This is a genomic window from Photorhabdus kayaii (genome assembly GCF_025384895.1).
Classification (GTDB): Bacteria; Pseudomonadota; Gammaproteobacteria; order Enterobacterales; family Enterobacteriaceae; genus Photorhabdus; species Photorhabdus kayaii.
Window position 1 is genome coordinate 1 of the sequence record NZ_JAJAFZ010000003.1, and the last position, 57,671, is coordinate 57,671.

A 57,671-nucleotide genomic window follows, 5' to 3' on the forward strand; every position below is an offset into this window, starting at 1 on the left:
GCTGTCACTTTCATTGTTGGCGGCTTGAACCGTTTGAACTGCGGAATTCAGGGCCCCGCCTGCGGTGCCGGACAGCGCCACGGTCAGGCCGCTTTGTTTCTGTTCGGTTTTAGTGATAGCGGTATGACTGTTTTCCGCGCTGGTGATGTTAATGTTTTGGCCGGAAAGTTGCGTATCGCGGCCCGCCACGACATCACTGCCGTGAAGGTTGAGCTGTTTTCCGGCGCTGAATGTCACACTGCCCTGGCTGCTGCCTACCGTGCTGCCTTTGTTAAGGTTACTGTCGATATCGGTGGTGGATTTTTGGCTGGCTTTGCCGATGGTGAAGTCGATACCGCCGGTCCCCATCAGACCGGATTTTTTCTCTTGCTTGAAGTGCGTTTCATGACGGGCTTCATCAGCGGTGGTGATGGTGAGCTGATTGCCTGCGGCCAGATTAACATCCTGAGTGCCAGCCACGTTACTGCCGATGATGTTGAGGTCATTCCCGGTTTGTAGGGTTACGCTGTCGCCGCTGAGCGTGGTGCTCTGCGCCCGGCGTTCATGCACCTCATCGTGGGTTTCGACAGAGGATTTGGAGAGTAAGCCTTTACTGGTCTGCTTGCTGTGTTCTACCAGGTCTGATGAGGCGGTACCGGCATCTAGGGTGATGTTGTTCCCGGCCTGAGCGGTAAGTTGTTGACCAGCGCTCACGTTAGCCGCAGTAGCATTGAGGTTATTGCCCGCTCGCAGTGCCAGGTTACCGGCGGTGGTTATTTGGCTACCGACGTCACGTTGTTGTGTCAGATGGCGATAGTTGTCGCTCCCCCAGTCACTGTTTTCTGTGCGATGAGTGCGCAGGGTGTCCAGAGTCAGGTCGAGGCCCGCGGTTATCTCTGTCTGGCCGTCTTTGCCCGCGTTATTTACTTCACTGGCCGTGAGACGGATGTTGTTGAGGGCTTTCAGCGCTAAAGTGCCGTTGTCATTCTGGACATAAATGCCCGCGGGTCGATCCAGCCAGCGGTCAGCACCTTCTCCGCGCAGGGTAGAGGCACTGGTGATATCCCGGTTTGCCAGCGCGGAAACGCGGTCGTGGCCCCGAATTTGTCCGCCGAGGTTGGTGATGTCCTGCCGAGCGGTTAAATCCACTTTACCGCTTTGGATAAAGCCGCTGTTGGTTAGATTGTTTGCTGTCAGTTGGGTGATTTCACGTCCTCTGATGGCGCCGCTGTTGGTGATATCTCCTCGGCTATTTATTGTCACGTTTTTACCGGAGAGCAGGGCACCGTCACCGGTCAAGTCGCCTTTATTCACGCGAGCGTAGACTTGTGGCACGGTCACGGTTTGTTTTGTGCCATCGGCCAGAGTCACGGTCCGGTTGGTCAACCAGATAATGTCTGAGGTGAGCAGTGCCATCTGCGATGGGCTCAGTGCAATACCGGGGGTAAGTTGCTGCCGTTTGCTGAAGGCAACGCCGGCTTCCATGAGCGCTTTGAACTGAGTTTCATCGTTGTTGTGGCCCGCCAGATAACGCTGCCCGGTCAGTTGGGTGATTTGATCACGCACCAAGCGCTGTTCGTAGAACCCATCGCCCAGGCGTTTGTGTGCCAATGCCGGGTCGTGGGTTAACTGTTGTTGCATGTAATCCGTGCCTAGCCACTTTTTGTATTGGGTGAATTTAGGGTCGGTCTCCACCAAATAATGGCTGTCACTGCTCGGTTGTACGACAAACAGGCTGTTGTTCGGCAAGCGGGTGTCTGGAGCAACGATACGGATAAGGGGTTCGACGCTTTGGCCTTTAACGTTATCAGACGGTAGCGTTAGTTCAAATTGTTGGCCTGTTGGTAACACCAGCGGGCGCTCATCTAATGTACCACTATGGGGTAGAGTGACCGTCACAGGGGGGAGTACCCGTTCAGTTTGTTGAGCGGGGGGAAGTACCGGGTGTTCAGTCAGTGCATCTCTGTTTGGTAGTGCCACTGCGCCGGACGATAATACCTGCTCAGTTTGTTGGCTCGTAGGAGAAAGTATTGCGTGTTCAGTGAGTGCGTCTCTGTTTGGTAGTGCCACTGTACCGGACGATAATATCTGCTCAGTTTGTTGGCCTGTAGGAGAAAGTATTGGGTGTTCAGTGAGTGCGTCTCTGTTCGGTAGTGTTACTGTGCCGGATGGTAATACCTGCTCAGTTTGTTGGCTCGTAGGAGAAAGTAATGGACGATCAATCAGTATGTCCCTGTTCGGCAGTGTGATGGTGTTGATAGTGGCATTTGTGAACGTAACTTCACCGGCTTCCGCCATTCTTGGGGTCAGATTAATCCCGGTTGGCGCACTTTGAACACGGCTTGTCTGCCTGTCACCTATTGTTATGCCGGTAGAGTTTGGACGAGTGTTGCCCTGCCAGGCTAGGGCTTTCAGGTCAATGGTTTCGGTTATCGGTGCTGGGTTATAGTCGTCCCAGTCTTTTCCTTGGGAGGTTTTGGTTCCTCTGAATCGACGTTTTTTCTTTTTGGCATACCAACGGATTTCGCTACCTTCATCCGTGATGATACGTTCGCCTTTGGTGGCGTTATTGCGCAATTCGTCAATATCACCGCTCAGGGTTCCGCCTGCCACGATTTGACTGTCGTTGTTGGTTAGCATTGTGCTGTTCAGGGTCATATTACCCCCGGACAGGATTTTACCCGGCTCATTCTCTTTTATCTGGGTTTCATTGATGGTACGGGTATATCGGTACTCGTAAAACTCATCATCACTGCTACCATCCGGCATAACAGCGGTGTGTACTCCGTATTTGTTACTGTAAGAAGTGTCTACTTGTGACCAGTCATAGCGGGTGGTGTGGCCGCTTAATACCGCTTCATGGCGCTGGGATTTTTCTGTTTCGACGACTTGGGTGACTAGACCTTTGTTGGTATTTTTGATAATAGCGGCATCAATACTTAAGTTACCACCGGCCTCAATGGTTGCCGCGTCGTTGTCGAGCATCCCGGCCTGACTAGTAGCAGTTAGGTTCTCATCCAGTTGTCCACCAATGCGCATGTCACCCACGCTGTAAATCAGGGCATGGTCACTGTTGTTGAGGGTTCCGGTACCGATATCTAATTGGTCTCGGGCGGCAATGACAGCGGCTTTGCCATCTTTCGCTGTGTTATTGAGAGTGCCAGTCTTGAGGGCTATTTGGTCACCGTAAATACGTCCGGTTCCGGTGTTGTCCAGTACTTTGGCGGTGAGATGGGTCAGTTCGCCGTCAATGAACCCCGTGTTGGTCAGTGTGTTGCGGACGTTGACTTCGGTTTGCTTGGCACTGATTTCCGCAGTCTGGGTATTGGTGAGGTTTTGGGCTCCCAGATGCAATGTTTGCCCGGCTTTAATTGTGCTGTCATTGATAATGTTGCTGTCGGTTTCCAGAGACAGCTTACCGTCGGCGGCGATGTTACCAGTGTTGTGGAAGTCCTGTTTTAATTTCACTTCCATATCGCCCTGCGATAAGGTTTGACCGTCACCGCTCAAGGCATTGGCTTTAATATTGACCTTTTCACTTCCAATCAGTGTGCCTTGTTGGTTATTCACCGTCAGTTTCTGGGTTTTATCTTCGATGGTGAGTTGTTTTCCACCAGAAACCAATCCTTGTTCGTTTTTCAGCGACTGGTTAATGATGGCTTGCAGGCGGTTGACTCCCTGTAATGTTCCCTGGGTGTTATCCACCTGTTGAGCTTCAATTATCAGGTCTTGGGCTTCGGTACCCTGGTCAGGGTGATTAGTCTCCCGGTTAATGAGTTCTGCTGTTTTGAGTGTCAGTTGTTGGTCACTGTGGATAAAACCGCCAGTGTTGTTCGTTTGTTTTCGCGCGTTAATCGTCGTGTCACCTACGGCGTTGACCTGCCCGCGGCGGTTGTCGAGTTGTAGGGTATTCAGGCTCATGGTGTCTGTTGATAATAGCTTACCGTCCTGGTTATCCGTATCGGCTTGCCCGGCGTCGATGGTGAGTTTTTTGCCCTGAATGTGTCCGTGTTGGTTATTCAGTTTGCCACTGGTCACGGTGGTGTTGTCATCGCCAATAATACGGCCATGCTGGTTGTTCAGTAGCTGCCCGTTTGTGTCAATATTGACGGTTTTTGCTGACTTCAATGAGCCATTGTTGTTGATAAGCGTTTGACTATGAATCTTTAGTCCGCTATTGCCAGCAATCAGTCCTTTTTTATTGGTGAGGGTTGTACTGGTAATCTTAGTTTTGCCATCCGCGGCGATAAAACCAGCGTCGTTGTTTAACTCACCGATATCCAGTGTTAAATCTCCGCGAGCAGAGAATTCGCCTGATTTATCTTTGTCGCCGGTGTTATTCAGGCGTTGGCCTTGAGTGTTGAGATTCAGGTTGCCATCAGAATCGACGGTGCCTTGCTGGTTATTGAATGCTTGGGTAGTGAGTTTTATCTGTTGAGTACCAGCAATAGTGCCCTGAGTATTATTCACGGCGGCAGTGTTCAGGGTTGCGATTTTACGACTGGTAATCATGCCGGCCTGATTATGTAAATCACTGCTGGTAATGAATATGTCGCCTTGGCTGCGAATGCCGCCCTTATCACCACTGTTTTTATTCGTCAGGGAATGGCCGTGTGTATCAAGAGTAAGTTTACCTGCGGATTGCAATAGGCCGCCGCTGTTGTCAGTTTGGTTCACCGATAATGTCAGCGCATCTTTTTCGCTGGTGAGTGTTCCGCCTTGGTTTTTCAGTTCACCACTAGTAACTGTCGTTGTTCCTGTACCGATGATCGCACCATCCTGATTGTCGATTTCACCGGTAGTGAGGATCATTGTCCCTTTACTGATAACGCCACGGTTATCGCCGCTTTTGGCGTTGGTCAGTTTTTCTCCGTGAGTATCTAGCGTCATGTTGCCGCCAGACTTTATTAGTCCACCGGTACTGTCTAACTTGCCGCTATCGAGTTGTAGGTTTTTCTTACTGACTATAGTGCCAGTTAGATTGCTTAATGTCTGTTGATGAGAATTGATGTGAGTTTCATCGCCACGGATATATCCGAGATCATTGATGAGTTCACCTGTAATCAGTTTTAGGCTATCCCGTGCGAGGATTCCGTTAAGTTCTCCACTATCGGTATTCGTTAGTTTCTGCTGTTGGGTATCCAGTTTCAGATTGGCTGAGGATTGTATCAGCCCACGTTGGTTGTTGACCGCTTGTGTTGTCAGATCGGCTTTTCCTTTCGAGAGGATTTTACCGTCGGTATTGTTGAGGTTTTGGCCGGTTAGCGTGGTTTCACCTTGTGAATCTATCACGCCAGCGGTGTTATCAATTTCACCGGCGTCCAGTGTCAGATCACTGCCGCTGCGGATACCGTGTTTATCCCCGCTTTGAGTGTTAATCAGCTTCTGTCCGTGAGTGTTGAGTGAAAGGGTGGTGTTGGATTGCAACAGACCACCGGCGTTATTCAGTTCGCCGGTATTTAGTTCCAGTTGTTGATGCTGGCTGAGCATTTTACCGTTTGTATTATCAACGGTGCCTGTTGATGTCACGTTGAGCTGCTTATCGGCGATAACTCTTCCCTGTTGGTTATCGATAGTGCCCGCAGTTATTGTTAACTCTCCCAGGCTTGAGATCCCTTGGTCAGGTTGGCTGTTGCGGTTGGTTATTTTGCCTTGTTGTCCATTTAGAGTTAGGTTTTTATCCGCACGAATCAGACCCGCTTCATTATTGATGCCTTGAGCGGTCAGATTGACATTGCCCGCACCGATTATGCCCCCGGTCTTGCCACTGTTGAGGTTAGTCAGTAGCTCACCTTGTGTATTGAGTGTCAGATCACCCTTGGATTGTAACAGGCCGTCACTGTTATCGGTTTTTTTCACGGTTAAGGTGAGTATGCTGGTTTCACTGGCGAGGGTCCCGCCTTGGTTTTTCAGTTCACCACCGGTAACGGTCGTTGTTCCTGTACCGATAATCACACCGTCTTGGTTGTCGATCTCGCCAGTGGTTAGCGTTAATGTTCCTTTACTGATAACGCCACCGGTATCACCGCTTTTGGCTGAGGTCAGTTTTTCTCCATGCGTGTCCAGCGTCATATCGCCGGTAGACTCTATTCTCCCGCCAGTACTGTTAAGTTCTCCGCTATCAAGTTTTAGATTTTTCTTACTGAATATGGTGCCAGCCAAGTTGTTTAGTGCTTGCTGATGAGTGTTAATGTGGGTTTCGTTACCACGAATATCGCCGCGGTCATTGATCAGTTTACCGGTAGTCAGTTCCAAGGCATCTTCTGCGACGATCCCGTTTTTACCGCTATCGGTGTTGGTGAGTTCATGCTGTTGTGTATCTAATTTCAGACTGGCTGAGGATTGTATCAGCCCACGTTGGTTGTTGACCGCTTGTGTTGTCAGATCAGCTTTTCCTTTCGAGAGGATTTTACCGTCAGTGTTGTTGAGGTTTTGGCTAGTTAGCGTGGTTTTGCCTTGTGAATCTATCTTGCCAGCGGTGTTATCAATTTCACCGGCTTCCAGAGTCAGGTCACTGTCGCTGCGTATGCCGAGGTCATCCCCGCTTTGTGTATTAGTCAGCTTTTGGCCGTGGGTGTTAAGATAAAGGGTTGTTTTGGATTGCAGCAAACCACTCGTGTTATTCAGTTCACCGGTATTCATGGTGAGTTGTTGATGCTGGCTGACCATTTTACCGCTGGTATTATCAACGGCTCCTGTTGATGTCACGTTGAGCTGCTTATCGGCGATAACTCTTCCCTGTTGGTTATCGATGGTGCCTGCGGTTATTGTCAACTCTCCCAGGCTTGAGATCCCCTGTTCAGGTTGGCTGTTGCGGTTGGTTATTTTGCCTTGTTGTCCATCTAGAGTCAGGTTTTTATCCGCGTGGATCCAGCCAGCTTCATTATTGATGCCTTGAGCCGTCAGCTTGACATTGCCTGTACCGATTATGCCCCCGGTTTTGCCACTGTTGAGGTTAGTCAGTAGCTCACCTTGTGTATCGAGTGTCAGATCACCCTTGGATTTCAACAGGCCGCCGCTGTTGTCGGTTTTTTTCACGGTCAATGTGAGTGTGCTGGTTTCACTGGAGAGAGTTCCGCCTTGGTTTTTAAGTTCACCAGAGTTAACGGTGGTTGTTCCTCTACCTTTGATAAAACCATCTTGGTTGTCGATTTCACCAGTGGTCAGCATCAATGTTCCTGTACTGATAACGCCACCGGTTTTGCCGCTTTTGGCGGTGGTCAGTTTTTTTCCATGTGTGTCCAGTGTGATATCACCATCACCGGTAGATTCTATTCTCCCGCCAGTACTGTCTAACTCGCCGCTATCGAGCTTTAAATTTTTCTTACTGGTTATGGTGCCAGCCACATTGTTTAGCGCTTGCTGATGGGTGTTAATGTGGGTTTCACCGCCACGGATAGATCCGCGGTCATTGATCAGTTTACCGGTAGTCAGTTCCAAGGCATCTTCCGCGATGATTCCGCCGTTTTTACCGCTATCGGTGTTAGTGAGTTCATGCTGTTGTGTATCTAATTTCAGACGGGTTGCGGATTGTATCTGTCCACTTTGGTTGTTGACCGCTTGTGTTGTCAGATCGGCTTTTTTCCGCGAGAGGATTTTACCGTCGGTATTGTTGAGGTTTTGGCTAGTCAGCGTGATTTCACCTTGTGAATCTATCACGCCAGCGGTGTTATCAATTTCACCGGCGTCCAGTGTCAGATCACTGCCGCTGAGTATGCCGAGGTCATCCCCACTTTGCGTATTAGTCAGCTTTTGGCCGTGGGTGTTGAGTGAAAGGGTGGTGTTGGATTGCAGCAGACCACTTGTGTTATTCAGTTCGCCGGTATTCAGTGCCAGTTGTTGATGCTGGCTGAGCATTTTACCGCTGGTATTATCAACGGTACCTGTTGATGTCACGTTGAGCTGCTTATCGGCGATAACTCTTCCCTGTTGGTTATCGATGGTGCCTGCGGTTATTGTCAACTCTCCCAGGCTTGAGATCCCCTGTTCAGGTTGGCTGTTGCGGTTGGTTATTTTGCCTTGTTGTCCATCTAGAGTCAGGTTTTTATCCGCATGGATCCAGCCAGCTTCATTATTGATGCCTTGAGCCGTCAGCTTGACATTGCCTGCACCGATTATGCCCCCGGTTTTGCCACTGTTGAGGTTAGTCAGTAGCTTACCTTGTGTATCGAGTGTCAGATCACCCGCAGATTTCAACAGGCCGCCACTGTTGTCGGTTTTTTTCACGGTCAATGTGAGTGTGTTGGTTTCACTGGCGAGGGTTCCGCCTTGGTTTTTTAGTTCACCGCCGGTTACGGTTGTTGTTCCTGTACCAATAATCACACCGTCTTGGTTGTCAATATCGCCAGTGGTCAGCGTCATATCGCCGGTGGACTCTATTCTCCCGCCGGTACTGTTAAGTTCTCCGCTATCGAGTTTTAGATTTTTCTTACTGACTATGGTGCCAGCCACATTGTTTAGCGCTTGCTGATGGGTGTTAATGTGGGTTTCACCGCCACGGATAGATCCGCGGTCATTGATCAGTTTACCGGTAGTCAGTTCCAAGGCATCTTCCGCGATGATTCCGCCGTTTTTACCGCTATCGGTGTTAGTGAGTTCATGCTGTTGTGTATCTAATTTCAGACGGGTTGCGGATTGTATCTGTCCACTTTGGTTGTTGACTGCTTGTGTTGTCAGATTGGCTTTTTTCCGCGAGAGGATTTTACCACTGGTGTTGTTGAGGTTTTGGCTAGTCAGCGTGGTTTCACCTTGTGAATCTATCACGCCAGCGGTGTTATCAATTTCACCGGCTTCCAGTGTCAGATCACTGCCGCTGCGGATACCGCGTTTTTCTTCGCTCTGTGCGTTAATCAGCTTTTGGCCTTGGATGTTGAGCGACAGGATTGTGCCGGATTTCAACAGGCCACCGGTATTGTCAACGGTCCCGGATGTCACGGTGAGTTGTTTATCCGCTTCTACAGATCCTTGATGGTTATCAATACCACTTGCAGTCAGCGTCAAGTCTCCTGAGCTACGGATACCCTGATGAGGCTGGCTATTGCGGTTGGTTATGGTTCCTTTTTGCCCGTCAAGGATCAGGTTTTTACCCGCATGGATTAGGCCCGCATCGTTGTTAACGCCTTGGGTTGTCAGCTTCATGTTGCCTATGCTGATTATGCCCCGGTCTTTGCCGCTGTTGGTGTTGGTTAGCAGCCTACCTTGCGTATCCAGTGTCAGATCACCCGCAGATTGCAGTAGTCCACCGCTGTTGTCAGTGTTGTTTACCGTTAATGTCAGGGAGCTGGTTTTGCTGACAAGTTTTCCTCGTTGGTTGTGGAGTTCTCCACCCGTTATCGTTGTCGTCCCTGTTCCAGTGATGGTGCCATCGTGGTTGTCTATCTCGCCTGTCTTTAAGGTGAGTATTCCCTTACTGGCCACGCCACCAGTGTCGCTGCTTTTTGCGGTGGTGAGCTTTTTCCCGTGGGTGTCTAATGTCATGTTGCCATCAGATTTTATTTGTCCACTGGTACTGTCGAGTTCTCCACTGTCAAGTTGCAGATTTTTCTTGCTCTCTATGGTGCCTTTTTGGTTGCTTAGCCGTTGTTCATGGGTGTTGATGTGAATGCCATGACCAAGGATAGCGCCCGAGTTATTAGTCAGTTTACCACTGGAAATACGTAATGAGTCTTTAGCAATAATACCGCCAGTTTTGCCACTGTCGGTATTGGTCAGGGCTTGGTTTTGGGTATCCAGCAACAGGCTTGACTCTGATTGGATCTGTCCACGAGTGTTATTTAATGCCTGTGTGGTCAGTTCCGCCATCTGTTGTGATAAGAGTTGGCCGTCGGTATTGTCAACGTTACCGGCGTTAAGGGTGGTTTTTCCTTTAGCAGAGATAATGCCGGCGGTGTTGTTGATATCTCCTGTACGGAGTTCCAGATTGCCGTTGCTTAATATGGTGCCTTTTTTGATCTCTTTTTCGTCACCATTTTTAGTGTTAGTCAGTTTCTGTCCATGAGTATTGACTATCATGTCATTGCCAGATTGTAACAAACCAGACGTGTTATCCAGTTCACCGCTGTTTAGGGTGAGTTTTTCTTGGGCAATAACTTGTCCCGCGGTGTTGGTGAATTTATGCCCTTTGGTTTGGCTGTCTATCTGTTGAGCCAGTAATGATCCTTGATGGTTATTCAACGCCTGACTTTTTGTGGTGAGCGTCGTTTTGGCTTCGATTCGTCCGTCAACGTTTTCAATGTTTTTCCCAATGATCAGTTCTGTGCTGCCACCGGTTGCAGCGATTTTGCCTTTGCTGTTATCTAAGGTGGTGGCATCGATTTTCAGGTTGCCATTACTTTGAATCTCGCCATTTTGGTTATTCAGCGTCTTGGCAGTAAGGGACATTTTGTCCTTACTCTGTTGCTGCATTACTCCACTCTGATGGCTTAATGTATCTGTTTTTATTGTAATTTTGTCGGCGGTAGTGACTGCTTTTTTGTTCAGTTGCAGGTTGTGGGCTTGTATATCCAGTTTACCATTGGAGAGCAGTTCTCCGCTGTCACCTATCCATTGATGGGTGTTGAGTGACAGTTTACCTTTGCCGGCGAGTTGAATTATCCCCCCTTCCGTGTTGTTCGCCTCCTTGTGGACGGTTAGGTTCAGGTCATCTCCATTATTGGCGATTTTTCCATGACGGTTGTCCAGATTTCCTGTGGTGATAGCCAGCCGTTTCCCTTCATTGAGAATGATTCCGCTGTGGTTACTCAGTGTTTGGGTGTTCAGTACCAGCTCGCTGTTGCCGGTTTGATTAATTTTCCCCTGCTTGTTGGATAAGTCTGGCGTCGTTAAGTTGATTTCTCGTGCTACCAGTGTGCCGCCGTCATTGTTAAATTGACCTGGTGTTTTAGCTGTAAAACGGTCAGCGGTGACTGTAGCGTTGGCGGTGCTAATCTCTTGCTGACTGGCAGTGAGTTGAATGTTGTTGGCAGAAGTTTGGCTGCCGCTAAGATCAATCTTTTTACTCTGTACTTCCAGAGTATTGGTCGCCAAGTTTTGTCCATTGGCCTGAATTTGCTGTTTGGCGGTCAGTGTCAGCGATCCGGGCAGCGTGGCTTTCCCTTTATCATCAATTCCGGCGGCCAGAATACTGCCTTTGGCACTCTGTATCGACTCCGCTTTGATTGTGGTATGACTTCGTGCAGCAATTGTGCCACTGTTCTCAATCCGTCCATCAACCGTGAGGCGGACTTCACCAGCGATTGCTCCGATGTGGCCGACGTTACGTACCCCTACACCAAATTCGGTACCCACCAGCACGATTTTATTGGCGTACATGCCACCGAGTGCGGCTACGTCCAGCGTAAATGATAGATTCTTGCTGCCGTCAGCAGATTTTTTCTTAATGTTCTGGTGAGCAGCATCAACGATATTACGTCCGGTTGTGATTTTTAGATCTTTCGCGTGCAGTTTGCCGTTGATTACCACCGAGCGGGCAATAATTGCGGTATAATTTTGTTGTGAACTGTCTATTCCTAGCTCTTCAATGCGCACTTCTCCCCGCTCAATATCAAAGCCTTTCAGTCGGCCTTGTTCCATCATGGCCTGTCCTGTGGTGAGTGTTGCGCGATAGGCGTTAATGAATCCACAACCGTTGCAGGTGATGCCCGCCGGGTTGGCAATAATAACGTCGGCTTTTTGTCCGGCGACTTCTATCCAGCCATTAAGTTTACTGGCGTTAATGCTGTTCACTTCATTGAGAATGATTTTGGCTTCCGCTTTGGCAAGCCAAGGATTTCCTGCCACCATACCGCCCAGTTGAGTTTGGACAGCATTGTGACTGTTGTTAAGGATGACGCCTCGTTTATCGATATCAAATTGGCTGTAGGTATTACGCGAGATACCCGCGGCGTTAGGGGTCTGAATATCGATTTGTGGCGTACCGTTTGCACTGTTCAGGATAGTCGGTTGCTGATTACCCGGTGCTTGTCCGTCGGCCACAATATTGGCCTGCGCTGTTAGGGAGATGCAGCCGGTTGCCAATAACAAACTCAGTCGTAACGCTGTTAACCGGCAAAGGCATTGTGGTAATTGCCGACGACTGCGGCGGCGTACCGTACTACCTTGCCCGGAAGTTGCAATATCGGCCACGACCATCAACATGTTCCGGGCTTTGTTAAAGATAATACGATACAGATGCTTGTTCATTGTTTTTCTCCACTAACACTTTTTATCTGCGATAACTTTGGCTGCGTTGTTATTTTGAGTTAGTACTGCCAGTACACACTGAATCCAGTTGTGACTGATGAGGTTTGAAAGCCATCCGGTTTGGATAGCGGGATACCGGCAAACAGGTCATAGCTCACGCCTTTAAGAGTGCCGCGATAGCCTAGAACGCCGCCCGCCAGATGTTTTCCCAGCCGTTGCTCATTTCCCGGCCCACCGATTTCGCCATAATCCACGCCCATATATAGGGATTGACCATTCAGTGGCGTTTGCCATTCCAGTTCGTTACGGCTGTACCAACCATGATCTCCATTGAGCGTGCGTTCGCCGTCAAATCCGCGTACGGTCCAGCGGTTGCCAATTGAAAATTGATCCTGTGGCGTCAACGTTCTGGCGCTTATTTGGCGCAGGTACTGGGTTTTGTAGATGAATGGCTGAGAAAATAGGGTAAATGGTGCCGATAGTGCCGCAGAAAACTGGGTTGTTTTAAGTAAGGCAGTGGCTTCACCACGGACTTCTTCTGGTGCGGGTTGAGCTCCAAACCAGCGTGTTCCCTGTTGGTAGGTCACTCCGGTATCCAAGGTCGCACTACCGATATAGTGACGATGAGATAATCCCAATTTCCAGCCAGCCGTTTCCCGGTGCTGTACGCCGATTGCCAGGTCATTAATGAAACTTTTGGATGTGCGACGATAAATTTCGCCGTTAACCGAGGTTTTTTGACTGGCGTTACGATGCAAGATCCGGCTGAGTTGGACATTCAGGTTTTTGCTTTCGCCACTGTATTTGTCGTCTCTATTTGGCCTGGCTACTTTTTGGTTGTAATCGTAATTACTGGCAGTGATGCCTGCCATCCAGTATCCCACTGGTAGGGAGTAGTGGATGGTGTAGTTTTTGCTGCTGCGACCAGAAGGAGAGTAAATATCGCGTCCACCGGAGATATAAAATAGATCACTCAACGCAAGAGGATTATCCAGATATAAAGTTAATCCGCCTTGGTAACGTCCGGTAGTTTTAGAACCTGAATCGTCCAGATAGCTAGCGAGTCGCCAATGTCTTGACTGACGCCAGTTCAGCACGATATCGCTTTCTCCTAATCGTTCATTCGGTACAATTTCCATGTCAGCTTGAACGGTAGGAAAACGTTGTAAATTTTCTAATCCCTGCTCAATATCCCGTAAGTCAAGCAGCTCTCCTTCGCGGGGAGGAAATGTGGTTATCCGTTGAATATAATTGCCACTTTCAGCGGTATAGCGAATATGCCCAATTTTGCCCGGTATGATCATGAGTTTTAATGTCTTGGAATTAAGATCCTGACTGGGAGCTAATACTCTGCTAGTGACATAGCCATGATTAATTAACCGGTTTTGTATCCGAGTCATTAATATATTAATCCCCCGGGTGCCCAGACATTGGTTTTCTCCCTGTTGGGCTAAACGTTTTAAAGGTAACCAGTGAGGAAAATGTTCCGTGCCTTCAAGAACGACATGCGTAATGGGAAAGCAGGGCGTATCGTCAGGAAATTTAGAAGGTACTGCTGTTTCAGGAACAGACAGACGAATATCCGCCGGTGGTGGTGTTAATTGGGCTTCCAGTGCTTTCTGTCGTTCTTGTTGATGAATGAGTTGCTGATCTGAAATTTCGGCGGCTTTAACATCGGTAGTAACAATAAGAAAACTAGTAAAAATAATAATCTTTTTTTTCATTATTCTTTGGCATCCCGCACGTTTCATATAATTTTTGGGGCGCTATTAGTCATGAATTTGATTTAATAATCAATATGTAAATATTACTTAATGCTATAATTGAGAAATGCGGATTGTTATAAATTATCAATAAAAACAATTGGATATGGTTTTGTTATAAAATGAGTGATAATAAAAAATGCTTTATTAATTAATTGGTTATGTGGACGTTGCCAAATGCTCTAATTTAATTCTATATATTGATAAATATGTGATATATGTCACTGAGAATATTATTATGTAATTTAAGTTAAAGTAACTAAATAAACTATTACTTTGGTTATTATTATAATGGGAGAGCTTGTTTCTTTCAGTTAAGATTGATGATTTTTTATTAGTTACAGCGTGTTTATTCGGCTATGAAATTTCTTGGCAAAGGAGGCTCTAGCAACAATTAAATGTTCCGAGCCATGCCCTAATTCCATCTACGAAGTGACTGAGATAATGGGATGGTAGAAATAACCGCCTCTATTAGTTTAAATATCAAAATGATTTAGTAAGAAATTTTCATCTTATTTCTCTTCTTCTTCATTTGCACTTGATTTACTGTTAGCTGTCAGTAAATAAGGCGATTGTTGCCATCGACTTGGCGTTAATTGCAATAGGTTATGTGCCAGAATAAAACCAATTGCTAAAGCGAGTAAGATCATGATCCGGAGTAAGTTAGTCGTGTTATCCACCTGCTTGGACTCGGTTGCCAATTTGTGGGTATCTAGCGTCAGACGCAGAAAGCCTTTGGGCTCATCTTTTCCTGAGATGGGGACGACTATCTGGTAGTTAAAGTAGCTGCCCGCTTTTTTACCATCCAAAGATAGACGATCCCGCACCGAAACGTTCTCCCCGCTATGAGCAATCTGAGTCCCATTATTAAGATAAACACTGGCATCAAGTATGCGACTGTTTGTCGTCAGATGATGCAAATTAGCCAGTATCCGCTCATTATTAAGATCTTTGCTGCCACTCTCCATATAATCAGATAAGCTGAATGCGACTTGTTTTGCCAAGGTTTTTGCCAATTCCTCAAATTGATCCATCTGGGCTTGTTGGTGAGAACGGCTAAAATAAGAAACACCCTGCATTAGAAATACTAATAAAGCAATGCAAATCAAGATAATAGCTGTTTTATGCAGTCGGAATTTTAATTTAGCTTTGATCATCGTTATCTCTTCCAAGCTTTGGTCAACGCAATGTTGCCAGATGCAGTACAGAGAGGATAGTTTGAAGCACAATTTTTTGCTGTCAAATCATGTGGGATTACAGGAGTAGGGATTAATGTCTAATAACCTGGCTTATCACTATTTGCCGGAAGAGGTCCATAAGTGGCCGGGATTACCACTTTCGTTAAGTGGTGAAGAAGTTATGCCGTTGGATTACCGAGCGGGTGACAGTGGTTGGTTGATATATGGCCGTGGCCTGGATAAACAACGTATTAGTAATTTTCAACATCGGCTTGGTGCTGCTATTGTCATCGTTTCTTCATGGCGTATTGATGATTATCAGGTAGTACGTATTGCCGGAAATTTGACTGCTCGTATTAAACGGCTGGCTGATGAGTGTCGGTTAGATGTGGTTCCTTTGGGGCAGATCCCACGGTTGCGGTCCCCAGGTTTGCTGGTGATGGATATGGATTCAACAGCAATTCAAATTGAATGTATTGATGAAATTGCCCGTTTGGCTGGCGTAGGTGACAGAGTAGCCGAAATTACCGAGCGGGCAATGCAAGGAGAGCTGGATTTTTCTGATAGTCTGCGGGAGCGAGTTGCCCAGTTGGCAGGGGCTGATGCTGATATTCTGCGACAGGTTGTAGAAAATTTACCACTTATGCCGGGGCTGACCAGTTTGGTGCGTAAGTTACAATCCTTTGATTGGCATGTGGCAATCGCATCGGGGGGTTTTACCTATTTTGCTGACCATTTGCGCCAGAATTTACGTTTGGTGGCTGCGGTAGCCAATCAGTTAGAAGTAAAAAATAGTAAGTTGACAGGTAAGGTTATAGGACCCGTTGTTGATGCTAAATATAAAGCTGCCACATTGGTGAAACTGGCAAAAAAACTGGATATCTCATTGGAGCAAACTGTCGCGATTGGTGACGGCGCTAATGACTTGAAGATGATCCGCAAAGCAGGGTTAGGTATTGCTTACCACGCTAAGCCGAAAGTTTATGCACAGTCGAAAGTGACCATCCGTCATGCTGATCTCATGGGAGTATTGTGTGTGTTAAGTGGCGGTCTTAAACACGAAGAGCGTTAATATACCCTTTAGGAGTACAGAGTGGCGAAAGCAGCAAAGCGGGCATTTGTCTGTAATGAATGTGGGGCGGATTATCCGCGCTGGCAGGGGCAATGTAGTGCGTGTCATGCTTGGAATACCATTACGGAGGTGCGCTTAGCCGCAGCACCTTCCTCCCGTAATGAGCGGTTCAGTGGTTATGCGGGAGATGCTGGTGTCAGCAGGGTTCAGAAATTATCAGAGATCAGTCTGGAAGAACTTCCTCGTTTTTCTACGGGATTTAAAGAGTTCGATCGGGTGCTTGGCGGTGGTGTTGTTCCCGGTAGCGCGATTCTGATTGGCGGTAATCCGGGAGCAGGGAAAAGTACCTTATTGTTGCAGACGATGTGTCAGTTGTCTGCACAGATGAAAACTTTATATGTCACTGGGGAAGAGTCGTTACAGCAGGTGGCAATGCGTGCGCACCGGTTGGGATTGCCGGCTGATAATCTGAATATGTTGTCAGAAACCAGTATTGAACAAATTTGTCTGATTGCGGAGCAGGAGCAGCCAAAGTTGATGGTGATTGACTCCATTCAAGTGATGCATATGGCGGATATTCAATCTTCGCCGGGGAGTGTCGCTCAGGTCAGAGAGACTGCCGCTTATCTTACTCGGTTTGCTAAGACTCGTGGTGTTGCCATTGTTATGGTTGGTCATGTGACCAAAGATGGCTCGTTGGCGGGTCCGAAGGTGTTGGAACACTGTATTGACTGTTCAGTGATGCTTGATGGTGAAGCAGATTCCCGCTTTCGCACTTTACGCAGTCATAAAAATCGGTTTGGGGCCGTTAATGAGCTTGGCGTATTCGCCATGACAGAACAAGGATTGCGTGAGGTTAGTAACCCATCAGCGATTTTCCTGAGCCGTGGTGATGAAGTTACCGCTGGCAGTTCTGTCATGGTGGTGTGGGAAGGGACTCGTCCTCTGTTGGTAGAGATTCAAGCGCTGGTGGATCATTCTATGATGACCAATCCACGGCGGGTGGCTGTGGGTTTGGAGCAAAACCGGTTAGCTATTCTGTTGGCTGTCCTTCATCGCCATGGTGGTTTGCAAATGTCCGATCAGGATGTGTTTGTGAATGTTGTGGGTGGCGTTAAAGTTGCGGAAACCAGCGCGGATCTCGCTTTACTGCTCTCTTTAGTCTCTAGTTTTCGGGATCGGCCGTTACCCCGTGATTTGGTTGTATTTGGAGAGGTGGGGCTAGCAGGGGAAATCCGTCCTGTGCCCAGTGGACAGGAGCGCATATCCGAAGCCGCTAAACATGGTTTTAAACGGGCGATAGTGCCTTATGCCAATATGCCGAAAAAAGTACAGCCAGGAATGGAAGTTTTTGGTGTGAAAAAGTTGGCGGATGCGTTATCTGTTATGGAAGATTTTGGTTAAATAGGGAGGAGATATGGGGCAATTTGACTACCTTAAAGAAGCGATTAAACAGACAGGTCATACGTTGCAGCAGGTTGCCGATGCAAGTGGTATGACCAAAGGTTATCTCAGCCAATTAATTAATGACAAAATTAAAAGTCCCAGTGCCCAAAAACTGGCTGCTCTTCATCACTATCTGAGGTTGCAATATCCTGTGCAAAATAAAACTGTTGGAGTGGTATTCGGCAAATTCTATCCATTGCATACTGGGCATATCTATCTGATTCAACGGGCCTGTAGTCAGGTGGATGAGTTGCATATTATCCTTTGCCATGATGAGCCGAGAGATCGGGAGCTGTTTATGAGCAGTTCCATGTCTCAGCAACCTACGGTGAGTGATCGTCTGCGCTGGTTGCTTCAAACATTTAAATATCAGAAAAATATTCATATTCACTCTTTTGATGAACAGGGAATTGAGCCCTATCCACATGGTTGGGATGTGTGGAGTGACGGCATGAAAGCCTTTATGTCAAAAAAAGGCATCAATCCAACTTATATATATTCCAGCGAAACTCAGGATTCTCCCCGATATAAAGAACATTTAGGAATTGAGACAATTCTTATCGATCCACAACGTTCGTTTATGAAAATCAGTGGTCGGCATATTCGCCAAGACCCATTCCGTCATTGGGAATATATTCCTACGGAAGTGAAGCCTTTCTTTGTTCGTACCGTAGCGATTCTTGGTGGAGAGTCCAGTGGTAAATCTACGTTAGTTAACAAATTGGCAAATATTTTTAATACGACAAGTGCTTGGGAATATGGTCGTGATTATGTTTTTTCTCATCTGGGGGGAGATGAGATGGCGCTACAATATTCGGACTATGACAAGATTGCATTGGGACAAGCCCAATATATTGATTTTGCCGTAAAATATGCGAATAAGGTGACATTTATAGATACCGATTTTGTCACTACCCAAGCCTTCTGTAAGCGATATGAAGGACGTGAACACCCGTTTGTTCAGGCATTAATTGATGAATATCGATTTGATTTGGTCATTCTACTGGAAAACAACACCCCTTGGGTTGCTGACGGTTTGCGTAGCCTTGGCAGCGAGCAGGATCGTAAAGAGTTCCAGCAACTGCTGGAGGATATGCTGAAAAGTAATAATATTGAATATGTCAATGTGGATTCACCCGATTATGATCAGCGTTTCCTACGTTGTATTGAACTCATTCAGCAACTTTTAGCGGCTAATCCTAAATGATACGTCAGTTGAATCGTTTATACCCGTTATCTTTCAAGTTGCCTCTGTGTTGGCTGCACTCGCTCACCCCGGTCACATAGTTATCTATGCTCCCGGGGATTCACTCCCTTGCCGTCGCGATCCATTTTGAAATCCATAAGGTATATATAATATTTTATATGATAAATTAGTAAATATATATCTAATCACAATATGCATTGTGGCTGGATATTTTTGTTTCCTGTAAGTAATAAAATATATAACAGCTATTAATATTTTTGATACTTCTATTGATTATTTATTTCTTGAATAAAAACAAGATTAATAATTAAATACTTCCCAGTTGATTTTTAAATAAAATTTTTTGTGTTTTTGATTGGTTGGAGAATAAGGAGAGGGTTGATTTTTCTATTAATAATTTAATGTTAGAAGTATCATTGTTATTATGGTAATTAAATATTAATTTTAACATGTTGTTATGATGTTAAGGTGTTTTTATCTATAAAAAATTATTTGTCTGATGTTATTTTTTTATTTGTACAAACAAAATAATGGCCTGTTGCTAATGAATGGTTGATAGGAATGGGTTGATCTTGTTTAGTAAAATTTTGATTTTAGCATACAGATAGTCATTTGAAATAGTCACTGGTAGAAATATTGATATACTTTCAATTGAGATATTTCTTATATGATTTTCCCTCGTTTGTGTAATCTTATAATGATGAATATCTGTATTTTTACGGATTGCTCTGGCTGTAAGAGTTACTGATAATGCCAGATTTCTTACACTATTAATTATGCTGAGATAATGAATTTGAATCAAATCGCTACGATTGAAGCCATTGATATTTCATATGGTTTTTCGAAAAGTAAAGCTAACCAGAAAATGATTTCAGACATCACTCTTTCTATTTTTCCAGGTGAATTTACTTTGATTAATGGGGATCTTTGTTCAGGAAAAAGTACTTTGCTGGCAATGATTTCTGGGTTATTGCCTCTCGACGGAGGAAAAATATTAATTGCTGATAATGAATTGGGGAGGATGAATAACTTCGAGTTAGATAGATTCCATTTGATAAATTGTGGTTTTATCTTTCAAAGAATTAATTTATCTAATGAACTTACGGTCTTGGATAATTTGCTATTATCTCTCTCTTGTGGAATCACGATCTCTCATCAGGAAGCAATAGTCAGGGCAACTAAGGCACTCAATATTGTTGGCCTGAAACACAAGAAAGATATATATCCCAAGGAATTACGTGATAATGAAAAACAACGGGTGGCAATAGCTGGCGCCATTGTGAAAAGCCCTCGGTATTTGTTTGCTGACGAGCCAACCCGTCATCTTAATAATTATGACTGCCAAACAGCTATTGATATCTTAAGTTTTATTGCTCATAACCAAAGAGGTACAGTTGTTGTGGCTTCACAGGATAATAGGCTTATTAAACATGCAGATCGTATTATTACTTTGAAAGAAGGAAAGATTATCCATGATACTTATCTTACACATAGCATAATGAATAAGACTATGAGTTTATATCTAAATAATTGAGTGGAAAACGGCCTGTTACCAGGCCATTTTCAATATGATTATTTGCTGATTCTCTTATATTTAATGCGATGTGGTTCCAGTGCTTCTGCTCCGAGAGTCCGCTTCTTATAGTCTTCGTATTCACTAAAGTTACCTTCAAAGAAAGTGACTTTACCTTCATCTTGATAATCAATGATGTGGGTTGCGATACGATCAAGGAACCAACGATCATGGGAAATAACCATTGCACAACCTGGGAACTCCAGCAAGGCGTTTTCCAGTGCGCGCAAAGTTTCAATGTCCAGATCGTTGGTTGGTTCATCGAGCAATAGCATGTTACCGCCGACTTGCAGCAGTTTAGCCAAATGTAGCCGTCCTCTTTCACCACCAGACAATTCACCGACACGTTTGCCTTGATCAACACCTTTGAAGTTAAAACGGCCAACATAGGCGCGACTTGGTAGCTCAAAGTTACCGATACGCATGATATCCTGGCCGCCGGAGATCTCTTCCCAAACGGTTTTCTTATCATCCATGTTGTCACGGAACTGATCGACAGAAGCGAGTTTGACGGTTTCACCTAACGTGATGGTGCCGGAATCAGGTTGTTCCTGGTTGGAGATCATACGGAACAGAGTAGATTTACCTGCACCGTTAGGCCCGATAATCCCAACAATCGCCCCTTTGGGCAGAGAGAAGTTCAGATTATCAATCAGAACCCGGTCGCCATAGGATTTGGTTAGATTTTCCACTTCCAGAACTTTGTCGCCCAGGCGTGGTCCAGGTGGAATGAACAGTTCGCTGGTTTCGTTACGTTTCTGGTATTCAACGCTATTTAATTCTTCAAAACGGGCCAGACGTGCTTTACCTTTTGCCTGACGGCCTTTCGGATTTTGGCGAACCCATTCCAGCTCTTTCTCAATGGATTTACGGCGTGCGGCTTCTGTTGCGGCTTCTTGAGCCAGACGAGCATCTTTCTGTTCCAGCCATGAAGAGTAGTTACCTTCCCATGGAATACCTTCACCACGATCAAGTTCCAGAATCCAGCCGGCAACGTTATCAAGGAAGTAACGGTCGTGGGTAATTGCAACAACGGTACCTTCGTAATCGTGCAGGAAGCGTTCCAGCCATGCGACAGATTCGGCGTCAAGGTGGTTAGTGGGTTCGTCCAGTAGCAGCATGTCGGGTTTTTCCAGCAGTAAGCGGCAAATTGCCACACGACGGCGTTCCCCTCCAGATAGATGCTCGATTTTTGCCTCCCACGGTGGCAGACGCAGGGCATCAGCGGCGCGTTCAAGCTGGTTATCAAGGTTATGGCCGTCGTGGGACTGAATAATCGCTTCCAGATCACCTTGTTCTTTAGCCAGTTTGTCAAAATCGGCGTCAGGATCAGCATAGGCTGCATAGACTTCATCCAACCGGGTCAGCGCATGTTTTACCTCGCTAACCGCTTCTTCCACTGCTTCGCGGACAGTGTACTCAAGATTTAATTTAGGTTCCTGCGGTAGATAGCCAATTTTAATTCCTGATTGTGGGCGAGCTTCTCCTTCGATGTCTTTATCGATGCCAGCCATAATACGCAGTAAGGTCGATTTACCGGCGCCATTAAGGCCAAGAACACCAATTTTTGCTCCCGGAAAGAAACTTAAGGAGATATTTTTCAGGATATGACGTTTCGGGGGAACAATTTTACCGACCCGATGCATGGTGTAGACATATTGAGCCACGTTGCTATAAGCCTCGCTATCTCTGATTGTTATAGTGCCTGTTTTGCGAAGCCAGTCGCATGAACAGGGCGTGTTGGTATTTGATTATATCAAGTTAGGTTATTTATGCTCGTCTGAGCACGATTTATCACAGTTTACCCGATTTAAGTCAATAAACTCTATAACCCAATTGCTCGAATAAAATGATCCTGGGTTGAGTTTGTTAAAGCGAATCAATTTATTATATAAAAAACTAATCTGTTATAAATATATGATTATATATCTTATCATAGGGTAAATTTATGTGGTAAGCGGTGGTGATTATATTATTATGGTGTTTATGCATTCGTAATATTAACCTGTTTGATTTTATCTCCCGGAGGAACGTGATAATGGCTAAGTGGCAATACCTTGCGATGGCTATAGGGTTGATTTTTATCTCTGTAGCAGCAAATGCTGATTCTCTGGAAAATCAGCGGCAGAGATATCAGCAGATTAAGCAAGCGTGGAATGTCAGTGATAGGGATGAAATCGCGAGGCTGATGCCGACATTGAAAAACTATCCTCTTTATCCTTATCTGGAATACCGGGAGCTGACTCAGGATTTGGCACTTGTCACACCAACGCAGGTCCGTGATTTTATTGATCGTTACCCTAATTTGCCCCCTACACGTTCTTTATCATCCCGTTTTATCAATGAGCTTGCACGCCGCGAAGAGTGGCGCGGGATACTGGCATTCACTCCTACAGCACCGAAATCTATTACAGCTCGCTGTCATTACTATTTTGCTAAATGGTTTACAGGTGAGGAACAGGTTGCCTGGCAGGGAGCAAAAGAAATTTGGTTGAATGGGCGTTCTTTACCAGCCAGTTGCGATAAATTATTTGATGTTTGGCAGCAAACGGGTCATTTATCAGTGAAACTGATATTACAGCGTATTAGTCTCGCGTTAAAAGCGGGGAATACGTCACTGGTCAGTTACCTCGCTAAACAATTGCCACTGGGATACAAAAGTATCAGTGAAGATCTGATTAAGTTGCAGAATGATCCGGCTACCGTGGCGGATTTTGCTAATCATACCGGGCCGACTGATTTTACCCGTGTAGCTACTTTAGCGGCTTTCTCGCGTTTCGCTCGTCAAGATCCGGAGCAGGCAAGAGCGATCATCCCATCAATTGTCAGAGTGCAAAAGATGAATGCAAGTGAACGTCAGCGGTTGAAAGATATTGTTGCCTGGCAGTTAATGGGGGATGTGAGCGATGAACAGGAAAAGTGGCGTGATGATGCGATCCGCAGTAGTCAATCTGTTGCATTGCTTGAGCGTCGTGTTCGGTTGGCATTGGGTCATGCAGATAAACGTGGTTTGGCTCAATGGATAAAATTGCTGCCGTTAGAGGACCAAGGCAAAGAGGAATGGCGTTATTGGCGAGCCAACATGCTATTGGCACAGGGTAATAAAAGTGAAGGTGAAGCGATACTGCGTAAGCTGACAGAAGGCCGTGGTTTTTATCCAATGGCTGCTGCGCAAAAACTGAATGTCAACTATCCGCTGACGATAAGTATCGCAAAAAAGCCAGATGCTGCCATTGCTTCAATACCTGAAGTGCAGAGAGTCAGAGAATTGATATATTGGCAAATGGATAATCTTGCTCGCGTAGAGTGGAGCTATCTGGTCGCCAGCCAGGCTAAATTAAAACAACAGCAACTGGCGCGTTATGCTTTCAATCAAAAATGGGCAGCGCTTAGTGTACAGGCGACAATAACCGGAAAAATGTGGGACTACCTTGAAGAGCGTTTTCCATTAGCATGGCTGCGGGAATTTAGTCACTTCACTGCAAATAAAGGAATTTCTCAAAGCTATGCAATGGCGATAGCCCGCCAGGAAAGTGCCTGGAATCCGCAAGCTAATTCGCCAGTTGGGGCAATTGGGTTGATGCAGGTAATGCCAGAAACGGCAGAGGATACGGTTAAGAAAAATGGAATCCAAGGATATATGAACAGTAGCCAACTTATAAACCCGCTGACGAATATCGAAATTGGTACTGCTTATCTCGAATCGGTTTATCAGCGTTTTGGAAATAATCGGATACTTGCCAGTGCTGGCTATAATGCCGGACCAACTCGGGTAGATCGCTGGTTATCTGACAGTGGTGGGCGACTCGATGCGATAGCCTTTATTGAAAGCATTCCATTTTCTGAAACCCGCAATTATGTCAAAAATGTTTTGGTTTATGATGTTTTCTATAGTCATTTCATGGGCAAAGCATCAAATGTGCTGACTAACGCGGAATGGCAAAGGCGTTATTGATTTATAGCAAACTATGTTATGCTGCTGTACTAGTTAAATGGTATGATGGCTGATTGATTATGACGACGAATTATCTGACAGATCCGGCACTTTCGCCGCAAGATCATGAAGATTGGCAATGTTTCGTGACATTACTCCAACAGGCTTTTGCTGAAAATCTACAGCATCCGATTTTGCAGTTATTATTGACACCAGATGAACGGACAGCACTGGCTACCAGGGTACGCATTATCAAGGAGTTGATGAGTGGAAAAATGAGCCAGCGTGAGCTGAAAAATGAACTTGGAGTGGGTATTGCGACGATTACGCGCGGCTCTAATAGCCTGAAATTTGCCTCAAACGATGTTAAGGCTTGGTTGGAACAGCAATTACTGAAATAGCAGGCCGCCAATTGCGGCCTAGGCGGAATGTTTGTTTAACGGGCATTCAGCTCTTTATACATTTCATGATGTACGGGCACTAAAGCCAATATCAGAGCTTGGTGGTACACGCTGGTACGAGTCAGGATGCCATCAGTAAAAAAGCCAATTGCACCCTCTTTCTGCTTGATGTTATCAATACCTGTAAGGTAAGCCATTTCATGGCCTAATTCCCGACCTTCGCGGATACCATCAAGAATTTTTTCTGGTAGCATCAGACTGGCTGAACGAGATTCTCCGCGAATTTGCTGATATTCCACAACCATCCAGGCAAATGTCATATCGTCTTCAATACCCGCTTCCACACCTACCCAAAAGTCTGCCTCAGGGCGAACTTGTCTGGCCGCCATGACACGCTGACGGGCACCAGTACGGGTTTCTGTGTTACCAATAGGTTGTTGTGGGACGCTACTGTCTACATTGATATCTTCGATCCGATAAGTACCTGGCCCAAAAACATCATCAAAGGCGAGACTAATGGCTTTAATTTTTGCAGGGTTGGTGGTTGCGGCAATAACGTGATACATAATAGATGAGTTATCCTTTGAACGAGTATTTACGCAGTATAACGGAAAATGAAAATGTTACAGGTATATCTTGTTCGGCATGGGGAGTCTGAATGGAACGCAGCACGTCGTATTCAGGGACAATCTGACAGCCCTTTGACTGAAACAGGCGAACATCAAGCCAGATTAGTGGCGCAAAGAGTAAAATCTGAAAGTATTACCCATATTATTACCAGTGACCTTGGACGTACACGTCGAACGGCGGAAATCATTGCTGAGGTTTGTGGTTGTGAAATTATTCTGGAGCCCCGTTTGCGTGAATTGCACATGGGGGTTCTTGAACGCAGAAATATTGATTCATTAACATCGGAAGAAGAGAACTGGCGTAAGAAAGTCCTTGATGGCACACCTGGGGGACGTATCCCCAAAGGAGAATCTATGGATGAACTGGCTGTGCGTATGAGGGCTGCGCTGGAGGGCTGTCGTCATCTGCCTGTTGGTAGCCGACCGTTGTTAGTCAGTCATGGCATCGCTTTGGGATGTTTGGTTGGCACAATACTGGGATTGCCCGCACATGCTGAACGTCGTCTTCGCTTGCGAAATTGCTCTCTGTCCAGAGTGGATTATCAGCACAGTCCGTGGCTAGCGTCGGGCTGGATTGTAGAAACGGCAGGCGATATCACACATCTGGATACGCCCGCACTGGATGAATTACAACGTTAATGCTGGATAGGAATGAGATACTGAAATTCGATGATATGATTCGCCGCTTCCTTGTCTCTATCATTGGTATTGGTAAGATAATATCGCTCGATGTCGTATCCTTTCCTACGTGTCAAGTTTAGCATTGGCAGGCAAATACCATAGACGGTAAACAGGAAGTCCTGTAAGCCATCTTTGGTACCGTAGTAACTAAATGAGACGTATTCTCCGGCCGGTAATGTAACAGGCTGGCTGCCTGCCACATCAAACTGGGCATATTGGGGTTCTACCGCTGTTGTATACAATACGGTTTGTTCATCTTCTTTTTCTGGATTGGGAGTTGCATGGTGAAGACCATAAAGTACAGGAGGTAACACCTCTGCATTTTGCAGATAATATGTCCAGAAATTGTGGCGCATTTCAGTACAAAAACTGGACCATTGTTCCAGCGTATAGGAACAGGTCTGTTCTATACCCACCAGTGGTTGTTCCTCTAGTGTGAGATAGGTTGCTTCGGGAATATACCTTTTATCCAGCAATATGGGCGGACAAATACCCGTGGCGCACCACTCCTCACTGAGTCGATAAAGTGCTGGTGTTTTATTGAATTGTTTTTTAAATGCGCGAGTGAAAGTTTGTTGGGAGTCAAACTGGTACTGTAAAGCAATATCCAGAATAGGGCGGCTGGTTAAACGTAAAGCAACGGCTGCCCGTGATAACCTTCTGGCACGGATATAGGAGCCAATAGCCTGGCCGGTAATGTCTTTAAACATACGTTGCAGGTGCCATTTAGAATAACCTGCTTTAGCTGCAACATTATTGAGTGATAATGGTTGATCTAAATGATTATCTAGCCAACGTAATAAATCACGAATGATGCCGGTTTGATCCATACATCTCCTTAGTCATTAAGACCAAAAGAACAACATACCCGTTATCTTTCAAGTTGCCTCTTTGTTGGCTGCGCTCACTCACCCCAGTTACATAGTTCGCTATGCTCCCGGGGATTCTCTTCCTTGCCGTCGCGATGCATCTTGAAATCCATAGGGTACATAAGAACCTATACTACTAGGCTATGTTGTTTGCCACTTGAACAGTCCCACAGAGTGGTAAAACGAATCATTCCTTGTACATCGTATGTCTGTTCTGATTTCTGTGTGCTGTTCGTGTTCATAATTTATTGACAAGCGTGGCATTCAACAATAACTCTACTGGATATGAGCACTAAGTGTAAAACAAGTCTTATATTTACAATAGGATACTTGTTCGTATTATTATTTCACTCATTACTTTATGAAATTATATTAATGATTAATTATTTCTATTGATGGTATTACCATCTTATTTGGTATCTCAGTGGTGAAATTTTACGCTGAATTAATTAAGGAATGAGACTATATATGTTAAAAATCATAAAGATACTCGTAACAACGACATTGTTGTGCATACCTGTGGTGGCTCTGTCTGAAGAGATTGGCTCGGTAGACACTGTTTTTAAATTTATCGGGCCTGATCACAAAATTGTCGTAGAAGCATTTGATGATCCTGATGTGAAAAATGTGACTTGCTACCTGAGTAGGGCAAAAACAGGCGGAATAAAAGGGGGCTTAGGACTTGCGGAAGATACTTCTGATGCGGCTATTTCTTGTCAGCAGGTTGGAGAGATTGAACTCACAGACAAGATTAAAAAGAGCAGCAAAAAAGGTCAGGTGGTTTTCCAGAAACGAACCTCACTGGTGTTTAAAAAACTTCAAGTCGTTCGCTTCTATGATGCAAACCGTAATGCATTAGTCTATTTGACATATTCCGATAAGATGATCGATGGTTCACCGAAGAATGCGCTCAGTGCTGTACCCATTATGCCGTGGAAGACGGTGCAAAATTGAGGGGCAGGATGGGTTCCTACAGGGATATCCCATCCTGTCATTGTTAGAGACTTACTGATATACCCGTTATCTTTCAAGTTGCCTCTTTGTTGGCTGCACTCACTCCGGTCACATAGTTCGCTATGCTCCTGGGGATTCGCTTCTTTGCCGTCGCGATGCATCTTGAAATCCATAGGGTATAGTTCAAGTTATGCTTCCAAATCACCACAGAAACGATAGCCTTCACCGTGAATGGTGGCGATAATTTCCATCGTATCTGGCGTCGATTCAAAATGTTTACGGATACGACGAATCGTTACATCAACAGTACGGTCGTGAGGTTTCAATTCACGACCTGTCATTTTTTTCAGTAAATCTGCGCGTGTTTGGATTTTGCCTGGATTTTCACAGAAATGAAGCATGGCGCGGAACTCGCTGCGTGGCAATTTATACGGCTCACCAGCTGGGCTTATCAGAGAACGGCTATTGATATCTAATTCCCAACCGTTGAATTTATAACTTTCAACTTGGCGGCGTTCCTCGCTGACATTACTCAGATTCATGGTACGAGAAAGCAGGTTGCGGGCGCGAATAGTCAATTCACGCGGATTAAATGGTTTAGTGATGTAATCATCTGCACCAATTTCCAAGCCAAGGATTTTGTCTACTTCGTTATCACGGCCGGTCAGGAACATCAAGGCAACATTTGCTTGCTCACGCAGTTCGCGGGCAAGTAACAAGCCATTTTTGCCTGGAAGGTTAATATCCATAATCACCAGGTTAATGTCGTTGTTTGACAGAATTTGGTGCATTTCTGAACCATCGGTGGCTTCATAAACTATGTACCCTTCAGCTTCGAAAATGCTTTTTAGGGTATTGCGAGTGACAATTTCGTCTTCAACAATCAAAATGTGCGGGGTTTGCATGGTTGCTACCTAGAATCGCTTAAAAATAAATCAGAATGATTCAAACTACTCTTATCTCAGGATATTTACTGGTTATTATTTGTCATCACTGAAATGATAGCCCAAATCAGTAATAACATTTTATTGATATGTTTTACACTGAAAGTAAAAGTTGCTTTTCCTTTGGTGGGTATATACCCAAAAAAACTGGTTAAACAGTGTTATGTTAGTCCATTAACAGCAATATAACAGCTTGCAATGCATTTACCATCTAAAAAAACTACCTTTTATTGACGTACATCAAAATTGATTGTAGCACGTTAATATTATTTATATTGGTTATTTTATACCTTGTATTCTGTCATGCAAATGACAAATTCTTGTTAACGCACAGAGTGGTTTTGTGCGAAAAATAATCCCCCATGAGCTTGGCGGTGAACAAAAAGAACTGATTTTTACGAAAAGATAAAATATATTGTTAATTTTGTTAAAAATGGATTTAACAACTAAAAGATTGGGTTCAGTAAGAAATATTTGTTTGTCTTGATGACCATGAAATGAATTATTTCAATATTAAAAATATCAAAAGCGTAAGGTTATTTAGAGAAAATGTTTGACTTTGCGCACAAATTCATTTAACCAATATAGGGTCGAACTCATTAAATGACAGACAGGAACCTATGCAAACTATCAGCCTGAAAACCACAATGATTACCACCACCGGAACCACAGGTTGCGGGGCGGGCTGACGCATATATAAAACAGAGAAAAAAGCCCGCATCCAAATCAGATGCGGGCTTTTTTTTGGCGCGGAATCAGGAGAAAAATGTTAATGCGAGTGCTTAAATTTGGAGGAACTTCGATCGCTAATTACCAGCGAGTGTTGAGCGTTGCCGATATTGCAGAGAAAAAACTTTCTCAAGGAGGGGTTGCGTTGGTGCTTTCTGCTCCGGCAAAAATTACCAATCATTTGGTGGCTATGATTGAAAAAACGGTAGCTGGGCAAGAGATCATTACCCATATGCACGATGCTGAGCAGATCTTTGTTGATTTATTACAGGGGGTGGCACAGGCGCAACCCGGTTTTGCTTATGAACGGTTAAAAATGATGGTTGAGCAAGAATTTGCTCAATTGAAACAGGTTCTGCATGGTATTTCGTTACTGGGCCAATGCCCGGACAGCATTAACGCTTCCCTGATTTGTCGTGGGGAAAAACTCTCTATCGCCATCATGGAGTCTGTATTGCAGGCACGTGGTCACAAGGTCACGGTGATTGATCCGGTAGAAAATTTGTTGGCACAAGGTCATTACCTTGAATCTACGGTAGATATCAACGAGTCTACGAAGCGCATTGCTTCTCTGAATATTCCTGATGACCATATTATCCTGATGGCTGGATTTACGGCTGGAAATGATAAAGGGGAGCTAGTTGTCCTGGGGCGTAATGGTTCTGACTATTCTGCTGCGGTTTTGGCGGCTTGCTTGCGGGCGACATGTTGTGAAATCTGGACTGATGTGGATGGTGTTTATACCTGTGATCCCAGAATTGTGCCGGATGCACGGTTATTAAAAGGCATGTCCTATCAGGAAGCGATGGAGCTCTCTTATTTCGGTGCCAAGGTATTGCATCCACGGACCATTGCTCCAATTGCTCAATTTCAGATCCCTTGTTTGATTAAAAATACCGCCAATCCAGATGCGCCGGGAACACTGATCGGTGACGGGCAGAAAGATGAAAGTACGCCGGTAAAAGGGATTACCAACCTGAGCAATATGGCAATGATTAACGTATCAGGCCCGGGTATGAAGGGGATGGTTGGTATGGCGGCAAGGGTATTTGCTGTCATGTCCCGCAAAGGGATCTCTGTTGTGCTGATTACTCAGTCATCTTCAGAATACAGTATCAGCTTCTGTGTCCCTCAACGTGAATTGGAACGCGCACGTCAGGCATTGAGTGAAGAATTCTATCTTGAGCTGAAAGAGGGAGTTTTTGATCCTTTGGATGTGATGGAAAATCTTTCCATTATCTCTGTTGTTGGCGATGGTATGCGTACCTTGCGTGGCATCTCTGCCCGTTTCTTCTCTGCATTGGCGCGCGGTAACATCAATATTGTTGCAATCGCACAGGGATCTTCTGAACGTTCTATCTCTGCGGTTATCGATAATGAAGTGGCAACGACAGCTATTCGTTTGTGCCATCAGATGTTATTTAATACCGATCAGGTGATCGAAGTTTTTGTTGTCGGTGTTGGTGGTGTAGGCAGTGTTTTGATTGAACAGATCCGTCGTCAACAAACATGGTTGAAGCAAAAACACATTGATTTACGGGTATGTGGTATTGCTAATTCACGGGCCATGTTGACGGATATGAGAGGTATTTGCCTTGATAATTGGCAGCAACATTTATCAGAGGCCAAAGAACCTTTTAGTTTGAGCCGCCTGATCCGTTTGGAGAAAGAGTACCATTTACTGAACCCGGTGATAGTGGATTGTACCTCTAATCAGCAAATTGCTGATCAATACGTCAGTTTCCTGAGTGATGGCTTCAATGTGGTCACGCCGAATAAAAAAGCCAATACTTCGTCAATGGCTTATTATCATCAGATTCGTAAGGCGGCAGAGAAATCTAAACGCAAATTTCTGTATGACACCAACGTAGGGGCTGGCCTGCCTGTTATTGAAAACTTACAAAACCTGCTTAATGCGGGTGATGAACTCATTCAGTTCAATGGCATTCTTTCTGGTTCTCTCTCTTTTATTTTCGGTATGCTGGATGAAGGAATGTCACTATCTCAGGCAACGTTACTGGCAAAAGAGAAAGGTTATACCGAACCCGATCCGCGTGATGATCTGTCCGGTATGGATGTTGCCCGTAAGCTGTTGATCCTCGCTCGTGAATCAGGTTATGAACTTGAATTGGATGATATTGATGTGGAACCTGTACTGCCAGCCTCCTTTGATAACCGAGGGGAGGTGGATGCTTTCCTGGAACGTTTACCTTCTCTTGATCAGGTTTTCAACCAGCGTGTGGCAGAAGCCAAAGGGCAGGGAAAAGTATTGCGTTATGTTGGCATAATTGAAGAGGGCCATTGTAAGGTGAAAATCGCCGCAGTGGATGGTAATGATCCGCTTTATAAAGTCAAAAATGGCGAAAATGCGTTGGCATTCTACACGCGTTACTATCAGCCAATACCGTTGGTACTGCGGGGATACGGGGCGGGTAATGATGTTACTGCCGCCGGAGTTTTCGCAGATATGCTGCGTACCTTGTCCTGGAAACAGGGAGTTTAATTGTGATTAAAGTCTATGCGCCTGCATCTATTGGCAATGTCAGTGTTGGGTTTGATGTACTGGGAGCGGCGGTCTCTCCAGTTAATGGTGCTTTATTAGGTGACTGCGTTACTGTCCGGGCAGCGAAGAGTTTCAGTTTGCGTAATGAAGGGCAGTTTGTAGGGAAGTTACCTGAGAAGCTGGAGCACAACATCGTTTATCAATGCTGGCAATTATTCTGCCAGTGTTTGAGCAAACAATTACCAGTGGAAATGACGCTGGAAAAAAATATGCCAATTGGTTCTGGCCTTGGCTCCAGCGCTTGTTCTGTTGTTGCAGGTTTGATGGCACTGAACGAGTTTGCAGGTCTCCCATTTAATGAAAGCCAATTACTGGCAATGATGGGGCAACTGGAAGGACGTATTTCCGGCAGTATTCACTATGATAATGTCGCGCCATGTTATCTCGGCGGTTTGCAACTGATTATGGAACAAGGAGATATTATCTGTCAGCCAGTACCAACGTTTGATGAGTGGTTATGGGTGATGGCCTATCCGGGCATCAAAGTTTCTACTGCGGAAGCCAGAGCAATTTTACCTGTAAAATATTCGAAGCAGGATGTTATCGATCATGGACGTTTCCTTGCCGGGTTTATTCATGCCTGTCATACACGGCAACCAGCGCTGGCAGCCAGATTGATGAAAGATGTGGTTGCTGAACCATATCGTACCCAACTGTTACCGGGTTTTGCTAATGCGCGTGAAACAGCAAAACGGGTAGGGGCATTGGCGTGTGGTATTTCTGGTTCTGGCCCGACATTGTTCTCCATTTGTAATGATATGGCGACCGCAGAGGAAATAGCTGAGTGGCTGCAACAGCATTATGTTCAGAATGATGAAGGTTTTGTACACATTTGCCGTCTGGATCTCGCAGGCGCACGACAAATAGGGTAACTAATGAAACTGTATAACTTGAAAGACAACCGCGAGCAGGTGAGTTTTGCACAAGCAGTCAAACAGGGGTTAGGTAAACAGCAAGGGCTTTTCTTTCCGCAAGATTTACCCGAATTCAGTCGTGAAGAAATTGACCAACTGTTAAAACTGGATTTTGTCACCCGCAGTGGTCGCATTCTTTCAGCATTTATTGGCGAGGAAATTCCGCCAGAACAACTGGCGACACGAGTTAAGCATGCTTTTACTTTTCCGGCGCCTGTTACCGACGTGGAAAATGATGTTGCAACGCTGGAATTATTCCACGGCCCGACACTGGCATTTAAGGATTTTGGCGGCCGTTTTATGGCGCAAATGTTGGCACAAGTTGCCGGTGAGCAGCCAGTCACTATCCTGACGGCGACTTCCGGCGATACGGGGGCCGCAGTAGCGCACGCCTTTTATGGGCTAAATAACGTACAAGTGGTCATCCTCTATCCACAGGGCAAAATCAGCCCGTTACAGGAAAAACTGTTTTGTACCTTGGGCAGTAATATTCACACAGTGGCGATTGACGGCGATTTCGATGATTGCCAAGCGTTGGTTAAACAAGCGTTTGATGATCAAGAGTTGAAACAAGCTCTGTATCTCAATTCAGCTAACTCAATTAACATCAGCCGCTTGTTGGCGCAAATTTGCTATTACTTTGAAGCGGTTGCTCAGCTACCAGAAGATAAACGTGAACAACTGGTTATTTCTGTACCGAGTGGGAATTTTGGTGATTTGACCGCGGGTTTATTGGCAAAATCGATGGGATTGCCGGTAAAACGCTTTATCGCTGCTACTAATGTTAACGATACGGTGCCACGTTATTTAACGGATGGAAAATGGTTGCCTCATCAAACGGTTGCTACGCTTTCCAACGCAATGGATGTGAGTCAGCCAAACAACTGGCCACGTATTGAAGAACTATTCCACCGTAAATCCTGGCCGTTGAGTGAATTGGGGTATGGTGTAGTCAATGATGATGTGACAAAAGAGACGATTAAGGAATTGGCTAAATTGGGTTATATCTCTGAGCCTCATGCTGCGGTTGCTTATCGTGTTCTGCGTGATCAATTACAAGACGGTGAATATGGGCTATTTCTCGGTACGGCTCATCCAGCGAAATTTAAAGAGAGTGTGGAACAGATTCTGGGTGAGGAATTACCATTGCCCAAAGCTTTGGCTGAACGGGCTGATCTGGAGTTGCTATCCCATTACTTACCGGCAGATTTTGCTAGGTTGCGATATTTCTTGATGGAAAGAGCACCCTAGTCATTATGAAAGTGGGCGCCGCACAGATCATGCGGCGTTTATTATTGATAATAAGGTCTTAATATTGTTCTGGGCGCTTAAATACCAGCTCATTCCCTTTGGATAACGATTCATCAAAGGCATAGCCATCCAGATTAAACTCCACCAGACGGTCAGTTTGTGTTAATTGGTTCTGAATAATAAACCGGCTCATCAGCCCACGGGCTTTTTTCGCATAAAAACTAATGATTTTATACTTACCGTTTTTCTCATCGAGAAATACAGGTTTAATAATTTTACCAGCTAACTTTTTCGTATTCACGGATTTGAAATATTCATCGGAAGCCAAATTAACCAACACATTATCACCTTGTTGTTCCAGCGCCTCATTGAGCTTTTCTGTGATCAAATCTCCCCAGAAAGCATAGAGATCTTTACCGCGTTTATTTTCCAGTTTGATCCCCATTTCCAACCGGTAAGGTTGCATTAGATCTAACGGACGAAGTACACCGTAAAGGCCAGACAAAATCCTCAGATGATTCTGAGCAAAATCAAAATCCTTATCGGAGAAAGATTCAGCCTGCATACCGGTATAAACATCACCTTTAAATGCCAGGATAGCCTGACGGGCATTTAAAGGTGTGAAATCAGCATGCCATTCGCCAAAACGGGCGGCATTCAAGCCGGCAAGTTTATCGCTGATACCCATCAAACTCGCAATTTGGGCAGGCGTCAGTTCGCGACAAATACGGATTAACCGCTTTGATTGGTCGAGTAATTCTGGTTGGCTATATTCCTCCGTGGCAAGCGGGCTTTCATAATCAAGAGTTTTTGCAGGTGAAATAGTAATAAGCATAATATCGTCCCGGTTGTTCAGATGAGGATACTTTAACAGAAGATAGGATAATAAAGAATTAATCACGACGATAGCGGAAACTGTGTGCGTGATATCTGTAGGGTAACAAGCTGATAATTTTGCACTCTATTTTATTGATCTATACTGCACTTAACGTTAAAAACATTTAAATAATTTATAAAGGTATATTTTAATTTTAATTTATATATAAATTAAAATAAAGTTTTTTGGCTTATTAAAATATTAATTTTTGTGAGTTTGATCGATTTTTCTTGGATTGTAATATAGTAATTATTCTAAAAGTGAGAAAGTGTACAATATTACCAGTTTCTTATTTGATTGAAGTCGGGGAAATACCATTAATGAAATCGATTGGATAAATAAAATATAAGTGAGATAAGGTATGGAGAATAAAAATAGGCTATTATCCTCTGATATAATATCTATCTTTGGTACAGGAATAAGTGAAATAGCGCTTCTTTCGCTTGTATATTCAATTACCAAGTCGGAGATAGATACGTCTTTAATGGTATCTGTAAGGTTAACAGCGAGTATATTAGTTTTTGTGGTTATTGGCGGGCTAACTGCTCGGTTTAGTATGCGGGCTATTTGTATTTATTCGGATTTCTTCCGGGCAGTAACAATATTTCTTGCTGTATTTGTCAATAATATATATTTATTATTTTTCATATCTTTTCTTCTATCATTTTTTTCAGGTTTGAATATATCGATAAGGTCAGTGGCATACCAGGCATTTGTCAGCTCAGAAGAAAGAGTGGCTTTTATATCAAAGCAACAATTCTATTATGGGTTGCTCTCTATATCTTCTCCATTGATAGCAGGTTTTTTGATAAATATGATTTCAATACGATCCTTATTTCTTATTGAATCAATGTGCTTTATTTTATCAATTATATTTCTCTTTTTTATCGGCGATTGGGGAATTAGAATAAAGGAAAAAGATATTTCTATGAAATATGGTGGTTTAGAATATATTATCAAGAATAATACTCAGAGAAATATATTATTATTCAGGATAAGTATTTTAACTGCAATGGTGTCATACCAAGTGATTTCAACCTATATAATGACTTCTCACTATGCAACAATTGTCTCTTTATTTAGTGAATTATATTCGTTTTCTTTTTCTGATTTAATTGCTTATTTTTCCTTTTTAGCTTCTGTTTCGATGTTATTTGGATCTTATTTTTCTAGCTACTATTTCAATATAAGTAAATTAAAAAAATCTTTCTTTCTTGGTTCTCTATTGATTGCAGTTGGGAGTATTCTTTGGGCTATGCCTTTGTCAAAAAGTGTCCTGTTATTTTATACTTTGGGAACTATGCTTATTTTTATCGGACTCTCTTTTTTAAGGATATCTCTCTATACATCAGGGCAAGAGCTGACCCCAGAAAAATATTTTGCTAGAATAATATCGTCTTCGGATGCAATTTCAAGAAGTTACCAGTCAGCCTTTGGTATTATCATAATAGGGTTAATCCCTTTGCTAGGAAGTAGTATTTTATTTCTCTTTTTTGCAATGTGTTCTTTGAGCTCAGTTTTTGTTGCAAAGAAAATAAGTGCTGACGTTGAGAATAAACTCACATTAAAGTAATTTTTTGTGAAAAAATTTATCTTCTAATCCCCGGGAGCAGAGTATAACTCTGTGACCGGTGTGAGTGATCGTTTTACCGCCTTGCAGCAAGGTTTTACCGTGTTATTATCAGTGGATGGCTCAATAACAATGCCACAATTTCACGCATAACGATGAGATATGACAAAATGACCGATAAACTAACCTCCCTGCGTAAACTGACAACAGTAGTAGCAGATACCGGGGATATTGCGGCGATGAAGCTTTATCAGCCACAAGATGCGACAACTAACCCATCTCTGATCCTTAACGCTGCACAAATTCCTGAATACCGTAAATTAATTGATGAAGCAATTGCGTGGGCGCGTGAACAGAGCGATTCCCGCGAGCAGCAGATTGTGGATGCCAGTGATAAACTGGCGGTAAATATTGGTTTGGAAATTCTCAAACTGATCCCTGGCCGTATTTCGACAGAAGTTGATGCTCGTTTGTCTTATGACACTGAACGCAGTGTTACTAAAGCTAAACGCCTGATTAAGTTGTATAACGAGGCAGGTATCAGCAATGATCGGATTTTGATCAAATTGGCTTCAACCTGGCAGGGTATCCGCGCGGCTGAACAGCTAGAAAAAGAAGGGATTAACTGTAACCTGACACTACTATTCTCCTTTGCTCAGGCGCGTGCTTGTGCGGAAGCCGGGGTTTATCTGATTTCGCCGTTCGTTGGCCGTATTCTTGACTGGTATAAAACGAACAGCGATCAGAAAGAGTTCGCTCCACACGAAGATCCTGGCGTCATTTCTGTGACTGAAATCTACCAATACTATAAACAACATGGCTATGACACCGTGGTTATGGGGGCAAGTTTCCGTAATTCCGGTGAGATCTTGGAATTGGCGGGTTGTGACCGTTTGACTATTGCTCCCGCACTGTTGAAAGAGTTGTCTGAAGCTCAGGGTGAAGTTGAACGTAAACTGGGTTATACCGGTGAAATTAAAGTGCGCCCAGAACCATTGAATGAAGCTCAGTTCTATTGGGAACATCATCAGGATGCAATGGCAACAGAAAAACTGGCGGATGGTATCCGTAAATTTGCTATTGATCAGGGCAAACTTGAGAAGATGATCTCTGATCTGCTGTAATGATAGGCGATAAACTATTCTTTTAGCGTTAAAGGCGGCATAATTGGCCGCCTTTTTGCTACTAAATTGTGTTAATTGAGGTTTATATGAATGAACTGCGCATTGGCTTGGTATCCGTCTCTGATCGTGCATCGAGCGGTATTTATCAGGACAAAGGGATTCCGGCATTAGAAGAGTGGCTGAAAAGTGCGATTACCACCCCTTTTCAGATAGAGGCTCGTCTGATCCCGGATGAGCAGATCATCATTGAACAAACCTTGTGTGAGCTAGTGGATGAAATCGGCTGTCATCTGGTTTTGACCACTGGTGGAACCGGCCCCGCACGCCGAGATGTGACGCCTGATGCTACATTAGCGGTTGCAGACCGTGAAATGCCGGGTTATGGCGAACAGATGCGTCAGATTAGTTTGCAATTTGTTCCAACGGCAATTTTATCCCGTCAGGTTGGTGTTATCCGCAGGCAGGCGCTGATTTTGAATTTGCCGGGGCAACCAAAAGCAATCGCAGAAACGTTGGAAGGCTTGAAAGACGAAAATGGCAAAGTTCTGGTATCCGGCATTTTTGCCAGTGTGCCGTATTGTATCCAATTGCTAGATGGCCCATATGTGGAAACCGATGATAAGGTAGTCGCGGCTTTTAGACCGAAAAGTGCTCGTCGTTGAACAATGAGTTGATTGTAGAAAGAATCAAAAAATCGAACTTTTATCCGCCACCTATCGAAAGGTAATTTCAACATTTTAAGCTTATAATTAGTTTGGTATTGTTGATTAGTTTGTTTGGAATAAATTTCGGGGTGAAAAAATGCAACGGTCAAAAAAAGTAAGGACTGGTTTTATTGTTGGCTTGGCATTGGTTATGAGTGCAATGGCACCAACGGTGACGCTAGCAATGGAGGCAAAGGCGACGGTAGCTCAGTTAATTAATCAGCGCCTTTCTTACATGAAAGATGTGGCGGGATACAAGGCTGAAAACCATTTACCTGTTGAGGTTTTGGCTCAAGAAAAGAAGGTTCTTGCTAAATCAATAAGTGAGGCTGAATCTTTCGGATTAAATGGAGAATCAGTCACACCGTTCATTATAATTCAGATGAATGCGGCAAAGGCGATTCAATATCGCTATCGAGCTGATTGGTTGCCTCTCCCTGAAAATAGTTGGCAACCGAAGCCGCTAGATGATGTTCGGATTAAAATTAGCGGGCTGAGTACGGAAATCCTCCAACAAATTGCGATCTTGCTCAAAGCCGGAGAGAAAATAAGCGTTTCTGACAAGGAAATGTTTATGAGGAATATTCAACAACACAATTTAAAGGATTCGGATAAACAGCAAATTTTCTCTGCGCTTGAGAAAGTGAAATTAAAATAAATCACAGCCCCTCGCCCTTAGCAAGAAAAGCCGGTCTTTTTAAAGTGAGCTTTTGGAGCTGGATTTGCTTTACGGTTTTTTAAGCTACCAGCAGCACGTACAGCAACAATCTGTTTCGGCATACAGATAACCCTGCCTGATATCACGAGACACTGATCATGTTGTACAGGGCTTGATACCTCTCAGATTAAAGCGGCCTTATAGTTTTTCACTGAACGTCATATGTTAAAAGTAATCGCCTACGGGCTAACTTGCGCCTTGTATCTTATTGATGGTAACTCCTCGGAAGTTAAATTTGACGTATACAACGTCAAAGACAGTGTGCTGATAAAACCGAACCCAAAGACTAAGCTTTTTCCTTAACTCCTGCCTGTAATTGTGGTGATAATTTGTTTTTTAGGTTGACAAAATCGACATTATTCATGACATTCATGCATATTGGCATGACAAAAAATCATTTTTGATTGTCATTATATTTAAGAGGTTGGTTATGAATATCGTTGCTGAGGACATTGTTGCCCTCATAGAAGCGTCCTTGGATGCTAATTATACAGAAGTTAGAAGTGTCAGTAATAGAATAGCTAAATCTATCAGTGCTGATGATATGGATGTTGCTAAAAAAATTAAATCCATAGTAAGACGTAAGGGAGTTCCACTTCGTAGTTCGGGATATAGTGATAGTTTACCTGTTGACCCTAAATCAAGAATGCCTTTAATTGAGGAACACCAGTGGTCAGTGACTCCTATTTTTTTGGGCGAGTCTGAGAGTATTACTTTCAATGCTTTTATTGAAAGTGTTAAGCATCAAAAAAAGCTAATTGAAAATGGGTTATCAGGAAGATTGGGGTTGCTGTTATCAGGTCCACCGGGTACCGGTAAGACATTGATTGCTGGTCATGTTGCTTCTCAACTAAATAGGCCGTTATTCGTTGTCAGATTAGATTCAGTAATATCATCATTATTGGGTGATACAGCTAAGAATTTAAGGCAAATTTTTGATTATGTACCTTCTAGAAACGGCATATTGTTATTAGATGAGGTTGATGCGGTTGCTAAGATACGTGATGATCGGCACGAAATAGGTGAGCTTAAACGTGTTGTGAATACTTTGATACAAGGCTTAGATTCACTGGATGATAGCGCAGTAGTAATTGCGGCAACTAACCACGCAGATCTTTTAGACCCCGCGATTTGGCGACGTTTTCCATATAAAATTCGCTTTGGTATGCCAAACCTAGAAGTTAGGGAGTCTCTTTGGAATCATTTCCTTTTCCAAGATAAGGGGATATCAAAGGAGTTAAAAGCACTATCTATAATATCAGACGGATTAAGTGGAGCAGATATTGAAACTATAGCAATAGCGGCAAGAAGACAGGCAATTTTGACTAATTCGGATATTGATATTGTAGCGGTCATTCAAGCAATAATTGGGGGTGATTCACATAACTCGATTATACCTTACAGAGAAGGGTTAAGCTCGGATAATAAAAAAAACATCGTTAATTTGCTTTCCGAAACTAAATTGTTTACTCAGGCTGAAATCGGTAGTTTTTTGAAACTAAGTAGACAGACAATTTCAAGCTATCTTAAGGAATAGGAATTATGGCTGAGGGTGTTAGAAGTCCTTTATTAAATCCTGTACTATCTTTTTTAGATAAGCCAGTTCCCAATACAGTGAGTGGTGGCGGGAAAAACTCTAAAGGTATAATTTGGGCACGATTAGATGATCAAAAAGAGAAGCTATCGAAAGAGCTTAGACGTATTAGCGAAGATGATGGTATTGTTTCCCATTCAGGTAAAATTCATCTATTAGCTAAAATGTTTGATGATTCTCTTGCACCATCTTGGACCCCTGATGATTTATTTGAAGCAGATGATTTAACAAGAATAGTTGCTCCGGCTTTTGATGGATACTTAGTCGAAATCTCAGGTTCTAGAATCTCTAGTTTGATTGAGAAAATAAAAAAAGCGAAAAATGCTCGAATTAAAGTCGATATTTCTCGTCTTGAAAGTATTATTGGTTTTGATAAAAATCAAGTATTACGAGGAAGAAAGGCAAAAGCTGTTTTTGAAGCGTTCGATGATGTAGAAAAGCAATTCAATGTTTGGATTTTACCATTCCATGATAAAAAAGCAAGAGTATCTGTTAAGAAAGAACTTGAAGAATTTGCTAATCAGAAGATTATTGGTTTTGGTCATTCTAAATTTGATAATGTTTTTAAAAATGAAGAAATACAAAAAAAGGGAAATAGATATTTCCCAAGAAAATTGGATGAGTATTTAATCGACGGAACATTATCATTTACCACGGTAATAAATAATTTAGAGAATTTTAATAAGTTAATTAGCTCTGGTATTGTTTATAGAATTGAGCCGGTACATAATGTTTCAGCAAAATCAGTGCCACCAGGTAGCGGTAAAGAACCGATACCTAATTTATCTAACTTGAAAAATATCCCAACAGTAGTAATTGTTGATGGTGGTTGCTCTGCTGTTTCTTATTTACCTTTTAACGTAATGAGTATTACTCCATTAGTAGATCAGCATGATGCAGATTTAAAGCATGGTAATAAGGTTACTTCAGTAATTTGCCAAGGATCTGCATGGAATAATAATCTTGCTTTACCTGAGTTGGCGTGCAAGTTTATTAGCGTTCAAGCAATTAATAAAAAAGGAGTAGCTATCCAACCAACGACCGAACAATTTATTAACTATCTTAGAGATGTTGCTAATGAGACAAAAGGGATATCTCAGGTATGGAATCTTTCATTTAATGAGAGTGAGCCATATTATTCGAATGAAGAAATTAGTTATTTAGGGCATGAAGTTAATCGAATTGCCCGTAAGTTTAACATATTACCAATTATTTCAATCGGTAATGTAAGCAGATCAAATAGTATAAGATTGTGTCCTCCTGCCGATTGTGAATCTGCTTTAACTATAGCGGGACGATGTGCGGATGAAAATGGTATGGCAACTACACCTTGCTCGATGAGTTTGCGAGGGCCTGCTCCGGCAGGGATGAAAAAGCCGGAACTATCTTGGTTTTCAACGTTACGAATGATTGGTGGGGTAATAGATACTGGAACTAGTTATAGTACACCTCTTATTTCATCAATAGCAGCACATGTGTTTAAAAATCTAAAAGAACCTACTCCTGATTTAGTTAGAGCATTGTTAATAAATAAAGCTGAGAGGTGTGCACATGATTTGCGTCTAGGTTGGGGCTCACCTTGGAAAGAAGGTAATAACCTTCCTTGGTATTGTGATGAAGGGACAGTTACTCTCGCTTGGAATAGTAAAATTCGTGCAGGGTTTGCATATTATTGGAATGATATTCCTCTACCTACTGAAATGTTGGAAGATGGAAAAATTAAAGGAGAAATAATATTAACAGCAATATTAAAACCCTTGGTTTCTGAATTGGGAGGCGAAAATTATTTTGCTACTAGGCTACAGTGCTCTTTGCAGAGCATTAGTAACGACGGTAAAGTAAAAAATCTTCTTGGTACTATGAAGGAATCTAAAGAAAAAGAACTTCAGTCTCGCCAAGAGTTAGCTAAATGGAGCCCGATAAGACATCATGGAAAATCTTTTTCAGGAGTATCCGTTGATAATACGAAGTTAAGACTCTATGCTCGAATTTTTACCCGTGATTTATATCAGTTTGATATGTCATCACACCATGAACTATCTGAACAAGAGGTATCATTTGTCTTAACTTTTAAAAGTCACAATAAAGATTTTGGTATTTATAACACAATGAAACAACGTTTAGGACCAAAAGCTGAAGTTGGAATAATTGAGCAACATATTGATATTGATAATACAATATACCCTATGGATTTCAAGTTGCATCGCGACGGCAAGGGAAAGAATCCCTGGGAGCATAGATAACTATGTGACCGGGGTGAGTGCAGCCAACAAAGAGGCAGCTTGAAAGATGACGGGTATAGACATTGAAAAATGGGATAGCAATATGCTCATAACGGACTGGAAGAGGGGGAAAAATTTGCCTTCTTCCAACCCGCGGTTTATTACGGTTTTATCTCGCCAATGGGCAGAATAGTGCGTCCATACTGCTCATTCAGCACTTCCGCCATTGCCAGATAAAATGCGCTGGCACCACAAATTATCCCTTCATAACCGGCAATCGTCAGAAGAGTGGTATTTCCGGTAAAGTTGCCAATCGCTAACAAAGCGAACAACAGTGTCAGGCCACCAAAGATAAACTGTAGTACGCGGTTAGCCTTGAAGGTGCCAAAGAACATAAACAGAGTAAACACACCCCATAGGCCAAGATATACCGCTAAATATTGGCTGCTGGTGGCTTCTGCCAGTCCCATTTTAGGCAGAAATAATAACCCGACCAGACTGAGCCAAAACAACCCATAGGAGGTGAAAGCCGTTGCGGCAAAGGTATTGCCTTTCTTATATTCAAAAATCCCTGCCAGTACTTGAGCCAGGCCGCCGTAGAAAATGCCCATACTCAGGATAACGGATGCCAGTGGAAAGAAACCTGCGTTATGCAGATTAAGCAGAATGGTTGTCATGCCGAAGCCCATTAGCCCTAAGGGGCCGGGGTTAGCCAATTGATTCGCGTTCATAAGTCCTCTGAAAGAAAGTCATATACCCGTCATCTTTCAAGTTGCCTCTTTGTTGGCTGCACTCACTCACCCCGGTCACATAGTTTTCTATGCTCCCGGGGATTCGCTCCCTTGCCGTCGCGATGCATCTTGAAATCCATAGGGTATAAATAGCAAAGGTGGCGAATCATAATGATCTGTCAGCAATGAAACAATAATCTTTGAAATAATAAAAAGGTTTTTTTTTCGCATCCCCCCTTGATGATAGCTTTAACGACCCCATCTTATAATCAACCGCAGTTGCTAATCGCTGTCCTATACAGCCGGTGTTATAAGCAAGGGTGAGGAATCGCGTAGAGGCAAAAAATAGGTGCCATTGAAATGCAGAGAGTTATCCTCATATTGATTAGCAACTTGATTGATTACGAATTTCTTTGGAGGCGTTTAGATGGGTAAAATTATTGGTATCGACCTGGGAACTACCAACTCTTGTGTAGCTATTATGGATGGCACGACAGCTCGTGTGCTGGAAAACAGCGAAGGTGATCGCACAACCCCTTCCATCATTGCTTATACCCAGGATGGAGAGACTCTGGTTGGTCAACCGGCTAAACGTCAGGCTGTTACTAACCCGCAAAATACGTTGTTTGCTATTAAGCGTCTGATTGGCCGTCGTTTCCAAGACGAAGAAGCGCAACGCGATGTAGCTATCATGCCATACAAAATTATTGCGGCAGATAATGGCGACGCATGGCTGGAAGTGAAAGACCAGAAGATGGCTCCTCCTCAGGTTTCTGCTGAAGTTTTGAAGAAAATGAAGAAAACGGCAGAAGATTATCTGGGTGAGCCAGTGACTGAAGCGGTAATCACCGTACCTGCATATTTTAACGATGCTCAGCGTCAGGCAACCAAAGATGCGGGCCGTATCGCAGGTCTGGAAGTAAAACGTATTATCAACGAACCAACGGCCGCTGCACTGGCTTATGGCTTGGACAGAGAAGTGGGTAACCGTACTATCGCGGTTTATGACCTCGGTGGTGGTACTTTCGATATCTCTATTATCGAAATCGATGAAGTTGACGGCGAAAAAACCTATGAAGTACTGGCGACCAACGGTGATACTCACTTGGGCGGCGAAGATTTCGATAGCCGTATGATCAACTATCTGGTTGACGAATTTAAGAAAGATCAGGGCATTGATCTGCGTAACGACCCATTGGCAATGCAACGTCTGAAAGAAGCAGCAGAAAAAGCTAAAATTGAGCTTTCTTCCGCACAGCAGACCGATGTGAACCTGCCATATATCACCGCAGATGCAACTGGTCCTAAGCACATGAATATCAAAGTGACCCGTGCGAAACTGGAATCACTGGTAGAAGATCTGGTTAAACGTTCTATGGAGCCTGTACGAGTTGCATTGCAAGATGCCGGCCTGTCAGTTTCTGATGTGAACGATGTCATTCTGGTGGGCGGTCAGACCCGTATGCCAATGGTACAGAAAGTGGTTGCTGACTTCTTCGGTAAAGAGCCACGTAAAGATGTGAACCCTGACGAAGCGGTAGCAATGGGTGCTGCGGTACAGGGCGGTGTTCTGGCTGGTGATGTGAAAGATGTCTTGTTGCTGGATGTTACACCACTGTCTCTGGGTATCGAAACAATGGGTGGCGTTATGACTTCCCTCATTGTGAAAAACACCACGATCCCAACCAAACACAGCCAGGTGTTCTCTACGGCGGAAGACAATCAGTCTGCGGTAACTATCCATGTGTTGCAGGGTGAGCGTAAACGTGCCGGCGATAACAAATCTTTGGGCCAGTTCAATTTGGATGGTATCCAAGCAGCACCTCGTGGTATGCCTCAGATTGAAGTGACTTTTGATATTGATGCTGACGGTATTTTGCATGTATCTGCCAAAGACAAAAACACCGGTCGCGAACAGCAGATCACTATCAAAGCCTCTTCTGGTCTGAATGAGGACGAAATTCAACGTATGGTTCGTGATGCAGAAGCTAACGCTGAATCTGATCGTAAGTTTGAAGAGTTGGTACAAGTTCGTAACCAGGCAGATCAACTGGTTCACGGCACGCGTAAGCAAGTGGAAGAAGCGGGTGACAAGCTGCCAGCAGAAGATAAAACCGCGATTGAAAGCGCTGTAGCTGAGTTGGAAAAAGTTGCTAAAGGCGAAGATAAAGCGGATATCGAAGCGAAAATTCAGGCTTTGGTTCAGGCTTCCGCTAAGCTGTTGGAGATTGCTCAGCAGCAGGCTCAGGCTGGTGCAACCGCAGATGCTGGTGACAGTGCGAAGAAAGATGACGATGTTGTAGACGCTGAATTCGAAGAAGTTAAAGATAAAAAATAATAGCCCTTAGCGGGCGCGGTGACAGTTAGATGATGATAACTGTTGCTGATTAACCGGCACGGGCGTTGAGGGAACTCTGCGCCCGTGTGCGCATGTTAAGGGTAAAATAAGAGATGGCGAAAAGAGATTATTACGAGGTTTTGGGGGTTTCCAAAACAGCGAGCGAAAAAGAGATTAAAAAAGCCTATAAGCGGCTGGCGATGAAATATCATCCTGATCGTAATCAGGGCGATAAAGAGGCAGAAAGCCAATTCAAAGAAGTTAAAGAAGCTTATGAAATTCTGACGGATGACCAGAAACGGGCTGCTTATGATCAATATGGTCATGCTGCTTTTGAACAAGGCGGCATGGGCGGCGGCGGAGCTGATTTTAGCGATATCTTTGGTGACGTTTTCGGTGATATTTTCGGTGGTGGTCGTCGTCAACAGCGTCCAAGCCGCGGTGCTGATTTGCGTTACAGCATGGAATTGACGCTGGAAGAAGCGGTTCGTGGTGTGACCAAAGAGATCCGTATCCCGACACTGGAAACTTGTGATATCTGTCATGGTAGCGGCGCTAAAGCAGGAACCAGCCCTGTAACCTGTTCAACCTGTCAAGGTGCTGGTCAGGTTCATATGCGTCAGGGATTTTTCACCGTTCAGCAACCTTGCCCACACTGTCATGGCCGTGGTCAGATCATCAAAGATTCTTGCCATAAATGTCATGGTCATGGGCGAGTTGAAAGATACAAAACCCTGTCTGTCAAAATCCCGGCGGGTGTGGATACCGGTGACCGTGTTCGTTTGAGTGGTGAGGGTGAAGCGGGGGCTAAAGGCGCACCCGCAGGTGATTTGTATGTTCAGGTACAGGTGAAATCACACCATATTTTTGAGCGTCAAGAAAGTAATCTCTATTGTGAAGTGCCGGTTAACTTTGCAATGGCGGCACTGGGTGGAGAAATCGAAGTTCCAACTCTCGATGGCCGTGTGAAATTGAAAATACCTGCGGAAACCCAGACAGGTAAAATGTTCCGCATGAAAGGCAAAGGTGTTAAATCTGTCCGCGGTGGTGTTCAGGGTGATTTATTGTGCCGGGTAGTGGTAGAAACGCCGGTTAAATTAAATGAAAGACAGAAAGAATTACTGCGCGAATTGGGTGAATCTTTCGGTGGGGCCGGCGAAGAAACGAATAGCCCACGTTCTAAAAGTTTCTTCGATGGCGTAAAGAAATTTTTTGATGATTTGACCAAGTAAATATCTTCACATAATAGAGCTGGATTGTTAAATAAAGCTCGAATTATGGGTAAAAAGTCCTCGTTTTGGATGAGGACTTTTTGTTTTGGTTAAGAATTATAAACTAAACGTAATTTGTGTGAGCAAATTATAGGCATCATCCTCTTTTGGTGTCACTGATGGGTGATGAGTATACGATAAGCTATTAGTCCAATAGATTCCGTTATAAACACGATAACTATAGGCTACGGAAGCGGTTGCACTATAACTTTCAGCAAGTTGACCATTGCGAGAGAAATAATTTTTTGCATCGTCACTGAACTTATTATAAGCCAGACCAAAAGTAACCATATCGTTTGGACGCGAATCAAATGGACCAATACTGAACAGTGATAATGAAATGTCGGCATTAAACAGGTTACGATCTTTTGGCGCATAGTTGGCTTTACCGTCAATATACCAGCCACGGAAAGGCATTGACGTATCCGGCTTGGTTATTTGGTGGGTAGCTGCGATATAATGAGAGTAAGTGTAATCTTCATACTCTGAATTGTTATAGTTAAAATAAGGTGTTTTATTGAATACCGATCCACCCCGCAGCCAGATCATATTCTCCGTTTCATTGGCATTAACACGATAACCTAATTCGTTGATGACTAAGGTTCCTGCACTGGGAAGTTTCCAGCGCAGACCATAGGTATTATATTTTGAATCGGTTTTTAAACCTTCTGAGCTTTGACTTCTGGCAACGCCAATGTGGTCATACCAACGTTTATTTTCCGATAAAAACCGAATATCTATCGATGGACTTGGTTTGCTAATGGTTAGTCCAGCTTGGGACAACATCACACTGGTTGGCCCTAGCGCTGATGATGCTGTACTGCTACCCAAAAATAAGCCATAAAAATGGGAGAGTAGTGTCGTATAGCCATAATTTAATATGACTCGATCATTCAATAAGGGTTGATTAATGGAAAAGGCTGAGACAAAAGGATGTCCATCTTGACCATTATTTTTGAAGTTATTATAAGCATAGGTTAAACCTAAACGCAGTTGCGCTTTATCAGTGAAACCAATCCGTGATAAATCATAAGTGAGTTCTGTCGCGGCGATATTACCGGTCGTTAAGCGCTGTCCCATATAATTGGGATTAGGCGTATTTTTCCAGCTTCTTGATATATCGTAGGTTAGATTAGTAAGTAGTTGAAAATTTGCATAAAAGCCACGATCGGCCATCTCTTTTCTAAGGCCGCCCCATTCAGGAAATACCGTATCGCATGCAGATGAAACCGAAGGTGTTTCTGGTCCTCTTGGTAAAAGGGTATCATACGAGTGACAGTGATTTTCCGCTGCTACCGTGATATTGTTATAAAGCAAAATAAGTGGAATCGTGAGTAAAAGAAATTTATTGGTTATTTTCATTTTCTACCTCCGGGGCTTGAAGGGTATTACCGTGACTGCTGATCACCTCTTTATACCAACTAAAACTTTTTTTACGCCGCCGTTCTAATGTTCCATTACCTTGGTCATCGCGATCAACATAAATAAACCCATACCGTTTTGACATTTCTGCGGTAGAAGCGCTGACCAAATCTATTGGCCCCCATGAGGTATATCCTAATAACTGAACTCCATCTTCAATGGCTTCCCGTATCTGAAATAAATGATCGTTAAGATATTTAATACGATAATCATCAATAATAGAGCCATCGTCTTGAATAACATCCCTGGCACCCAAACCGTTTTCTACAATAAACAGGGGTTTCTGGTAACGGTCATATAGCATATTGAGAAGATAGCGAATGCCTTGGGGATCGATTTGCCATCCCCATTCTGAGCTGGACAGATAAGGATTTTTCACCGGATTAATGATATTCCCTGAGGTCTTGATAATCTCAGGATTTGTCGTTGCACAGCTACTCATGTAGTAACTGAAAGAGAGAAAATCAACGGTTTCTTTGAGTGCTTTTTTATCTTCATCTGTGATATCAAGTGTAATATTTTGTTCTTCAAATAGACGGGACATATAGGATGGATAATATCCACGAGCTTGTACATCAAAGAAGAACAACCATTCGCGATTCTTTTTCAATGATTCTAATATATCATCAGGGTGACAAGTCAATGGATAATAAGGGGCCGCTGCCACCATATTACCTATTTTTGCATCAGGAATAATTTCATGGCAGGCTTTAACTGCTTTAGCACTGGCAACTAATTGATAATGTAGCGCCTGATAAATATCTTGAATTTTACTTTTTTCTGGTAATCCTGCGCCGGTAAAACAAGAGAATAAAGACATGTTAATTTCATTGAATGTCAGCCAATATTTTACTTTATGTTGGTAACGTTTAAAAACAGTTCTGGTATAATGGTCAAAAAACGCAATTGTTTCACGATTTCCCCAACCACCATATTTTTTTACTAAGCCATAAGGCATTTCAAAATGGGAAAGCGTAATGAGTGGTTGAATATTATATTTTATCATTTCGTCAAACAGGCGATCATAAAAAGCTAAACCATTTTCGTTCGGTATTTTTTCATCTCCTTCAGGAAATATGCGTGTCCAGGCGATAGAGGTTCTCAGGCATTTAAATCCCATTTCAGCAAATAGCGCAATATCTTCGGGATAACGATGATAAAAATCGATGCCAATATCCTTAATATGAAAATCACCCAAACTGCGTTCCATGCTGTGACCAATGACTCCACAAGGTTGCATATCTGAGGTTGATAACCCTTTGCCATCTATTTGATAGGCACCTTCAACTTGATTTGCAGCCAGCGCTCCTCCCCAAAGGAAGTTATTTGGAAATTGTTTTTTCATGATTTTCCTCTTGTTAATTGCTCGTTAAACTTGGAAGATATTCTCTTAATATGATTCTTCATTTCAGAGTTTAAATTAATTTTTTGCATGGGATGTTATTAGTGGAACTTTTACTTCTGATGGCAAACCGAATAAATAGGTTGCGATACAGGAGAAGACAAATGAACCTAACGAACCTAATATGACACTCCAGAAAGCACTATCTATGCCGGCGGGAGAAATAAATGAGGTAAACGCAAAGATACCCATGCCGCCAACGTTATATGCTGTTCCTGAATAGAAACCGACAATTGCCCCGCCAAGCGCCCCACCAATACAACCGATAATAAATGGACGTTTTAGTGGTAGTGTGACACCATAAATAGCAGGTTCGGTGATGCCAAAGAGACTTGATATCAGTGCGGTACCTGATAATGTTTTCATATTCTTATCACGTGTACGTAAAAATACCCCCAGAGTTGCGCCTGCTTGACCAAATATTGCTGGCTGGAGCAGTGGGGAGAGCATATCTTTTTTCTGGGTCATCATGTTATTGATCATTATTGGGATAAGTCCCCAATGCAGACCGAAAATGACACAAACTTGCCACAATGCACCCATAAAAAGTCCAGCAATGACCGGATTTAATTGATAGAAAAAGAGATATCCGGCAGCCAGGCTATCACTGAGCTCTGTTGCTATAGGGCCAATAACTACAAAAGTCAAAGGAACCGTAATCAATAGACACAGGAAAGGTGTGGCAAACAGTTTGACGGAGGAATGAAACCAGCTATTAAACTTCTTTTCCAGCAAGCAGCTAAACCATGCTGATAAGATAATGGGAATAACGGTTGAGCTATAATTAATGAAAGAGATAGGAATGCCAAGGAAATTGAGGTGAACAGCAGGAGTCGTTTGCGAAAGTTTAAATGCCTCGGTCATGGTGGGATAGGTTAAAGCGGCCCCGATAACCATCGTAATAAACGGGTTGCCTCCGAACCGCTTACCTGCGGTATACCCTAATAAAATAGGCATGAAATAGAGCATGGCATCACCGGTAGCGTATAAAATTTTATAGGTCCCGCTGTCTATGCTCATCCAATTGAATACGTTGGATAAAGCGAGAATGCCTTTAATTAATCCGGCGGCGACCAATACACCTAATAGCGGGGTAAAAATACTGGAAATAATATCAATGGCGACATCAAGAATGCGTTTTAAACCTCTGGCGTTATCTCGTTTTATCTCTTGCTGTGAAGTTATATTTTGTGCTGCTTCTGCATCATCTTGTAAGTATTTATGATTAATATCATCGTAAACATCCCCTACGTGACTACCGATGACGACCTGATATTGCCCACCACTCTCTACTACGGTAATAATTCCCTTAGTCTGTTTGAGTAATTCGCTATTGGCCAGACTGCTATCTTTAAGTTTAAATCGTAAACGAGTCGCGCAATGGACCAGGCTAGATATATTCTCTTTCCCACCTATTGCGCTAACTATTTTCTCTGCCAGACTTTCGTATCTCATTAGACTTCCCCTTCATTTAATACGCTGAAAACAGCGAAAGACCGAATTTAAGGCAAAAAAAAACCTAATCCATCATCTACAATCGCCCTGGAATAAGGGGATCGTGACGTGATGGATTAGGTTTTGCCCGACGTCAGTCGCAACTAAGTCGGTAACAAGCCTATATCAGTTGGTCAAAAACTAATTACTCCTTGCGATACTTGCAAGTTATTAAATGTAATTTTGGTAAAAATGTGATGCTTATCATAAATACCTTGGGTAAGTGGATATGTTGCTGTGTCGTTGACTTTGTAAAAATAATGCCTTAGCCTGAAAGATAACATAATGAATATAGTGTACAGGAGTGTTACTGATAAGATCAGGCACAACCAGGTCACAAATATATTTCACCTATTTTATAGGCTTAGGTTGGCGCATATAATAGTTTATCCTGTAAGGTATCTCTTTTGTTAACGATAGTAAAACTCATAAATAATAATGTCGTTCTTGCCATTGATGAGAATAATAATGAAGTTATTCTAATGGATAAGGGCATAGGTTTTAATAGAAAAAAAGGTGATAGGCTGAATATTCAAGATGTTGCAAAAGTCTTCACTGTTGAAAAGAACGATAGAATTAATCAAATTATTGCGACTATTCCAGTCTCAGTTATAGAGCTAACCGAGAAAATTATCGCATTAGGGAAAGATCTTCTTGGCAAATCTCTCAACGATTCATTACTCATTACTTTGTCAGAGCATTTAAACTTTGCATTTGAGCGTGTGAGTAAAGGATATCAGATTGGTAATGTCTTACAATGGGAGATCCCTCATCTTTACCCGTTGGAATATGAAGTCGGTAAACAGGCGCTTATCTATATTAATGACCAGATTGAAAAACCATTACCGCCGATAGAAGCCTCATTGATTGCCTTGCATTTTGTCAATGCTCAATATGAAGGGCAAACAATGGGAGATACATTAAAATTAACGAATTTGATTAATAAAACGGTTAAGCTCATTCATTACTATTTTCATGTTAACCTTGATACAACCTCGGTAAATTACTCTCGTTTTATTACGCATTTGCGCTATTTCCTGATTAGACAAAATAAAAATGAGCATTCTTCTGCGATTGAGGTGGATTTTTCTCTGCAAGAGTTGATAGAAGAAAAGTATTTCAAAAGCTACAACTGTGCAGTTAAGCTAATTAAATATCTGAGGGAGAAATACCAATGGAAAGTGCCCGATGATGAATTGATTTATTTAGTCATTCATATAGAACGGGTGGTTAATGATAGTTATAAGGGCAGAGAATGATAAGTAAATGGATCGTCAAATAAGTGTCAATCGCTAATGGTATTAGATGAGTATATTTATGTGATTTAGATTTTTTGGGTAACAGATTAGAGGTGGGGGATAAAATGAGAGATGAAGATTTTTCAAAAGAGATCATTAGATTTATTGGCGGACAAGAAAATATAAATAAAAGTTGGCATTGTGTTACCAGATTGCGTTTTAATATTATAGATGATAGTAAAATGGATATTGCTGCGATTAGAAAAATGCAGGGGGTTATTGGGGCGCATTTTCACAGCGGGCAATTACAAATAATTATTGGTAATAGAGTTGTTGAAATATTTAGTGAAATAATTAAGCAGTTAAAAGAAAATGAAGGAAATCATTATGGTCCAAAAAAGGGTTTCATTAGTCATATTCTTGACGTCATTTCAGGCATATTTGTTCCCATATTGCCAGCAATTGTAGGGGCGGGTTTACTTAAAGGCGGATTAATTTTTTTCTATATGATGGATTGGGTTTCAGAGCAGAGTAATGAGTATAAGTTATTATATATTTTTTCTGATACACCTCTCTATTTTTTGCCTGTTCTTTTGGCTTTTTCAGCGGCAAGAAAATTTAAAACAAATGAATTTATTGCCGCCACATTAGCGTGTATTTTAATTTATCCAACATTATCTGACCTTGTGAGCAGTTCTGGTGGCGAATATTTCAATGTATTTGGTATTACTATTCCCGCTATTCATTATAGTTATACTGCCATTCCAATTATTTTAGGGGTTTGGTTGCTCAGTTATATTCATAGATGGGTAGATAGGTTTATTCCAACGGTATTGAAAATAATATTTACACCATTATTGGTCTTATTAATTTCTGCACCTATTTTATTGATTGTTGCTGCACCGTTGGGAAATACAATTGGTTTGTATATTGAAAAGTGGCTTTTAATATTATTTTCCGTGGCTGGACCGTTTGCGGGATTATTGTTAGGTGGATTGATACCTATTTTAGTTATTACTGGGATGCATTATGCCTTTTTGCCAAGTGTTTTTGCTAACTTTAAGTCTCTTGGATACGATTTTATGTTATTACCTATCAGTTTTGCGAGTAATATTGCACAAGCTGGTGCGACATTAGCAGTCGCAATTAAAATTAAAGACAGGCAAATGAAATCATTAGCTTATTCATCTTCATTCTCTGCTTTTTTAGGCGTAACTGAACCTGCAATGTATGGCGTTACGCTTAAATTAAGAAAACCTTTTTATGCTGCATTAATGGGTGGAGCCGTTGGTGGCGCTATTATAGGTATTTTCTCTGTGAAAATATTTGCTTTTAGTGTGCCGGGATTGGTGTCATTACCTTTTTATATGCAAAAAGATAGCAATAATTTTATTTTTATTTTGCTTGGCATTTTTAGTAGTTTCTTAGTGGCATTTATATCCACTTTATTAATGAAATTAGAATCTAATGTTGATTCTATAGTATTAATAAAGCCATGCTTTTCAAAAAAGAAGAAAATCATATTACGTTCTCCGATGACCGGCACAATAGAATCTCTCTCAAGAGTACCTGACGATACTTTTTCTGAAAAAATTATTGGTGATGGTATTGCTATTATTCCTACCGAAGGTGTGGTTAAATCGCCTTTTAATGGTAAGGTTTCAATGATTACTCCGACTGGACATGCTATTGGTTTAATTTCCGATCAAGGAGTAGAGTTATTAATTCATATTGGTATTGAAACGGTAGGTTTGCAAGGCGCAGGATTTAATTTACAAATTATAGAAGGGCAGAGAGTGGTTGCCGGTGAGGTATTAGTTAATTTTGATCTGGAATTTCTTCAAGAGAATAAAATTCAGATTATATCGCCAATTATCGTCACTAATAGTGAGGAATATCACTCAATAATGCCGACTAAAAGAAGAAGAGTTATTGGATGTAAAGATGATTTGTTGGTTATTAATCGATGTTGATTTGTTTTCCAAGTAATTAGTGTATGTTGATAATATTCTTAATGCTTTTTTTTATTTAAAGATTGCGATATGACCAGTTTTAATACCTGTTAATTATTCATGCTGTTTTCTCGTTATTATTGTCTTATTTTATCTTTTCTGTCGAATTCTTAGAAATTATCTAGCTATATAAATTCTGAAAAAATATATTTTTCATAATATTAAGTCATATTGAATACTCATATTTTGAGGTGAAAAATTAAACAATCTACATTGACAATTAACCCTAAAAGGGCTACTTTTTATTGTGTAATAATATAAGGTAGCGGAATGGCCGCAGCCTGACATCCCTAAAAAGGAAGAACGATGAGCACTACTGAAATGACTACTGCTGAACTCGAAAAAATCCACGCTGAAATAGCAAAATTAATGGCAGAAACGACAAAGATAAATCGTGAGGCGACGTGGTATCCGATTGTTGTTGCTTCTACTCTTATTGGTGCGGTAGCGACTATCACAACTCTATTGCTCAAATTCATTTAATTGATTGGCCCCGTAAGGGGCTTTGTTCTGGAATACTTATGCGACTGATCGGCAATTATTCTCCTCCTACTACAGAAGATCTCATTAAACTCAAAGAAGAATTAGGTTTCACGGGAGAACAAATGGCCGATTTAGCGGGAGTTTCCGGTAACAATCAATGGAGAAAATACACGGGTGGGAAAATGCCACGTGTTATTTCTCCGCACATTCTATTTTATATAGCAACACAGTTAACACTATCAGAAGATGATTTAAACCGCATTTTGGCTAAGATGCGGGAAATTGGTGCTAATGTAAGATAAATAGGCACGCTCCACTTAACGATTTCCTCTGATTGATAATCTATTTTATTGAGATGTAGATCATCAATAGATCGGTTATAGCGAATTATTCTGGTCATAAAATCGATTTTTTTCGAAACCATAGCTAGAGTACCATTTAAGTCCGATCAGTTTCAGAGGTTAATCATCGTGACAGCAATTATTCGTCAATTCCTGAAATTAGAAGCGGCTGGAGGGCTTCTTCTTATCATCACTGCCATTATTGCGTTGATAATGGCAAACTCGCCATTACAGGGTATTTATCAGCAATTTCTTAATATTTCGGTGGCAGTACAATTCGCTGCACTGGAGATCAATAAGCCTTTGTTGTTGTGGATTAATGATGGCTTGATGGCGGTCTTCTTTTTGATTGTTGGTTTGGAAGTAAAACGGGAACTGTTGGAAGGCTCTTTGGCAGGGCGTGATAAGGCACTATTTCCGGTGATAGCGGCGATAGGTGGTATGGTCGCTCCGGCACTAATATATCTACTCTTTAATGGCAATGATGAGTTTACCCGTCAGGGTTGGGCTATTCCTGCGGCAACCGATATTGCTTTTGCCTTGGGTGTGATGGCGCTATTGTCTAAGCGAGTACCAACAGAACTCAAGGTTTTCTTGTTGGCACTTGCGATTATTGATGATCTGGGCGTTATCGTGATTATCGCTCTGTTTTATACCAAAACAGTTTCTCTTGTGGCGCTTGGATTGTCAGCGGCAATGATTGCTTTGCTGGTTTGGATGAATTGGCGCGGTGTCGAAAAAACATCGGCTTATCTGGCTGTTGGCACTATCCTTTGGGTTTGCATCTTGAAATCGGGTGTTCATGCAACACTAGCCGGCGTCATTGTTGGTTTTCTGATTCCTCTGCGTGGTCAGAATGGTCATTCACCATCTGAATTACTTGAGCACGGTTTGCATCCTTGGGTGGCGTATCTCATTTTGCCATTATTTGCATTTGCCAATGCAGGTGTAGCCCTGAATGGCGTTACGTTAAATGGTTTGACCGATATATTACCGTTAGGTATTGCTGTGGCTCTGTTTCTTGGTAAGCCATTGGGCATTTTTCTTTTTAGCTATATTTCTATTAAGATCGGATTTGCTAAATTGCCACAGCAGATTAATCTTAAACAGATATTTGCGGTTTCTGTTCTTTGTGGAATCGGCTTTACTATGTCTATCTTTATTTCAGGATTGGCTTTTGAAGGAGCGGATGAATCTTTCAGTGTCTATTCCCGTCTTGGCATTCTGATGGGTTCAACCATCGCTGCGTTTATAGGGTATGGCTTGTTACGAATGGTCTTACCAAAGAAAAAGTGATGGCAGAGTGGGGATAAATTCATTAACTTAGCCAAATGAAGTTCTACATTTTAGAGAAAATTTCTGGACTGACTCATCATTTTTGTATTTGCGGTACAACAACTCAAATTGTATCGCGGATACTTTATGTAGTGAAAAAACAGAAAATCACCGGGAGACGGTGGATTAGTAATGTATGGCAGGCGTTGTCTACCAGACGTAAGCGATACATAAGGAAAAACGTATGCGGGTGTCACATCTGAATTTTAATCATCTCTATTATTTCTGGCATGTTTGCAAGGAAGGATCAGTGGTTGGGGCGGCAGAAGCGCTTTATCTAACACCTCAAACGATCACAGGACAGATAAAAGCGCTGGAGGAGCGTCTGGGAGGGAAACTGTTCAAACGTCAGGGCAGGGGATTAGTGCCATCAGAGCTAGGACAGCTTATTTTCCGCTATGCGGATAAGATGTTTATGCTAAGCCAGGAGATGTTGGATATCGTTAATTACAGCCGTGAATCTAATCTTTTATTTGATGTTGGTGTTGCTGATGCACTGTCCAAACGTCTGGTTAGCCAGGTATTGAA

General features: G+C 43.1%; 38 protein-coding genes and 1 other annotated feature (1 of these 39 running past the window's edge). Of the genes, 26 read left to right on the top strand and 12 right to left on the bottom strand.

Annotation, left to right across the window (positions count from 1 at the left end; genetic code table 11):
* The 3 genes from LGZ98_RS01920 to LGZ98_RS01930 all read right to left on the bottom strand — a co-directional run.
* A partial coding sequence (locus LGZ98_RS01920; protein WP_315901975.1) for a two-partner secretion domain-containing protein occupies positions 1-12,159 on the bottom strand: 12,159 nt, incomplete at its 3' end.
* A 59-nt stretch (positions 12,160-12,218) separates the two neighbouring features.
* Complete coding sequence (locus tag LGZ98_RS01925) at positions 12,219-13,883, bottom strand: ShlB/FhaC/HecB family hemolysin secretion/activation protein (protein WP_262977625.1); 1,665 nt, start codon at positions 13,881-13,883, stop codon at positions 12,219-12,221.
* Between the two features lie 551 nt (positions 13,884-14,434).
* Entirely contained in the window at positions 14,435-15,079 is a 645-nt protein-coding gene (locus tag LGZ98_RS01930) for a YtjB family periplasmic protein (protein WP_262977626.1), read from the bottom strand.
* 115 nt (positions 15,080-15,194) lie between these two features.
* Here LGZ98_RS01930 and serB point away from each other — a divergent pair, with 115 nt between their 5' ends.
* From serB to LGZ98_RS01950, 4 genes are all read left to right on the top strand, one after another.
* Positions 15,195-16,172, top strand: coding sequence for a phosphoserine phosphatase (serB, locus tag LGZ98_RS01935; protein ID WP_113041503.1), 978 nt, complete (start codon positions 15,195-15,197; stop codon positions 16,170-16,172).
* Between the two features lie 21 nt (positions 16,173-16,193).
* Positions 16,194-17,576: a DNA repair protein RadA gene (gene radA, locus LGZ98_RS01940; protein ID WP_113041504.1), complete on the top strand. Its 1,383-nt coding sequence runs from the start codon at positions 16,194-16,196 to the stop codon at positions 17,574-17,576.
* A 13-nt stretch (positions 17,577-17,589) separates the two neighbouring features.
* A complete protein-coding gene (nadR, locus tag LGZ98_RS01945) occupies positions 17,590-18,825 on the top strand; it encodes a multifunctional transcriptional regulator/nicotinamide-nucleotide adenylyltransferase/ribosylnicotinamide kinase NadR (RefSeq protein ID WP_113041586.1) in 1,236 nt (411 codons plus the stop codon).
* A 787-nt stretch (positions 18,826-19,612) separates the two neighbouring features.
* Positions 19,613-20,359: an ABC transporter ATP-binding protein gene (locus LGZ98_RS01950; protein ID WP_113041505.1), complete on the top strand. Its 747-nt coding sequence runs from the start codon at positions 19,613-19,615 to the stop codon at positions 20,357-20,359.
* A 38-nt stretch (positions 20,360-20,397) separates the two neighbouring features.
* Here LGZ98_RS01950 and ettA read toward each other — a convergent pair whose 3' ends face one another.
* Positions 20,398-22,065 (bottom strand): energy-dependent translational throttle protein EttA, encoded by a 1,668-nt coding sequence (gene ettA, locus LGZ98_RS01955; RefSeq protein ID WP_113041506.1) that lies wholly within the window; start codon positions 22,063-22,065, stop codon positions 20,398-20,400.
* Positions 22,066-22,436: 371 nt separating this feature from the next.
* Here ettA and sltY point away from each other — a divergent pair, with 371 nt between their 5' ends.
* Both sltY and trpR read left to right on the top strand, forming a co-directional pair.
* Positions 22,437-24,353 carry a murein transglycosylase gene (gene sltY / locus LGZ98_RS01960; RefSeq protein WP_262977627.1) on the top strand — a complete coding sequence of 639 codons (1,917 nt, stop codon included), beginning with the start codon at positions 22,437-22,439 and terminating at the stop codon, positions 24,351-24,353.
* A gap of 59 nt (positions 24,354-24,412) precedes the next feature.
* Positions 24,413-24,733 carry a trp operon repressor gene (trpR, locus tag LGZ98_RS01965; protein ID WP_113041508.1) on the top strand — a complete coding sequence of 107 codons (321 nt, stop codon included), beginning with the start codon at positions 24,413-24,415 and terminating at the stop codon, positions 24,731-24,733.
* 35 nt (positions 24,734-24,768) lie between these two features.
* On the opposite strand, the gene yjjX is transcribed toward trpR, so the two are convergent.
* Positions 24,769-25,299: an inosine/xanthosine triphosphatase gene (gene yjjX / locus LGZ98_RS01970; RefSeq protein ID WP_113041509.1), complete on the bottom strand. Its 531-nt coding sequence runs from the start codon at positions 25,297-25,299 to the stop codon at positions 24,769-24,771.
* Between the two features lie 54 nt (positions 25,300-25,353).
* On the opposite strand from yjjX, the gene gpmB reads away from it, so the two are divergent.
* Entirely contained in the window at positions 25,354-26,001 is a 648-nt protein-coding gene (gpmB, locus tag LGZ98_RS01975) for a 2,3-diphosphoglycerate-dependent phosphoglycerate mutase GpmB (protein WP_113041510.1), read from the top strand.
* On the opposite strand, the gene robA is transcribed toward gpmB, so the two are convergent.
* Positions 25,998-26,873, bottom strand: a complete 876-nt coding sequence (gene robA / locus LGZ98_RS01980) for an MDR efflux pump AcrAB transcriptional activator RobA (RefSeq protein WP_036777055.1) — start codon at positions 26,871-26,873, stop codon at positions 25,998-26,000. The genes gpmB and robA overlap by 4 nt on opposite strands.
* A 507-nt stretch (positions 26,874-27,380) precedes the next feature.
* On the opposite strand from robA, the gene creA reads away from it, so the two are divergent.
* The gene (gene creA / locus LGZ98_RS01985) at positions 27,381-27,866 is read left to right on the top strand and encodes a protein CreA (RefSeq protein ID WP_113041511.1); all 486 of its coding nucleotides are present in this window, start codon (positions 27,381-27,383) and stop codon (positions 27,864-27,866) included.
* A gap of 188 nt (positions 27,867-28,054) precedes the next feature.
* Here the strand turns inward: creA and arcA are convergent, their stop codons facing one another.
* Positions 28,055-28,771, bottom strand: a complete 717-nt coding sequence (gene arcA, locus LGZ98_RS01990) for a two-component system response regulator ArcA (protein WP_113041512.1) — start codon at positions 28,769-28,771, stop codon at positions 28,055-28,057.
* Positions 28,772-29,430: 659 nt separating this feature from the next.
* Between arcA and LGZ98_RS24185 the strand changes: the two genes are divergently transcribed.
* The 4 genes from LGZ98_RS24185 (at position 29,431) to thrC (ending at position 34,267) form a co-directional block, all read left to right on the top strand.
* Positions 29,431-29,499, top strand: a complete 69-nt coding sequence (locus LGZ98_RS24185; RefSeq protein ID WP_110826484.1) for a thr operon leader peptide — start codon at positions 29,431-29,433, stop codon at positions 29,497-29,499.
* Positions 29,438-29,557: a sequence feature (Thr leader region), on the top strand. It overlaps the preceding gene by 62 nt.
* 25 nt (positions 29,558-29,582) lie before the next feature.
* Complete coding sequence (gene thrA / locus LGZ98_RS01995; RefSeq protein ID WP_262977628.1) at positions 29,583-32,042, top strand: bifunctional aspartate kinase/homoserine dehydrogenase I; 2,460 nt, start codon at positions 29,583-29,585, stop codon at positions 32,040-32,042.
* Positions 32,043-32,044: 2 nt separating this feature from the next.
* A complete protein-coding gene (gene thrB / locus LGZ98_RS02000; RefSeq protein ID WP_113041513.1) occupies positions 32,045-32,974 on the top strand; it encodes a homoserine kinase in 930 nt (309 codons plus the stop codon).
* A gap of 3 nt (positions 32,975-32,977) precedes the next feature.
* Positions 32,978-34,267, top strand: coding sequence for a threonine synthase (thrC, locus tag LGZ98_RS02005; protein ID WP_113041514.1), 1,290 nt, complete (start codon positions 32,978-32,980; stop codon positions 34,265-34,267).
* A gap of 58 nt (positions 34,268-34,325) precedes the next feature.
* Here thrC and yaaA read toward each other — a convergent pair whose 3' ends face one another.
* Positions 34,326-35,102: a peroxide stress protein YaaA gene (gene yaaA, locus LGZ98_RS02010; RefSeq protein WP_113041515.1), complete on the bottom strand. Its 777-nt coding sequence runs from the start codon at positions 35,100-35,102 to the stop codon at positions 34,326-34,328.
* 403 nt (positions 35,103-35,505) lie between these two features.
* Between yaaA and LGZ98_RS02015 the strand changes: the two genes are divergently transcribed.
* The 6 genes from LGZ98_RS02015 (at position 35,506) to LGZ98_RS02040 (ending at position 43,097) form a co-directional block, all read left to right on the top strand.
* Positions 35,506-36,717: an MFS transporter gene (locus tag LGZ98_RS02015; protein ID WP_262977629.1), complete on the top strand. Its 1,212-nt coding sequence runs from the start codon at positions 35,506-35,508 to the stop codon at positions 36,715-36,717.
* A gap of 167 nt (positions 36,718-36,884) precedes the next feature.
* The gene (tal, locus tag LGZ98_RS02020; RefSeq protein ID WP_262977630.1) at positions 36,885-37,838 is read left to right on the top strand and encodes a transaldolase; all 954 of its coding nucleotides are present in this window, start codon (positions 36,885-36,887) and stop codon (positions 37,836-37,838) included.
* Between the two features lie 86 nt (positions 37,839-37,924).
* Complete coding sequence (mog, locus tag LGZ98_RS02025) at positions 37,925-38,500, top strand: molybdopterin adenylyltransferase (RefSeq protein WP_113041518.1); 576 nt, start codon at positions 37,925-37,927, stop codon at positions 38,498-38,500.
* A 139-nt stretch (positions 38,501-38,639) separates the two neighbouring features.
* A complete protein-coding gene (locus tag LGZ98_RS02030) occupies positions 38,640-39,200 on the top strand; it encodes a chorismate mutase (RefSeq protein ID WP_113041519.1) in 561 nt (186 codons plus the stop codon).
* A 490-nt stretch (positions 39,201-39,690) separates the two neighbouring features.
* Positions 39,691-40,797 carry an AAA family ATPase gene (locus LGZ98_RS02035; protein WP_113041520.1) on the top strand — a complete coding sequence of 369 codons (1,107 nt, stop codon included), beginning with the start codon at positions 39,691-39,693 and terminating at the stop codon, positions 40,795-40,797.
* A 5-nt stretch (positions 40,798-40,802) separates the two neighbouring features.
* The gene (locus LGZ98_RS02040; RefSeq protein WP_262977631.1) at positions 40,803-43,097 is read left to right on the top strand and encodes a S8 family serine peptidase; all 2,295 of its coding nucleotides are present in this window, start codon (positions 40,803-40,805) and stop codon (positions 43,095-43,097) included.
* Between the two features lie 140 nt (positions 43,098-43,237).
* On the opposite strand, the gene satP is transcribed toward LGZ98_RS02040, so the two are convergent.
* The gene (gene satP, locus LGZ98_RS02045; RefSeq protein WP_113041522.1) at positions 43,238-43,807 is read right to left on the bottom strand and encodes an acetate uptake transporter; all 570 of its coding nucleotides are present in this window, start codon (positions 43,805-43,807) and stop codon (positions 43,238-43,240) included.
* Positions 43,808-44,234: 427 nt separating this feature from the next.
* Here satP and dnaK point away from each other — a divergent pair, with 427 nt between their 5' ends.
* Together dnaK and dnaJ are read left to right on the top strand one after the other, a co-directional pair.
* Complete coding sequence (gene dnaK, locus LGZ98_RS02050) at positions 44,235-46,145, top strand: molecular chaperone DnaK (RefSeq protein WP_262977632.1); 1,911 nt, start codon at positions 44,235-44,237, stop codon at positions 46,143-46,145.
* Positions 46,146-46,258: 113 nt separating this feature from the next.
* Positions 46,259-47,377, top strand: coding sequence for a molecular chaperone DnaJ (gene dnaJ / locus LGZ98_RS02055; RefSeq protein WP_011144959.1), 1,119 nt, complete (start codon positions 46,259-46,261; stop codon positions 47,375-47,377).
* A 96-nt stretch (positions 47,378-47,473) separates the two neighbouring features.
* Here dnaJ and LGZ98_RS02060 read toward each other — a convergent pair whose 3' ends face one another.
* The 3 genes from LGZ98_RS02060 to LGZ98_RS02070 form a co-directional block, all read right to left on the bottom strand.
* On the bottom strand, positions 47,474-48,778 hold the full coding sequence (locus tag LGZ98_RS02060) for a carbohydrate porin (RefSeq protein ID WP_228899862.1): 1,305 nt from the start codon (positions 48,776-48,778) through the stop codon (positions 47,474-47,476).
* Positions 48,762-50,183, bottom strand: coding sequence for a glycoside hydrolase family 1 protein (locus LGZ98_RS02065; protein WP_228899866.1), 1,422 nt, complete (start codon positions 50,181-50,183; stop codon positions 48,762-48,764). Before LGZ98_RS02065 ends, LGZ98_RS02060 begins: the two co-directional genes overlap by 17 nt.
* A 75-nt stretch (positions 50,184-50,258) precedes the next feature.
* Entirely contained in the window at positions 50,259-51,695 is a 1,437-nt protein-coding gene (locus LGZ98_RS02070; protein ID WP_113041526.1) for a PTS transporter subunit EIIC, read from the bottom strand.
* A 446-nt stretch (positions 51,696-52,141) separates the two neighbouring features.
* Between LGZ98_RS02070 and LGZ98_RS02075 the strand changes: the two genes are divergently transcribed.
* From LGZ98_RS02075 to nhaR, 6 genes are all read left to right on the top strand, one after another.
* Positions 52,142-52,993: a PRD domain-containing protein gene (locus tag LGZ98_RS02075; protein ID WP_113041527.1), complete on the top strand. Its 852-nt coding sequence runs from the start codon at positions 52,142-52,144 to the stop codon at positions 52,991-52,993.
* A gap of 104 nt (positions 52,994-53,097) precedes the next feature.
* Positions 53,098-54,945 carry a beta-glucoside-specific PTS transporter subunit IIABC gene (locus tag LGZ98_RS02080; protein ID WP_113041528.1) on the top strand — a complete coding sequence of 616 codons (1,848 nt, stop codon included), beginning with the start codon at positions 53,098-53,100 and terminating at the stop codon, positions 54,943-54,945.
* Positions 54,946-55,290: 345 nt separating this feature from the next.
* Positions 55,291-55,467, top strand: a complete 177-nt coding sequence (locus LGZ98_RS02085; RefSeq protein ID WP_158536510.1) for a hypothetical protein — start codon at positions 55,291-55,293, stop codon at positions 55,465-55,467.
* Between the two features lie 38 nt (positions 55,468-55,505).
* Positions 55,506-55,769 carry a helix-turn-helix domain-containing protein gene (locus LGZ98_RS02090; protein ID WP_113041529.1) on the top strand — a complete coding sequence of 88 codons (264 nt, stop codon included), beginning with the start codon at positions 55,506-55,508 and terminating at the stop codon, positions 55,767-55,769.
* Positions 55,770-55,937: 168 nt separating this feature from the next.
* Complete coding sequence (gene nhaA, locus LGZ98_RS02095) at positions 55,938-57,104, top strand: Na+/H+ antiporter NhaA (protein WP_113041530.1); 1,167 nt, start codon at positions 55,938-55,940, stop codon at positions 57,102-57,104.
* Between the two features lie 223 nt (positions 57,105-57,327).
* A protein-coding gene (nhaR, locus tag LGZ98_RS02100; RefSeq protein WP_112876440.1) for a transcriptional activator NhaR crosses the window boundary here: on the top strand, positions 57,328-57,671 show its 5' end (the start). The gene runs 571 nt beyond the window's last position; the window shows 344 of its 915 coding nt (coding positions 1-344); its start codon is at positions 57,328-57,330; its stop codon lies beyond the right edge, outside the window.

Bases quoted from the DNA above. Each gene is read 5' to 3' on its own strand.
- LGZ98_RS01925 (WP_262977625.1), bottom strand. From the start codon at position 13,883: ATGAAAAAAAAGATTATTATTTTTACTAGTTTTCTTATTGTTACTACC.
- LGZ98_RS01930 (WP_262977626.1), bottom strand. From the start codon at position 15,079: ATGATCAAAGCTAAATTAAAATTCCGACTGCATAAAACAGCTATTATC.
- serB (WP_113041503.1), top strand. From the start codon at position 15,195: ATGTCTAATAACCTGGCTTATCACTATTTGCCGGAAGAGGTCCATAAG.
- nadR (WP_113041586.1), top strand. From the start codon at position 17,590: ATGGGGCAATTTGACTACCTTAAAGAAGCGATTAAACAGACAGGTCAT.
- LGZ98_RS01950 (WP_113041505.1), top strand. From the start codon at position 19,613: ATGAATTTGAATCAAATCGCTACGATTGAAGCCATTGATATTTCATAT.
- sltY (WP_262977627.1), top strand. From the start codon at position 22,437: ATGGCTAAGTGGCAATACCTTGCGATGGCTATAGGGTTGATTTTTATC.
- trpR (WP_113041508.1), top strand. From the start codon at position 24,413: ATGACGACGAATTATCTGACAGATCCGGCACTTTCGCCGCAAGATCAT.
- yjjX (WP_113041509.1), bottom strand. From the start codon at position 25,299: ATGTATCACGTTATTGCCGCAACCACCAACCCTGCAAAAATTAAAGCC.
- gpmB (WP_113041510.1), top strand. From the start codon at position 25,354: ATGTTACAGGTATATCTTGTTCGGCATGGGGAGTCTGAATGGAACGCA.
- robA (WP_036777055.1), bottom strand. From the start codon at position 26,873: ATGGATCAAACCGGCATCATTCGTGATTTATTACGTTGGCTAGATAAT.
- creA (WP_113041511.1), top strand. From the start codon at position 27,381: ATGTTAAAAATCATAAAGATACTCGTAACAACGACATTGTTGTGCATA.
- arcA (WP_113041512.1), bottom strand. From the start codon at position 28,771: ATGCAAACCCCGCACATTTTGATTGTTGAAGACGAAATTGTCACTCGC.
- thrA (WP_262977628.1), top strand. From the start codon at position 29,583: ATGCGAGTGCTTAAATTTGGAGGAACTTCGATCGCTAATTACCAGCGA.
- thrC (WP_113041514.1), top strand. From the start codon at position 32,978: ATGAAACTGTATAACTTGAAAGACAACCGCGAGCAGGTGAGTTTTGCA.
- yaaA (WP_113041515.1), bottom strand. From the start codon at position 35,102: ATGCTTATTACTATTTCACCTGCAAAAACTCTTGATTATGAAAGCCCG.
- LGZ98_RS02015 (WP_262977629.1), top strand. From the start codon at position 35,506: ATGGAGAATAAAAATAGGCTATTATCCTCTGATATAATATCTATCTTT.
- tal (WP_262977630.1), top strand. From the start codon at position 36,885: ATGACCGATAAACTAACCTCCCTGCGTAAACTGACAACAGTAGTAGCA.
- mog (WP_113041518.1), top strand. From the start codon at position 37,925: ATGAATGAACTGCGCATTGGCTTGGTATCCGTCTCTGATCGTGCATCG.
- LGZ98_RS02030 (WP_113041519.1), top strand. From the start codon at position 38,640: ATGCAACGGTCAAAAAAAGTAAGGACTGGTTTTATTGTTGGCTTGGCA.
- LGZ98_RS02035 (WP_113041520.1), top strand. From the start codon at position 39,691: ATGAATATCGTTGCTGAGGACATTGTTGCCCTCATAGAAGCGTCCTTG.
- LGZ98_RS02040 (WP_262977631.1), top strand. From the start codon at position 40,803: ATGGCTGAGGGTGTTAGAAGTCCTTTATTAAATCCTGTACTATCTTTT.
- satP (WP_113041522.1), bottom strand. From the start codon at position 43,807: ATGAACGCGAATCAATTGGCTAACCCCGGCCCCTTAGGGCTAATGGGC.
- dnaK (WP_262977632.1), top strand. From the start codon at position 44,235: ATGGGTAAAATTATTGGTATCGACCTGGGAACTACCAACTCTTGTGTA.
- dnaJ (WP_011144959.1), top strand. From the start codon at position 46,259: ATGGCGAAAAGAGATTATTACGAGGTTTTGGGGGTTTCCAAAACAGCG.
- LGZ98_RS02060 (WP_228899862.1), bottom strand. From the start codon at position 48,778: ATGAAAATAACCAATAAATTTCTTTTACTCACGATTCCACTTATTTTG.
- LGZ98_RS02065 (WP_228899866.1), bottom strand. From the start codon at position 50,183: ATGAAAAAACAATTTCCAAATAACTTCCTTTGGGGAGGAGCGCTGGCT.
- LGZ98_RS02070 (WP_113041526.1), bottom strand. From the start codon at position 51,695: ATGAGATACGAAAGTCTGGCAGAGAAAATAGTTAGCGCAATAGGTGGG.
- LGZ98_RS02080 (WP_113041528.1), top strand. From the start codon at position 53,098: ATGAGAGATGAAGATTTTTCAAAAGAGATCATTAGATTTATTGGCGGA.
- LGZ98_RS02085 (WP_158536510.1), top strand. From the start codon at position 55,291: ATGAGCACTACTGAAATGACTACTGCTGAACTCGAAAAAATCCACGCT.
- LGZ98_RS02090 (WP_113041529.1), top strand. From the start codon at position 55,506: ATGCGACTGATCGGCAATTATTCTCCTCCTACTACAGAAGATCTCATT.